This is a genomic window from Rickettsia endosymbiont of Seladonia tumulorum (genome assembly GCF_964030815.1).
Lineage (GTDB): Bacteria > Pseudomonadota > Alphaproteobacteria > Rickettsiales > Rickettsiaceae > Rickettsia.
Genome location: NZ_OZ034963.1, coordinates 288,357 through 346,027, shown reverse-complemented (window position 1 = coordinate 346,027; position 57,671 = coordinate 288,357). Strand labels below are relative to the sequence as shown.

The following is a 57,671-nucleotide window of genomic DNA, read 5'->3' as shown; positions in this document are numbered from 1 at the left end:
AACAAAAGTCGTCTTCCCTTGCTCATCATTTTCTGCCCAGATTTTTCCGCCATGCAGCTCTATTACCTTTTTACACAAAGCAAGCCCCATTCCTCTACCACCTGCAGGTGAGCGGGTTTTCGAGCTTACGACGAACACACCGAATATAGTTTGTAGTTCCTCTTTTGGAACGCCTATTCCATCATCTTTAATAGTAAATAAAATATTATTTTCTTGCTTTTGTAAATCAATTTTTATTATGCCGTCATTACAATAGCTAATAGCGTTAATTATCAAATTATCGAATGTATGGCTAATATAATGAGGATCGCATTTAAGCACTATATTTTCTTCAATTTCAGCTATAAATTCTAACTTCTTATTGTTCAAATATAATTTCTTACATATTTTTATTCGCTCATGCAATAGCTCGCTTAAATTTATGCTTTCTTTTTTTAACTCATAACCAAGACTAGATAGTTTTGAGAAATCTAAAATATTGCCTATCAAACTATTTAACCTACTAGAGCTTTTAGCTATTATCTCTACTGCATTACGACGTTGATCATCACTAAATCTATCGTAATTAGCCCATAAAGTTTCACCAAGGCTAATAATACCGGTTAGCGGCGTATTTATTTCATGGTTTATATTACGTAAAAATTCATGTTTTAAATCAAGTAATTTTTCAAGTTCCTGCTCTCTAAAACTAACCCTATCCCCTAAATGAGTATTTTTTAGGTTAATTAGTCTTTCCTGCTCTTGCCTTGGTCTTAAGAAAACGATTAACAACCCACTGAATAAAGTAAGGAAATATATCACTTTGAACTGGAAGCTATCTATATTAATTAACAGCTTCTCATCCATAAAATATTTATAAAACTCTATGCTAGCAAATACGCCAATAATAGTCATAAGTAAAGTAGTATGCCATCTAAACAATGTCGCAATTATTAGTAGGTTAATTATTGAACTCATCAATTGTAATTGATAGAAGTTGCTTGATAAAACAAGCAAACTACTAAAAAATATCAATATCCCAAAATTAGCAATAAACCAGAACAACGATATAATATATTTCTTCTGAAATCTCAAAGGCCATAACGGATAAGTGATAAGTATTGCAGAAGTTACAAGCGTACAGTGATAAATGATATTATATATATTTAGATGGTTCATTATCCTACTGTTAGGCGTAAGATATAAGGATGAAAAGATAGAGATTAAAATAAATATCCCAACATAGCTATAAGTGATTTCTTGGCGTGGTAATGTATTATTCCAATATATCAAAGGATTAAAATTCTTGATTAAGCGGAATAAACCCCAGAATCTTCTTCTTCGCTCTTGCTTTATCAGCCTTACGCTCAGCGGCTCTTTTAACGAACCAAAACCGCCTGGCTGTTTTAAAATATAATGACTACCAAGGAAAAAGAGTAAATTTATGATCGCAGCTGGCAAGATCGGATAAATTCCTATAATCTGCCTTAAAGAAAATAATTGCCATGCTATGATGGTTAATAATGCTGCTACTGTACCGATAAAAAAGGTTTTAGCAGTTGATTTAAAGCCGTATATTAAGAGAATTAACGGTAAGGTAATTATAGGCAAATAGACGCTGGTGAGTAATAAGAATATATTAATTAGGTCTTTCGTATAAAGTGAGATAACGAACCCTATCAAGCCTATGATAATCGCAGTTACATAGCTATATTGCAGCGAGGTTTTTTTACAGATATCATTAATAAAGCTTACTGTTGCAACGTTAATATAAGAGTTAGTGCTTGAGATTATCATTGCCATAATAACGCCAACTATTAAGCCTTTAAATCCTATATAGCTTTTAGTAATCTGAGAAAATAATTGACTACTATCGACAGCATTTTGGGAAAGCAATAATATCGCAATCCAAATGAATAAGACAGATAAACAAAGGCAAATAATTGCTGAAATAAAAAAGGTTCTTGATATCTGGTGTATATCCTTTGCCATCAATATTCTTTGAAAAATTGAAGGACCAAGTGAGGGAATGGCAAAATATATAAAGATATTTAGGGATATCCAAAATTTAGGGTTCGTATAATTAAATACCATACCTAAATCGGTAAGACGATGCTGCACATTTGAGTCGATAGAAATAGTAGGATCACTAAAAACATTCCACACTATAATCCCTATTACTGGAATAACGGCACTATAGGTAAAAAACTGTACGGCTTCGGTAAAAGTAACCGATTTAACGCCGCCGAAAGCCGAATAGCTTATTATGAAAGTCGCTAAAAACAAATCTACGTAAAAATTTGAAATACCAAAAAATAACTCTAGCACTAGACTGGCTATATGAAACTGAATAGCAATCCTGCCTATAGCCATTAATATGCTAACAATAGCGGTAAGATTTCGAACTTTATTGCCGTAAGCCTCCCCCATTATTTCCGCCACTGACATACTGCCTAAAAAATGTTCGAAACGAGGAGCAAGAAAATAGGCAATTAATAGCCAACTAACAACACTACCGAGTATGCTAGGAAGCAAGTAAAACAACCCGTCAATATATATTCGTGAATTATCGATTAGGAAAGTGCTAGTGCCGATCCAAGTAGCAATTAGAGTTGCAACTATCGTACCGGTCGAGAAATTTCTTTTCCCAATCGCATATTCCCGAATATTTTTTATATTTTTAATATCCGCAAATCCAACGATTAAATTAATCGCTAAAAAACTAGTAAAAATAAGAATGTCTATATTTGACATAGAATTAAGTTAATTTTCTATGCGATAATAATCACAAAAAGTAAAACAAACAATAACTTTGTGAGGGTAAAGGGTAAAGTAAGTATGGAAGTAGTTTTATTACCTATGAAGACGGTGTCATCACCGCATAAGCGTTGCCCACGTGGGTTGAAAAACACGTACGCTGTCATGCCGTGGCTTGGGAACTAGATCCAGAAGAATAATAAAAAATACTAATATTATTAGTATTTTTTAGCTGGACCTAGTTAGCAAGCCACGGGGTGACAGGTAGGAAAGAATCCACGTAACAAAACTTTAATCGTACGGGTTAAGATTAGCAACGCCTAGACTATCCACCATTTCTTTTTCAAATTGTTGTATAGCAATTAAACATGTAGCAAAATCTAGCGTTTGATCTGTATACAACGTAGGTTCAATATTTTTAGCATTTACTGATTCTTGAAACATTTTATTGCAAATAGCTTGTTTTGTACCTTTAAGATCATTACCAAATAAAGGAGGCCTATGCTTTAATAATTCTTCAAAGAAAGGTGCTATTGGCTTTTCACTATTTACTTTAGTATTATTACTTACTAAACTTATTAGTATCTTTTCATTTTCTTGTTTCTTAGATGGATTTAAATAAGCTGTAAAAGTTTTATCTTTTAAAAGATCAAATTTATAACTAGCTAACCATTCTAATGCACTTCTGTATGCTTCCTTACCATTCCAATCTTTTACATAAAAATCAAACTTTTTATTTTGATCATAATTTTGTAAAATAGAAGTCAATTTATTATTACCCAATTCTAATAACCAGTGTAAAAATGGAGAAACATAAGTATTTGAAGTACTTAAATCTTTTTCTAATATGTCTTTAATATTTATTTTTTCTTCATGCTTAAATATTTGTTCAATTATTTCATAACATTTTGTTATAGCATTTTTAATAACAGAATTATCTATTTTTTGGGCTTTAGAATTACTAATTAAAATACCTATTTTGCTAATTACATTATCTACAAATTTACTAAATATTTCTGAAGATAAATTACTAGCATCTTCTATGATATTTTTAAAAGCTGCTAAATAATTTTCATTTTGCAATATGATGTTATATGTATTTAAATTATTAATTTGTATTCCTAAAGGAATTAAAACTTTAGCTAATTCTGTTTTTTGCTCTATATTTAAATGCCCCACTTCCATTGTTACGTCAAAAGCATTACGGGTAAGTTCTTGTTCATCCTCTATCAATTTAGGGTGCTTATCTAACAAATCCTTAAGCTTTTCTGAGACTCCTCCCCAAGCAAGCCATATTGCTGTGCTGTTATTGTTATCATCTCTTCCATTCCAAATTGCATTATCATATTCGTGCATTTTATTATATGCAGTTTTGATACAACTTTTTAATATATTTAATCTGTCTTTTAATTGCTGTTGAGAAGTGGAAGTTAAAGATAATACCGAACTCATAAAACATAAAGCTTCTAAAGTATTAACGTTCTTCGCTGCATAATTGAATTGTTTATTGTTAAAATTTAATGTAACAACGATATCTCCTCGCTCGTTTACGTTCTCTCTTGTTAATTCTTTAACTGCTTCAGTAAAATTAAACTCTTGTATAAGTTGAAAAGTTATGGTCATAAAAACTCCGAGATTTATATTAATTTAATACACGGAGATATAACAAGCTGTCAATATATTCTTAAAAAATCAATCAATTCAAAAATCTTCCATATTTTCATCACATAACAATCCTAGCGTCCTAACAATATTTAAGCTTTCTTCTATCTCTATTTGGAATTCTTTAGTATCCTCTTTGGCTTTATATAGATTTAAAACTTTATCCAAAGACTCTTCAAGCTCATCAGATAATTTTTTATTTATTTCAAAAAATATTTTTATTAATTTTATTAGAATTGGTAAGTAACCAATTGACAATTTTGTCTTTTCCTCTAAATTTCTTCCTAAATAATCAGATACTAACATCAAGAAAGTTTGTATATCTTTTTGATTTTCCGGTAACGTAAAGTCTTTATTTTTTATTAAATAAAATTTTTCATAAATTGCTTTTAATTCTTTGTCAAATTCATTTATAAGTGCCGGCATAATTTTTACTTCTCATACTATTAATTAGTTATATATAAAGTTAATAATAATCACCTAAAGCATCAACAATCTCTAAACAATTATCTACATCTTCTACAAAGTCTTCTGAATCAATAAAATTATCTTGAATATCAATTAGTAGATAAAACAAAGCGTTACTGAGTTCTGTCGGTATTATTATTTTTTTCTCATCAAATAATTCTATTAGTATTTTAAGAGGATAAAATTGCTCTCTAGAAACCAAATTATATTGATCTAATAATTGAGCAAAATCATTGGATGCTTCTCGTAACTCTAAATCAACTATTTCTCTATTATTTATATTTAATATTTCACTAACTTCTTTAATTTTTTTTCAAAATTATCCATAAGTACCGGCATAATTTTTACTCCTCGTTATTATCTAAATTAGTTACACCTAAAGGCAGAGAAGAAGGATCATATAAACATGATAATTGAACTGTTAAAATTGTAATGGGATCAGGTATAGAAATAGACTCTTTAAAATTCTGTCTCACACAATTAAATAAGATTTGATAACATTCATCAATACAAGATTTGTTATTATCTGAAAATACTGACTCAAAAAAACTTTTACATTTTATAGTCAATTCTTCATTATTAATATTTTCTTGTATGGCTAAATTAATGATATCTTCTATTTCCTTTTTTAGCTCTGGCTTAAGAGAGCTAAATGTAGGCATATATTTTCATTCTATGTTTGTTGTAAATTTATATATTTGGTGTTTAAATATTCAAATATCCCTTCAAATGACCCTTCAACTCCAAAACCTGAAGCCTTACGTCCTGCAAAAGGAGCTTTAGCATTAGCTGGCAGCGGATCATTAATCGATATCATACCGAAATCAAGCTTTGTTGCCATCATCTTAGCAACACTTAAATTTCGTGAATATACATATCCTTGCAGACCATATTCGGTATTATTGGCACGCTCTATTACCTCGTCTAAACTCTTAAATTTATAGCAAGCAATTACTGGTCCAAATATTTCCGTTTTAAAAATATCCATATTATCTAAACAATCAATAATAATAGTTGGCTCAATGAAATTATTATTAGCCTTACCACCGCAAATTAACTTAGCCCCTCTATTTTGAGCATCGGCAAGCAATTTTTGGATTTTCTCTATAGCAGCAGAATTAATTAGTGGACCTACATCCGATGCGTTATCAAATCCGTCACCTGCTTTAAGTTTGTTAAATTTAGGAGTTAGAATTTCTATAAATTTTTCATATATAGATTCTTCTACAAATATTCTATTAGGGGAAGTACAAGACTGTCCGCTATTTCGAGTCTTAGAAATAACCAAATCATCTGCAACTTTTTCTAGATCATTATCAGCTGTTATAATGAAAGGAGCATTACCGCCAAGCTCTAAAGATAAACGCTTTACAGTATTTGCCGAAGCTTGGTATAGAATTTTGCCAACATTTGTAGAACCAGTAAACGATAATTTACGCAGTCTAAAATCTTCACAAAAAGCCTTACCGATAATGTTAGAATCACCAGTAATAACGTTAAACACTCCTGCCGGCAATCCGGCGTCGTAAGCTAACTTTGCTAGTACTAATGCTGAAAGCGGTGTAAGGCTTGACGGCTTTAATATAACGCTACAACCAGCTGCTATTGCAGGAACTACCTTGCGGGTAATCATGGCATTTGGAAAGTTCCAAGGTGTTATAGCAGCAGCTGGACCTACCGGCTCATAATGCGTAACGATTTTATGGTTTTTATTATTGCCAGGCTTTACAACAGAATGAATATTATGAATTGCATATGTATACCAATCAATAAAAGATGCCCCATATAGGATCTCTTTTTTTGATTCAGCAAGTATTTTCCCTTGCTCTAAGGTTAATATATGACTTAGCTCATCAATATTTTCGATTACTAAAGCATGCCATTTGCGGAGAATCGCTATCCTTTCTTCAAAAGAACTTTGCGACCATGCTGAAAAGGTTTGCACTGTGTTATCTATTGCAGAATTAATTTCTGATAATTCCAAATTCGGCACAGTCGCAATCTCTTTTAAAGTCGAAGGATTAACAACCGAGATTTGCTTTGAAGCCGTTATAAACTGCCCGTTTACATAATTCTTGCCGGTAATACTTGCTAGTAAATTCATATATCTCTCACTAATATTAATATTTAACTTTAAGGCTATATAATAATACTAGCAAGGGAAATGTTAATAATTAAGCAACGTATTCGGATGTATAGGCATAACTCCTCTTAATTTAATGAAATAGAATTTATAATTTTATCCAAAAAATAATGCAAGGATAATTATTGAGGAATATTAACTGTTTTTTATTAAAACTTGTATTTTACTAAATGCTTATTTTACTAGGCTTTCAAGTAATTTTGTAATAAAATATTAAATTATATTAACTTTTTTCTTGATTATTCTGTAATTCCTAATATATTGCAACGCTGATTATTAAAATTAATAAATAAGATAGAATTATGATAATAGCAATAAGTAGATTAACAAAAATATTTAACTCGTTTGGAAGAAACAAATCCTTTAAACCTGCTTCCTTTAAGGCTAATGATGAATTTATATTCGGTGAAGAGAATATAATTGAATTTAATAAAGCTGAACAATCTAAAAAACAAAATATGACTTCTGATAAAATAAAGTTTTTTATTATAGTTAAATTGAAAAGTATACTTCCTGCTATTTATTTAGAAAAAGCTTTAGATACAACCTCAGATGAAAGATTATTAAAAACTACTATTTCAAATCACGATTTACCCCAAGTGATGCAAAATATCTCTATTGAAAAAAATATCCAGATACCTAATTTATATCACAATACAAGTTATATTGAAGATTCTATGCCTCTTATTGAAACGTTAGGTATTGATGATGTGTATTGTTCTAAAGCAATATTGGTTTAGTTAAATTACTTCTGTAATTTGCTATTTATGACGCTTATTTTAGCATCAGGTGGGCGGATATAAAGCGGCTCTATAGCACTATTTAACTCCGCCTTATTTGCAAGTAAGCTTGCTACATATCTACAAATAATAAAAGCTTTAACTCTAGCAAAGCGTGGCAGAATTATTATATTCGGCAGATTTTTAACTTGAGTATATATAAATTCAAGACCGCTACCACAACAAATTATATTCCCTTTTTCGTTTTTAAGTAGTCCTATAGCAGAGTCAAAATCTATTAATAACGGCTCATTTGTTTTACCTGATTTATCAAAAATCTGTAAATAAAGCTGACTACGATAGGCGTTTAAGAATACATATATCTTATCATAATCTTTAACCTGCCCTATAGCTCTAAAATAAGCATGCTCAAAATTACTAACCGCTACACCTTTAATATTCTCTTTAGCAAATAATATACCTTTAGCACAAGCAAGCCCTATCCTAATTCCTGTAAAACTACCTGGACCGTTTGTTACAGCTAAATAATCCAGCTCATCATACGAACACTGAGCAGCTTTCATTATCTGCTCTATCATCGGCATTAGATTTTCTGCCTGCATAGACGGGCGTACTTCTTCCGCATACGCTAAGATATTGTCTTTATCTGAAAGTGCTACCGATGCCGTATTATTTGCCGTATCAAATGCTAGAATTTTCATGAGTTATAATGACTAAATTTATATACCGCAGATACTTCAAAAGTTGGTAAGTCAAATAAGTGGTGAGTCTGCGGAACGTAGATAAACTACGTGAGCAAAAACGAATCCCGAAATTTGACTTATACGAAGATCAACTTCAAAAAGAGTAATCGGTTCATAAGACGAGGAGCGGCAGCAGTTACTTAATACGTGAGCATCGCAGTACTTATAGAACATTGTCACCAATTTCTGAAGTTCTATCTGAGTATTTACCAAATCTTGAAGTATCAAAGGTATACTCCTGTAGAACCGAAGCCGCCACTACCTCTTGCAGTCTCTTCAAGAGTTTCGCTTTCTTTCCATGATATACGCTCATATTTTGATATTATCATTTGAGCAATTCTCATACCTTTTTCTATAACAAAGTCATCTTTGCCTAAATTAATAAGAATAACTTTTATCTCACCACGATAATCAGCATCAATAGTACCGGGGGAATTAGCAACTGTAATGCCATTTTTAGCGGCAAGACCCGAACGTGGTCTTATCTGTGCTTCGAATAATTCCGGTAGTGCAATAGCTATACCAGTTGGAATTAGCTGTATCTCACCTGCTTTTATAGTTATAGGTTGCTCGTTTGCTGCCGTTAAATCCATACCAGCACTATGATCCGTAGCATATTCAGGTAATTTGCCAAAAAAATTATCTAATTTCTTAATTTTAACTTGTGTTATAGTCATGTTACTTTATATCAAATTTATCGTTAATAATCTTATTTTCAACTGCATTAATTAAGGAGTCAGCAAAATTATCAGTTAGTATTTTACTTGCCATACCAAGCTTTCTTTTAATCCATGGCTGTTTAGCACAAAGATATTGAAATTTAATATTATCACCAAATTTAGCTTTCATAGTACTATACATATCGCCAAGGTCATCAATTAAACCATAATCAAGAGCTGTTCGTCCTGCCCAGAATTCGCCATTAAATAAAATATCGTCTTGTTGAGTTAATTTACCGACTCTTCTTGTTTTTACATAATCAACAAAATGCTCATAAACTTGCTTTTGTAGATCTTTAATAATTTTTACATCCTCTTTGTTAATAGGTTTGAAAGGATCTAAAACTGCTTTATTTTTCCCCTCTGTATAAACTCTTCTTTCTATTCCAAGCTTATTAATTGCTTCATGAAAGCCAAAGCCGCTTGAGACTACACCAATACTACCTATAATCGAGCTATGCAAAGCATATATTTGATCACCAGCACAAGCTAGCCAATAACCACCTGAGGCGGCCATATCTTCTATAAAGCTATAAATTTTGATTTTATGCTCTTTAGCAAGCGTGCGGATACGTTTTGCAATAAGTTCCGATTGTACAGGCGATCCACCTGGGGAGTTGATAATAAGGCACAAAGCTTTTAGCTTTTTTATTTTAAAAGCTTTTTCTATTAGCTCATTTAGTGACTCTAAAGTAAGCCCTGACTGCACAGTACTAACTTTACCTATAACACCGTTTAAACGTAAAACGGCAACTACTTCTTTAGAATCACCAAAGATCGAAGCAAATAATTGCTCTAATTTACTTATCTGAGGCTTAGCTATTATTGGTTCAAACTCTGCATTCGCAATAGTTGATTTATTTACTTCGTTCATTATCTTGCTCATTGTTATCTTTTGGTGCTTCTTCAGCAGGTGCTTCTAAAGGATTTATTAGATCTTTTACTGTTCCTTTTTTTATAGGCTGCAAAGGCTTTGCTGGTTTATTCAAAGATTGCCCATTATAGCTATTTTTAGGTTCTGGATAATTTCCTGGTATAGCAGATAAAATAGTTTCTCTAATTTTTTCATCATACCAATTAGTGTTACCAATAAAACTAGTTACTATTTTACCATTTGGATCTATTAATATGCTTGTAGGTAAACTAATTACTCCTAAAGCCTTAAATAGCTGATTTCTATAATCTTGATAAATTGGTAAATATCTTATCTGGTAACTTTTATAATACTCTATAATAACTTTTACGTCTTGATAATCTTCTGAAACTGGAATCACTGAAAAAGGCAACTTTCTAAAATCTTTCTGTAATGTATCAAGATCGGGCATCTCTTTTACACAATTAGCACTCCAAGTAGCCCAAAATACTAATAATATAGTTTTTCCCTCGAACTGATCAAGAGAATATTGATTTTTTTCTTCATCAAAAAAAATTATATCATCAGGAACATTTGAGCCATTCTTAGGATTTGCATAAATTTTAGGAGTAAAAACTATTATTAATAATAAAAATACTGTAATGGTCAAAAAATATTTATTATAATTACTTAAACCCATAAAATAATTTATTATTGTAATGAAAAAATTTGATTTCGTTGTACTTTTACTTTTATGCACTATGTTATGTAGCTGCGGCATAAAAAAACCTTTAGAACCACCGACTGATGACAATGACGTCATTGCGAGGAAATTACAAAGTAATTGTACGCACGCAATCTCAGGAATTTAGTATTGTTTCATGAGATTGCCAAGCTCCTTGCAGTTGCGTAGCTCATGACAGATATCAATATCTCTTCAATGTCGTACCTTTGTAATACTAAGTCAAAACAAAATGATTTCAGATGTTGTTGAGGCTCAATCAAAGCGGGATTAATCTCACCACATTCATTGCTGCATATATTTTTATTAGATAAATCTAAACGTGTGTCTAATGTTTTAAGATCTGGATGTTCTACTCTTATATTAACACTTTTTAAATTACCAGCAGATTTATAAGGTAACATACTGACAAAGTAATATTCCCCTTTATTATTAGTAGTAGCAGTGCCGCTACCAGTAAAGCTAGAATCTTTTTTACCGGTAAATCTTCTTTTATCAACATGTGTTTTTAAAGGTTCATAAGGATATTTACCACCGCTACCTGCTTGCCATAAATAAACTTTAGCATCTGCAACTGGTACACAATTCTGATCTAGTACTATTCCTTTTATTATGATTTTTTCACCATAAAATCTAGATATCTGCCCTGTCTTACGTAATAAATTATTGGTAGACTCAAAAACTTTTGGTTCATAATCATTAAATATATTTCTTGTAATTTTACAACGATTAAGCTTATTAGGATAGCCTTTGGAAGCAGCAAATATATTTAATGTCCAGAAACATAAAAAACAAAATATAAATTTTTTCACTTTTCACCACTTTATTTTTTGTTATTTTTTGTCATTGCAAGGAGAGGCAACGCATCGACGCGGCAATCTTAGGAATTTTATATTTCTTTCATGAGATTGCATCAAAGCTACGCTCCTCGCAATGACGACTCCCGATCTATACTATAATCAAGTTAAAACAATTATTCATATTAATCAAATTATTTTTATTCTCATTTGATTATTAAATAATTGATTGTTATAGTAAATTTAATTGTAATACTAATATTATTAATATGCAAAAACTTCTATCTTTAATAATTGTAGCTTTAGTACTTTATAATATAGCAAAGTTAAAAATCTCTTCTGATGATAATAATGCTACGATTATAGAACAAGCAAGTGTAAATAACTCAGCTAATAACGAAAATCAAGTTAGTATTAATAACGAGCCTCCTGTCTCTCTAAATGGCAATTTATTTGAACGAACAATTTCCAAAATAGTAATTAATGCTCTTAAAACTGAGGAAGGTAAAGCATTCTTCGAAAATATTTTACAGCCATTAAATAAACCTATAGATACTAAAGATTATACCATTCCTGTACATAAAGACTTAATAACCTCTCTATTTAAAATTAATACAATTGGTACTGGGAACGTTGGTCCTGCCTCTTGTGGTCATGTAGTTACAGTATTTTATCAAATATCGGATATGAGTAATAATTTAATCTCAGAAGATACTAAAACTTTTACTATAGGTTCGGGTGCTGTAATGCTTGGTCTTGATAACGTAATAGTAGGAATGAATGTAGGGCAAGCAAGAGAAGCTATTATTCCTGCTAAATATGCTGCTAGTGTTGGTGCTAATAATGATAATGCCGATAGTGCATATAGAGTTAATGTAATGCTCAAATCTATATTGCCACAAAATTTTATTAACAGTAATGAAGTTAAAATTTATGATAATGAAATAGCTTATCGTATTCCTTTATTATGTAATGAAAAGATAACTTTTAATGCTAAAATTACTCGCCTTGCAAATGGCGAAGTGTTATATGACTCAAAAGCTAAAGGGCAAAAAGTCGATATGAAAATTGGTGATATTACCTATCCTCTAATTTTTTCTTATGCTTTGCAAGGTAAAGTACCAGTTGGTACTCGAACTGTTATTGCTAAAGGACAGACTTTTAAGGCATTAGGGTCTAATATAAATAAGATAATTTCACAAGAATCACTACCTTTAAATGAATATCTAATGCTTGAAATTAATGATTTTAAATAATAAATATGAAACAACGTAAAATATCTGATATTAAGAAACAAAAAAATTATATTTTATTATCTGTGCTTGTCATTATGATAATTATTGTATATCTTATAGCTTTAATAAAATTTGCAGGGTGAATTTTATAATTATTAAAGATATGAGATTTAATTGATATGTGAGAATATTAAAAATTTTATAAACAAAAATTTGTTTTAAACTTTATTTAAGCTGGGAGTTTAATATGCAAACGAATCAAAAAAATAAAAATATTATTATATTGGCAAGTTTAATATTTTTATTAATAGTAGGGATAAGTCTTTTTATTTTAGCAAATAAAAATTCTAACAATAATAATGATGAGATATTAGAAATAAAAATAGTTATAAAGGATCATAAATTTGTTCCAGACATAGTAGAAGTGCCAAAATCTACTAAAATAAGGCTAGTTATTCATAATGAAGATGATACTGTAGAAGAATTTGAAAGTCATGATTTACATCGGGAAAAAATCGTGATGCCACATGATTCTATAAAAATTATACTTGCTCCTTTAAAGCCGGGAAAATATGATTTTTTTGGAGATTTTCACCAAGATACAGCACAAGGGTTTTTAATTGTTAAGGATTAAGTAAAAATATGTTTAAAATTGCTTTAATAGTATTTCGTGAATGTTTGGAAATATCTTTGTTAGTTGGTATAATACTAGCCGTAACAAAGCATATAGAAAAATCACGTATTTATATTATTGCTGGTGGAGTGCTTGGGGTAGTATCCGCTTCAATTTTTGCCTTTTTTACTCGTAAGTTATCTTTATCTTTCGGCGGCATGGGGGATGAATTATTTGACTCCGGAATTATGATATTGATCACTATTTTACTTAGCTGGACAATAATATGGATGCAAGGCTATGGAACGAAAGTTAAACAACATATAAACAATATTTCAACAAAAATTCATGAAGGTAATTCCAGCTATTTAATGTTGGTTTTTTTAGTCGCTAGCACTATATTGCGAGAAGGTGCAGAAATTATTATTTTGGTATATAGTATTTCTTCAGTTGAAACTATAACAAGTAGTAACTATATACAGGGCTTAATCATAGGTGCTACAAGCGGCTTTCTACTTGGTCTAATAATATATTTTGGTTTAATTAAAATAGCTAATCAAAAATATATTTTTAAAATTTCTACTATATTATTAATGTTGATCGCAGGTGGTTTTGCAGCGAGTGCGGCAGGAATTTTAACCTCATCTGGTTTAGTTATGTTCTTATCTGATCAAGTTTGGGATAGCTCTTGGTTAGTAGCAGATAGAAGTATGATCGGCAAAATTTTACATATTGTTACTGGTTATATTGCAAGACCTAATGGTTTACAAGTGCTTGCTTACTTTACCACTATATTATTAATAAATATTTTCATACAAGTGCGACTAAGATACTCTAAAAATATCTTAGCACCATTACCAAAAGAAAATACACAACAAATAAGTTAAGAAATATCAAAATATGTTTAAACTTTTATCAGAAATTGGTCCAGTAGTAGCATTCTTCGCAGGATTTTTTTATGGTGGCGGCATACAGAGTGCTACCCTCTATATGCTTATTACTTCTGTTATTTGTATTACCCTTTGTTATATTATAGATAAAAAAGTGTCAAAGCTTTCCATTATTTCTACAGCTGTATTACTTGTTTCAGGTATTATAACTTTAATTAGTGGTGATTCGATGTATATAAAAATCAAACCGACTATATTATATGTTATTTTTGGAATAATTTTCCTTACAAGCGGTATTAAGAAAAATCCTTTTATTAAATATGCTTTAGAAAGTATAATCCGCCTCAAAGAAGAAAGTTGGATTACTTTAAGCTACAGAACAGCAACTTTTTTCTTTTTCATGGCTATAGTTAACGAAATAGTTTGGCGTAATTTCCCAGATGAAACATGGGTTAAGTTTAAAGTATTCGGCGTAGTGCCGATTACTTTTGTATTCATTTTACTTCAATTGCCTCTACTATTGAAAAATAAGTTACCCGATAGTAAAATATAGTTATATATACCGCAAATACTTCAAAAGTTGGTAAGTCAAATAAGCGGTGAGTCTGCGGAACGTAGATAAACTACGTGAGCAAAGACGAATCCCGAAATTTGGCTCGCCAAATCTTGAAGTATTAAAGGTATACTTGTCTACCAACTTTTCATTTATTAATAATACTATATTAAGAATTTTAGTTTTCATAACTCTAGTCTTTAATCTTTCAGGTTGTTTACCGGCTATTTTTACCGCAGCAACTACTACTGGTATTGTTGCTTCAAAAGATCAGCCAATATCTGGAACATTAAATGATTCAAGAATTTCAGCCGGTATTAAAGCTGGTCTAGTAAAAAATAATTTTAAAGAATTAGGGGCTAAAATCAAAGTTGAGGTGTCTGAAGGTAGAGTGCTGTTAACAGGAAATATTCAGAAAGAGGAAGATGCGTTGAAAGCAGTAGAAATTGCTTGGAATCAAAAAGGCGTAACTGAAGTAATTAATGAGTTAAAAGTAAGTAAAAATAGTAATCACTTTGACTTAGCACAATATACTAGAGATAGTATGATAACAGCACAGATTAAAGCTAAGAATCTCGTCAGAAAGGACATTAAATTTGCTAATTATACTGTTTTAACAGTAGATAATGTGGTTTATTTATTTGGAGTTGCAAGGTCAGAAGAAGAGCTAGAAAACTTTGCTGATCTTGCCTCAAAAATAAAAGGTGTTGAAAAAGTTGTGTGTTATGCTAAAATAGCAGATAATTTTAATAGTAACACTGAGGGTGATGAATCATAAATTTGTTTTACTAATTTTATTAATCTTTTATTGTTTTTTTTTAAGTGGTTGTAATAATTCAAAAAAGCTACCATGTTCTCGTAAGCATTCACATAAGGAACTATCAAAAGACGATCCCCATAATTTAGTTTATAAAGGGCATTATAAGGTTGGTAACCAATATAAAATAAAGGGCAAAACTTATAAACCTCATGCTCCAAAAAGCTTTACTGAAACAGGTTATGCTTCTTGGTATGGTGGAGGTGGAGACAAATTCCATGGTAAAAAAACTGCTAATGGGGATATTTTTAATAAAAATTTATTAACTGCTGCTCACAAAACTCTTCCTCTTCCATGTTTAGTTAAAGTAACTAACAAAGCTAATAATAAATCAGTGATTTTAATGGTTAATGATCGTGGACCTTATAAACCAAATCGTATAATAGACGTATCTGCAAAAGCAGCAGAGGTTTTAGCTTTTAAAAAGCAAGGTTTAGCTAAAGTAAAAATAGAATATTTACATGCTGAAACAGAAAAATTTTTAAAGAATATTAATATAAAAAAACCACAAACTAAGACTCTTGCTAAAAGCCCTAAAAAACCTTCTTCTACTAAGTTAGCAAACAATAAATGTAGTATCAATTGTCATATAAAACTGGTTAATTTAAAATATAAGCTAGCCGTAAATTAGATTATTTGTTGCGTGGCAGCAAATCATAAACCAAAATAAATTCAGCATAAAAAAATAGTAAAGTGCAAAGGTTAGCCAAATTAATTAGTAATGCAGGAGTTTGTTCTAGGCGAGATGCCGAAAAGCTAATTCTTGATGGACAAGTGAAAGTAGACGGGGTAATAGTTACGTCACCTGCTACAAATGTTGATATCGATAATCAAATTGAGGTATCAGGTTCATTAATTACTTCTTCTCAAAAATCAAGGCTATGGATTTACTACAAGCCTGTTGGTTTAATTACTACTCATAAAGATCCACTATCTCGTAAAACTGTATTTGAACAATTAACTGGGTTACCGCGTGTAATTTCGATAGGTAGGTTAGATTTAAATAGCGAGGGTTTATTACTACTAACCAATAATGGTGATTTAGCTCGGCAGTTTGAACTACCTTCAAGTAAGTTAAAACGAGTATATCATGTTAGAGCTTATGGAAATCCTGATCTTCTACTAAAAAGTAATTATAAAAATTTAGAAATTGACGGAATATTTTATAATCCACAATCAATAAAGTTGCTTAGGAAAAATTCCACTAACTCATGGCTTGAAGTTATTTTGTTTGAGGGCAAAAATCGGGAAATTAGAAGAATATTCGAGCATTTTGGATTAAAAGTTAATAAGTTAATTAGAACTGAGTATGGTGATTTTAAACTTGATAATCTTAAGCCGAATGAATACCGAGAAGTAACTAAAAAATTATATAAGTGTTAAAAATAATATTAGGTAAATTTCAAAATCAGAAAATACCTATTGCTAAAAATATTAAATATCGTCCCTCTACTGGTAAACTTAAGGAAGCAATATTTAGCATATTAACTTCCGGTAAGTTTATAGGTAATAAATTATTCAATGAAAATATTAAAGTACTAGATTTATTTGCTGGTAGCGGTAGCCTAGCTTTCGAAAGTTTATCAAGAGGAGCAGGCTTTGCTACTTTAATTGATATTGATCTATATTCATTAAAAATAGCAGAAGAATTTGCTAAGACCTTAAATATTCAGGATAAAGTTAATTTCGTTAATATTAATGCCTTAAATCTGCCGAAAGCAAATACGGTTTTTGATCTTATCTTCGTTGACCCCCCTTATCATAACAAAATAGTGCCGAAAGTAATGAAGCTGCTTATAAAGAATAACTGGCTCAATACAAACGCTATAATAGTGGTTGAAATGTCTAAAACAGATGATTACGTTTTAGACGAAAATATCGAAATTATACGTGAGAAACTATATGGCAATACTAAATTATTGGTTTTGAAGTATAATTGTCATATAGTTGATTGACTAATTTTGCTTCATCTCTATATGTCATTCCTGCGGAAGCAGGAATCCAGGAAAAAGTCTGTCATACTGCGGCTTGACCGCGGTATCTCAGGCACATTCTATAGCACAAGATCCCGCGATCAAGTCGCGGGATGACAGAGAAAAATGATCCACGCAACAAAGCCTCCGCGGAAATGACATATAGAGTATTTTTTGATTAACGAGCGACATTCCTTAATCTATCCTATCTCAAATAGTTAATAAATTATTGACGAGTTAGGAATTTTTAATTAAGTTAGTAACATGAAAGAAAAAGATAATTTATCAAGAACTTTATGGGATGATTTTAATAAACTTAAAATCAATAATACAAAATATATTCCCGCTAGAATCAAATAAGCAAGAAGATATTATTAAATATATTGTAGAGCAAATAACAAGCATTGGTTTAATCCAAAAAAATAGCGATTATTCGGGATTAGATGATGAAATTGAGGAAATTAATCAGGCAATTATAGACTACTGTAAATATAAAAAAATTACTAAAGAAGAACAAAAAAATATATATACGCAAACTGCAGAATTAATAAAAAATGGAATTCTAAAAAATATAAAACAAAATACTAAATTAGAACCAAGTACTGAATTAGAAAAAGAATATTTAAATAGATTAGATCAAGCTACTTCACCTGATGAAAAGAAAGTCATAATTAGTCAATACAAACTAGAAATTGAAGCTTTTAATAAGCAAATAGCTCAGAATTTACAAAAGAAGCAAGATGATTTAAGAGATAATAAAGAAATAACTAATGTTGAAGAACATAAATTAGTAAAAGAAGGAATAGTAACAAAAGAAAAAATAGAGCCTTATTTAAGCAATTATGAATTGCTTAATTTATTAGCCGAAAACAGCAGTTTAACGAATGAAGAAAATACTCCTCTGGTAAAAAGATTATTTGAAATAGCTAGAAATTTTTATTCTAATCCATCACAAGGGTTAAAAGAGTTGATGGAGTTACCATACCAAAAGGCAAGTAGTTTATTAGGAGATAATATTTTAGAATTGCTTGACAACAAACAAATTAGCTTTGTAGATATAAATTATATAGAAAGCAAAGAATTACATAGAATAAATCAGATAGAAATAAAAGCTCATTTTAAGCTTTTAGAATGTATTATTGCAGGTGGCTGCCCTTTAAGTTTACAAAAACTTATTGAAGACGATAAAATAGATAATTTTAATAGAAATGAATTAGAGCTAGTAGCTGCATTTTTTGAAAAAGATACTGATGCTTTAAATAAATCTCAAGAAACAAAATTATCTAATGAGGTAAGTAAACTATTATTAAATTTAAATGAAGAACTTGCCTATGATTTAGATGATCTAATACCTTTTATAAATGTACAAAATGTAGCAGAAGAACTTGTTGTAGCGGCTGCATGCTATGAAAATATAAATATAATAAAAAAATTAAAAGAAGCCAAAATTAACCCTTCTTCTAAAGCTTTAATTAAGTCTTTAGAATTCAATTTTGATAATATAGAAATATTTGAATATTTATTAGGTTTTGAGGGGTTAAATGTTAATGAACTAGGTGAAGACGACGAGACTCTTTTAGAAGCATCTATTAAAGAGAGAGAGCTTGAAATAGCTAAACTCCTACTTACACATCCAAATATTGAAGTTAATGGAAAAGATCAACATGGTAATACTCCTCTACATCAGGCTATTACTAATAGCTTAATCGAAATAGTTGAAATACTAGTTTCTCATAAAGATATTAAAATTAATAAAAAGGATCAGAATGGTAATACTCCTTTAGTGTGTGCGGTTAGTAGCAATAAATATCAAGTAGTTGAAGCATTACTTTCTCATCCAGATATTGATTTAAGTACAAAAAATCAGAATGGAAGTACTCTTTTAGAGTTAGCTGTTATTTGTGCTGAAGCTGAAATAGTCGAAATGCTACTTCCTTATCCGAATATTAATGTTAATGAAAAAGACCAAGAAAATAGAACATTTTTACATCGAGCTATCAATAATGACAAACTTGAAATAGTTGAAAAGTTACTCTCCCATAACGATGTTAAACTTAATGCAAAAGATCAATGGGGAAATACTCCTTTAATGTTGGCTATTAAAGGTAATAAAGTTGAGATAGTTAAGAAATTAATTTTTCATCCGAATATGAATATCAATGAGGAAAAAGAATGTTTATATCAAGCTGTCAATAGTAATAATCCTGAAATAGTTAAAATAGTACTTTCTCATCTAGATGTTAATAAAGAAAATCAAAATAATTATTCGCTTTTAAATTTTGCTATTATTAAACTGGAAATATTTGAACTTTTAATTTCTCATAACTGCATTGATATTAATCAAAAAGATCAATATGGTAACAATATTTTAAATAGTATAATTTTTTATGATAAATCTGAATTAGTAGAAAGTTTACTTTCCTATAAAAATATTAAAATTAATGACAAAAACAGTTCTGGTAATACTGTTTTTCATTCAGCGATTAATCTTGGTAAAACATTTATAGTGAAAAAACTGCTTTCTTTTTCAGAGGTTAATATTAATGAACAGGATAACGCCAGAAATACCCCATTAAATCAAGCCATTTGGTTGGATAAAAAAGAAATAGTAGAGCTATTACTTTCACATCCAGATATTAAAGTAAATGAAAAAGATGGATGGGATAAAACTCCTTTAGAGCAGGCTATTAGTCATGGTAAAACTGAAATAGTAGAGCTTTTGCTTTCACATAAAGATATTAACGTTAAAGAAAAAAATCAGCTGGGAGAAACTCTTTTAGAGAAAGCTATCGATAGTGGTAAATCTAAAATAGTTAAATTATTACTTTCTCATCCAGATATTAAAGTTAATGAAAAAGACAAATGGAATCGAGCTCCTTTAGAAAAGGCTATCAGAGAGGGTAAAACTGAACTAGTAAAGCTTTTGCTTTCTCACCCGGATATTAAAGTAAATGAAAAAAATAGTACTGGCAATACTCTCTTAGAGTGTGCTATTTGGTGGAAAGAAACTGAAATAGCTGAAATTTTACGTTTACATGAAGCTAAGCTTACTGAAAAAGTGCAAAATGATTCTGTGCCGATTTCTAATATAGAACTAGATACATCTGTTTTAGGAGGATTAGAAGAAGATCAAGAAAGTTATGGCTTGTAATATTTTTTTTATAAGAAAATTATGTAATTAATAGTATCTTTTTTAAGTGCTAAATAAACTAAAGATTTTCTTGAAATTATATAATATTTTATATATGTTATCATTCTATTTGAGGTAATACTATAAAGATGTTATAATATGATTATGTCATTTGCCTGCCGAGTATTATCGCATAGCTTCTATGTCATTCTTAGCAACGACGGGAATGACATATAAGGTCACCTACACCTGAATAAAATATAACACTTTTTTAAAACTGTCCGGTACTATAGGGTCAAGCCACGGGGTGACATTAGCTGAGCTAATTCACGTAACAGCACTTTTAAACGATATCCCTTAATTTACTCAACACAAATTATTGACAAATTAATAATTATTTATTAAAATACATCAAAAATTTTAATAAAGTATTAACATGAAAGCAAAAGTTAACTTATTACCAGCTAAAGAACTTTATTCTATAATTGAAGGAAATAATGTCCTGTTAATTTTGATTTCAGTATTGGCCACCAGTCTTTTAAAACTGCTTGAGATCTTATTGCTTTTAACCATTCTTGCGTTTCTTTTAGTTTTCTTGCAAAGCTACTCTTTATAGTCTTATGACCCATTATAAAGTATCCTTGCCTACTTTTCCCGCAATAATGGGTAAAACCCAGAAAGTTAAATGTCTCTAATTTCTCTTTATTTTTACTGGCGAGTTGCCAAGGACGTCTACCAAACTTAACAATCCTTGTTTTCTCTTCTGATATAGCTAATCCAAAACTTTTTAATCTATCATGTAGTAGGCTTAAAAATTCTTCCGCATCCTTCTGACTTTCGCAACACACCACAAAATCATCACAATATCTGATTAGTTCAACATAGCCTTTAGCTTTTGGTTTAACAACTTTCCCAAACCATAAATCTAAAACATAATGTAAATAGATATTTGCAAGAATTGGGCTTGCCACTGAGCCTTGCGATGTACCTTGATCGCTGGTACTAACAACACCATCCTTGATTACTCCTGCTTTTAAAAGCCTTCTTATTAGCCATATAAAATTCTTGTCTAATATTCTCTCTTCTAAACACCTTTGCAACCAGTAATGATTTATGTTATCGTAAAATTTTCTAATATCAACTTCTACAACATAGTTAATTGGCTTTTTCATTACTACTGTATCTAACGCTTTTATTGCTGCATGACAGCTTAAGTTAGGCCTGAATCCATAAGAGCACTCTAGAAAATCTTGTTCATATATTGCTTCTAATAACTTCTTAACTACTAGCTGCACTAATTTATCTTCAACTGTCGGAATGCCAAGCCCTCGCTTTTCTTTACTATTAGCTTTAGGTATTTCTACCCGTCGTACAGCATTGGCTCTATAGCTTTTATCCTTCAGTCTATGTAGCAGATTGTCTATATTCTCTTCAAGATTCTTGCCATATTCTTCAACTGTTACTTCATCTATGCCACAAGCTCTATTTTTCTTTAGCTCCTTGTAACATTCAATAAGATTTTCCTTATTTACATGATGCACTAATGCCGTAAATTTTAGTCTCTTATCTTCCTTAGCTTTCGCAGATATAAGTTTAAGTTTACTTTCCATTCTACTCTCTAACCTCCGTGTATTAGTGAATTAAGCGTACTTAAACTAACGCTATATTGCTGACCACTTCCCCATGTACATGGCTTTCCCATGCTCAAAGTACTATTAGTCAGTCCGACTTCCATTGTATCTTCCTTTAATCCTTGCTCTTGACAACTTGTTTCAAAGTACTCACTTACGTAAGAATACAATGGATCTCCTAGATTTAGATAAATTCCATCTTGTATCGTGTCGTGGCCTGAGACTCCGGTAGAGCAATAGTTGCTTGCCTTATCGCAACTACACATTCTGCTTTCCATGTGATACAACATGTCAACCTCTACAATATTGTACATTTCGGAGCTTATATCCTTCACTTGCGTTACAACCCGATACATCCCGCCTCTCAGCTTCACATAATTCGTTACCTCCTTACATGTGAGATTTGGTTCTACGCTGCTGGCTAAACTTTACGTAGATTGGATTCTCACCAACTGTAATTTATCCACTTCGCCTAGCACCCAAATCAAATTACTTCTATTGAAGAAAAAAAAGCTTTAATTAATGAGTATAAAACCTCTCTTCAAGATCTTAACAAACAAAACTTTCAAAACTTACAAAAACAGCAAAGTAATTTAAGAGGAAGAAAAGAGGTAACTAATGTTGAAGAACATAAATTAGTAAAAGAAGGAATAGTGACAAAAGAAGAAATAGAACCTTATTTAAGTAATTATGACTTACTATGCACCTTAGCAGAGCATAGTCATATGACTGATGATGATGGAGTTTCTTTGGTAAAAAAGCTATTTGAAGCAGCTCGTAATTTTTATCCTGATAAGCCTTTACAAGGATTGAAAGATTTAATGGATATACCAGACGAAAAATCAGTGGATTTATTAAAAGATAATATTTTAAAACTGCTTAGTGACAAACAAATTAGCTTTATTGATATAAACTACATAGAAAGCAGAGAATTATATAAAATAAATGAGATAGATATAAAATCTAATTTTAAACTTATAGAATGCGTTATTGCAGGTATCTGTCCTTTAACTTTAAGAAAACTTATTGAGCTTGGCAAAATAGATAATTTTGATAAAAAAGAGTTAGAACTAATAGCTGCATTCTTTGAAAAAGATACCAAAAATTTAAGTAACTATCAAGGAATTAAAATATCTAATGAATTAACTAAGATATTATTGGGATTGCATGAAAGTCAAGATAGTACAATATATGAACTCATAGAATTTATATTAGATGATCTTATACAATTTATAAACGTTACAGAGTTAGGAAAAGAGATTTTTCCTATAGCTACATTTTTTGATAAAAATGATATCATACGAACATTAATGGAAGAAAAAATAGATTTCTATTCTAGATCTGTAGATAATAAAGTAATAGTTAATTTTGATGAAGACATATTCAGATATCTAATAAATCTTGAAGAGTTTGATATTAACGCAGAAGATGAAAATGGTAATACACTTTTACATGCAGCTATTGATCAGGGAAAAACTGAGGTAGTTAAATTCCTAACTTCTTATAAAAATCTTGAAGTTAATACAAAAGATTTAGGAGGAAATTCTCCTTTACATCTAGCTATTAAGAGTAGTAACCCTGAGATAGTTGAAATGTTACTTTCCTGTGAAAATATTAATGTCAATGAAAAAGATAAATATGGAGATACTCCTTTACATAAAGCTATACGTAGTTACAACCATAAGATAATTGAAATGCTACTTCTTTGTGAAGAGATTGATGTAAATGAAAAAGATAACCAAGGAGAGACTCCTTTACATGGAGCGGTTAAGAGTAATAGACCTGAGATAGTTAAAATGCTACTTCTTCGTAAAGAAACTGATGTAAATGAAAAAGATAACCAAGGAAAGACTCCTTTACATAAAGCCGTTGATAACGATAAGCCTGAGATAGTTAAAGTGCTACTTTCTCGTGAAGATATTAAAATTAATGAATTAAACAAAGGTAAAGAAACCGCTTTATTGATAGCTTTTTCTAATGAAAAAACTAATATAGTTAAAATGCTACTTTCTCATAAAAACATGGATACTAAGCAAAAAGAAATATTTAGTTTTCTAGAAATTTCTAGAGAAGATGAAGCTAAAACTCCTATAAATGATGGAGTATCAATTTTAGGAGCATCAGAAGCAGAAAGTTACGGTGAATCACTACATAATAAGGATGCTTCTTCTTACAGCTTATAATTAAATTCAACTGCATTAACCCAATCTTTATAATACGAATGAATACAGGATAAGGTTTTTTAAAATCTTATCCTATACTAGCGTTTATAAATTCTTAAATTGAAATTATTTTCTTAATTGACTATATTATTTTTACTTGATGAGAAATAACATGACCAAAGAGAAAAAGCACTATATTTGTTCTAATTGTGGGAATACTAGCCCTAAATGGTCGGGGCAGTGCTTTGATTGTGGGGTATGGGGTAGTATTGTTGAAGAAAAAGTAATTTCAAATAAGAATATTGCCAAAATAGGAAGTAAACAAGATTTCGAACAATTATCTAGTAATGTAACTGATCAGGTGCGTATTTCTACGCCAATTGGTGAGTTAGATAGGGTCCTAGGCGGCGGTTTAGTACTCGGTTCAGCTATATTAATAGGCGGCGATCCTGGTATTGGAAAATCTACCTTATTGTTGCAGCTAGTTGCCGGCAGTTTTGCTTCAAAAGTAAAATGTTTATATATAACAGGTGAAGAGTCGCTTGATCAGATAAAGCTAAGAGCTTTAAGACTAGATTTAGTTAATGATAAAACAAATATTTTAGCTGCTAATAATTTAGAAGATATTATAGCAAGCCTTGAGGCGAATAAAGGTAATATCGATTTAGTGGTTATCGACTCTATTCAAACAATTGCAACACGGGAACTATCTTCCCCTCCTGGTACTGTTTCCCAAATTCGTACATGTGCTCATGAGTTTGTTAATTATGCCAAGCAAAATAATATCATTATTCTACTTAGCTGTCACGTAACCAAAGATGGGCAGTTAGCAGGTCCTAAATTGCTTGAGCATTTAGTTGATACTGTACTATATTTCGAGGGTGATCATAATAACCATTTCCGTATTTTACGCTCTTATAAAAACCGTTTTGGCGGAGTTGGGGAAATAGGTGTGTTTGAGATGAGCAGTAGCGGGCTTATCGAGGTCACTAACCCATCCGAGTTATTTTTGATGAAGCGAGAGCAAAATGTGATAGGTACAGCAATTTTTGCTGGAATCGAAGGTTCAAGACCACTACTTATGGAAGTGCAAGCTTTAATAGTGCCGTCAAATATGGTAACGCCTAGACGCTCTGCTGTCGGCTGGGACGTTAACAGGTTATCAATGATACTTGCGGTATTAAGTAGCAGAATAGGACTAAATCTTGCCAATTATGAAGTATATTTAAGTATTGCAGGCGGACTTAAAATAAACGAACCTGCATCAGATTTAGCGGTAGCAGCTAGCCTTATTTCCGCAGCTACAAATAAGCCTCTACCGGAGCATAGCGTATTTTTTGGTGAAATAAGCCTATCGGGTGAAATAAGAAAAACTGCCAAAGCCGAAGCAAGAATAAAAGAGGCTTTAAAGCTTGGATTTAATAATATTATTTGTTCCAGGTCAGAAAATTTAACTCATGATTTTATATCTTCAATAGCTCACTTAAAGGATTTGAAATTATTGTTAGGTAGTTCTTAAAATGTTAAATCTGTCATTATGCTTAAAGGTTGTTATATGTATCAGTCTTAACCATTTTTACCCCATGACGGCATTGCTTGCGTGGATCATTTTCCCCTATCACATCGTGGCTTGCTAACTAGGTCTATGAGTTTTGTAAATGAATCTAATAAAAAAATTTTTAATAATATCTATAATTCTAATTCCAACTTTGGTACTAGCAAATACTTATCGGCAGATAAATTATAAAATAACCCCTTTAAATGATCGTCCTGTTTCCGCTATCAAGGTTGAAACGGAAATAATAGGCGATATCGACGGTGAAGTTATTTTAGATTTACCATATGCTTGGGCTAGTGCTTCTTACTATCAGCAAATCAAAAATGTTAAGCTAGAATATCCGATCGGGAAATTAAAATTTAGAAATCAAAACTCTAATGAAGCTATTTTTAATATAGGAAAAATCAATATTATTCGTTTAAGCTATGAAATATACCAAAAAACCGGTAACCCTTCAAAAGTTCATGAGACTATAATTAGACAAAATTTAATCCATTCACCCGGTTGGGGACTTTTTGCTACTCCTAGAGATCTAAAGAAAGAGGATATAGTAGAATATAATGTTGAGTGGAATAATATTCCCGAAGCTTGGCAGGCTATATCCGATTATGGTCTTGGTAAAAATATCAAGTTTAAAGCTACGCCAATTGGGCTATATGATGCTATTTATGCGGCAGGAGATTTACGTATTTATAAAATAGTTAATAAAAAAAATCCTGTTTATCTTTCTTTGCATGGTCAGTTCGATTTGAAAGACCAAGAAATAGCTTCTTATACAAATAAAATTATTAAAGGTCAGCGAGCATTTTTTCATGATAATGATTTTCCATATTATTTAATAAGTTTAGTTGAGGGCGATCAACCAATGCATATGGGCGGCACAGCCTTAACTCATAGTTTTACCGCTTTTATTCCACAAGGTTTGAATAAGCAGGATTATACGACTTTACTTGCTCATGAGCATTTGCATAATTGGATAGGTAAGAAAATACGTAATACTTCAGATTTAAATTATTGGTGGAGCGAAGGATTTACTGATTATTATTCTAGAGTTTTGGCTTTGCGTTCTGGAGTTATAACTGTGGAAGAATTTGTAGAAGAATTTAACCAATTTTTTAAGGATTATTATTTATCACCAGTAATAAATGAACCTAATAGCAAAATTGAAGAAGATTCTTGGAGAAATTACGCCGTAAGTAAATTGCCTTATTATCGTGGATTTATTTTTGCACTTTATCTAAATAACCTTATAAAAGAGAATAGTAAAAGTAAATCGTTAGATAATGTTATGCTTGATTTATTTAAAACAGCAAAGCAAAAAGAATTTTCTACAGATTATTTTAAACAGATCACTAAAAATTATATTCCAAAAGGAATAGATAAAGAAATAAACGAATATATAGAGCAAGGTAATACTATAGATTTAAGTGATGTAGCTAAAATATTACCGATTGAGAAAACAAAAATGGGGGCGTATGATCGTGGTTTTGATAGAGATGCTTTATTAAATAATAATATGATAAAAAATATTGATGAAAACAGTAATGCTTATAAATCGGGTTTACAAAATGGTGATGTAGTGATAAATTATGACTTTCCTAAATGGGGTGCTCCTGATCAGATCGTTACAATCAAAACTGCTAGAGGTGAATTTAAATATAGACCCGAAAGCCCAAACAAAAAGGACATATACAGGTTCAAACCTGATTTATCTAAAGAAGATAAGCTGAAAATCAAAAATTTTTTTAACAGTTAATACTCCTTTCTATCGATTCTAACGAATTTTTAATAGTACCAGATAGTTTTTATTAGGTTTTCAAATCGTCATTGCGAGCGAATGAAATGAGCGTGGCAATCCAGGAAAAATAATTAAAAATACTAATTTTATTAGTATTTTTAACTGGATCCCGTGAATAAATCACGGAGATGACAGGGGAAAATGATTCACGCAGGCAAAGCCTATGTGGGAATGACATATAAGGTCACCTATATTTGAATAAAATATAACATTTTTTTAATAACTATCTGGTACTATACGGATTTTTACCTAATCGTTAACTCTTGAGATAAAATTCTAATTTCTCATTCTATCAATTAGAATTATCTATCCCCTTTACTCCGGTAGTTGTAGCTTTATCAAGCTGAGTATTTTTAATTTCTGCCTCAGTAAAGTCAGCATTAGTTAAGTTACTACCAGTGAAATTAGCTTGATCAATTTTAGCCGATTTAAATATACTATCCGTTAATGTAGAGTTTGAAAAGTCTGTTTTACTAACTATTGCATTAGAAAAATCTGCTTTTTCTATAATAGAACTTTTAATTGCTGTATTTGCTAAATTAGCATTTTTAAAAATAGCACCAGAAAAGTTAACTGCGTTAAATATTAAATTACTTAAGTCAAAATTTGCTAAATTCATATTTGTTAAATTAGTAGTTTTTGGTAAATCCTTTACTGAAGTAATTAATATATTTGATGGAAATTTACTAAAATCTTCACTATTTAAAATGATATTGCTTGCAAAGTTGGTATTAACAAAAGTCGAATTTATATAGTGGCTGTTATTTATTTGCGAATTATAAAAAGAAGAATTGTTAAATGTAGTATTCGTTAAATTAGATCCTATTAAAGCTATCTGATTTAAATTTCCTGAAGTAATTTTTACATCCGAAAAATTTACATTTTGCATTAATGTTTTAGAAAAATTTACATTACTAAACTGACTATTGCTTATATTCGAGTTTGATAATTCACTATTATTTAAGTCGGTATTAATTACTGTGAACTGCTTAACATCATTATTGCTAAAGATATTATTAGTCCAACTTAAATTGTTGAAAGTAATATTTACCCCAGCCATTTTATTAAATCTTGCAAAATTAGCGTTACTATTTTTTATCGATAAATTATTAAACTTAATATCATTTAGGCTTACATTATTTAATAAGCTAGTATCTACTTTAAACTGAGTTAAAGTAGAGCCGCTAATTACACTACTTTGTAAATCACATTTAACTATACTGATATTTTGCAGGGTTGAACCTTGAAAAGTAGTATAAGAAAAAATAGAGTTATTAGACTGTACATTGTTAAAATTTATCTCATTAAATATACTTTGTGTAAAATTAGAATCCTTAATTATTACGGCAGTTAATTTCGCTCTACTTAAGTCACTAGATTCAAAATAATTATTAGTAAAATTAGTATTATTTATGATACTCCCCTCTAAATCTGCACCATAAAATATTGAATTTTCTATATTAGTATTTTTAAAACTATTGCTTTTAAGAACGGCTTTTTGAAAATTAACCCCATCAAGAGTATTGTTATTCCATAATATATTTTCAAGCTTAGCATTTTCAAAATTTACATTTTTAATAGTAGTTTTACTAAAAGCAGTATTACTAAAATTTGCCTGAACAAAATTTATATCTTGCAGAGTAATATTATCAAAAATAGAGCCTTGGAAATCAGAGTTATATCCTGAAACATTTTGTATTGTCCCATTTGCAAAATTACTTTCTTGTATGATAGCATTTGTTAAGATAGCTTTTTGTAAATTAGCTCCAGTAAAATCAGCACGTAATATTTCGCATGAAGTTAAATCTACCTCTGATAAATCTTCGTCTATTAATTTTACTCCAATTAGTTTTAATCCTCTTAGATTTGAGCCAAATTGTCCTTTAAGGTTAACTTTAAGGTTTTTAGCATTTTGTGATATTATGTAATTCCTAATCACAGTACTTTGGCTATCAGTTAATAAACCATTCGCATCACGTGTAGGTTCAGAGCAGTTAGTTAAGAATAGCGAAAAAGTAAATACTAGAAGTAGGTTAGGCGTTTGCTTCTTCATATTCCTCCTCGTTTATTCTGCCTGTCGGAGGTATATGCAAGCTTAATAGTTTTAATTTACGATGCAATGCTGATCGCTCCATACCAACAAATGAAGATGTTTTCGAGATATTATTATTAAAACGACTCATTTGTGCTGATAGATATTGGCGTTCAAAAACTTCTCTAGCTTCTCTAAGGGGCATAGATAGCATATCAAAGCTATCTTCAAGTTTAGTTAGATTAACGCTGTTTGCTAGAATCTCTGAAGGTATCATATAGGGTTTAATGATTTCATTATTTCCTGAAGTGATAGGATTCATAATTAAAGTCCACTCAACAACGTTGCGTAACTGTCTAATATTACCTGGCCACTCGTAAGATTGTAATGCAGCAATAGTTTCATCGGCAAAAATACGTTCCTTTAAACCTGAAAATTTTGAAAGTTGTTTAACGAAATATTTGACTAGCAGTGGTATATCTTCTTTTCTCTCAAATAATGATGGTACTTTTAATGACGATACATTTAGGCGATAATATAAATCTTCTAAAAACCTACCGTTATTAACCTCTTCCTGAATATTTTTAGAAGTACCAGTGATGATTTTTATGTCAACTTTGACAATTTTCCCACAAGGTTTTTTTATGGTATGATCTTTTAAAAATTTTAATAATTTTATTTGAATTGGAACTGGGATATTACTAACTTCGTCTATATATAAAGTGCCGTTATTAGCAAATTCTAAAATAGTAGGTCGTTTGTTACTGTTATTATTGCTTTCTTGTTTTTCTGCTTCCCCAAATAACTCTTGATTGATTTTTTCTAAAGTCATGCATGTAGGACTGAAAATAATGAATGGATTATTAACTCTCTTTGATTTTTTATGAATTAACCTTGCTGTTAACTCTTTACCACTACCTACTTTACCATGAATCATAATACGGCTACTGGAGCTTGCCGCTTTGTCTATTTCTGCTTTATATTTTAAAGTAATAGTGGAGTTGCCTACTAGCTCAGTCTTATCTATAACTTTTGATTTTAAATCTATATTCTCACGTTTTAGCTTTGTAACTTCACAAGCTCTTTTGAGTAAAATAACTAGCTTATCATTATTAAAAGGTTTTTCTATATAGTCGTAAGCTCCCATTTTTATAGCATTTACTGCTGTCTCTATTGTACCATGACCACTAATAATTATTACTGGCATTAAAGGGTAGCGTTTTTTAATCACCTCTAAGATACCAAGACCATCCATCTCACTTCCTTGAAGCCAAATATCAAGTATCACTGCAGATACTGGCTTTTCAGCAAGTATTTTAAGAGCTTGCGTACTATTAGCTGCAACTTTAGGATTAAAACCCTCATCCTTTAAAATTGCAGCAATGATATTCCGTATATCTTCTTCATCGTCTACTATTAAAACATCTATCAGTGACATTATGACTTACCATAAAATGTTGACATAAATATATACGTTAATGCCGAATCTAAAAGAAAGCAACATTTTTTTATAACATTTTTGTCACAATGTTTATGGATAGTTTAATATTTAGGTAAAATATGACAATTTGTTAGGTTATTATAAGATGTCATCCCGTGGCTTGTCCACGGGATCTCAGGACACAGAATATGATATAAGTTCCCGTGATCAAGTCACGGGATGACAGGAGTTGCGTAATGAGAATCTTCAACAAATAATATTTATGATCTTTTTAGGAACAAGGATAATTTTTTTAGGTTCTTTGCTTTCTAAAAATTTTTGAACTTTCGGTAAGTTAATAACAATTTGCTTTATTTCATCTTCACTTGCGGATGTATTAAACTCATAAGTATCACGAAGTTTGCCGTTAACCTGAACTGCTATAACATATGTGTCTAGCTCTAGCATCGATTCATCAAAAGTAGAAAATGCCGCATTATATAAAAATGTTTTGTGACCAAGCTTTTGCCAAATTTCTTCTGTAATATGTGGAATGAAAGGATTTAATAGCTGAATTAGTACATTAAAGCCGTGTTTTGCGTTCTGCACGTCAATTTCTTCTTTATTTATCTCGCTCGATATAGCATTAAAAAGTTCACGCATACGTGCTATTGCTCTATTTAAAGCAAAATGTTTTATATCCTCAGCAACATATTTAATGGTGAAATGGATTAACCTCTTTAATTCTTTATTAGTATTGTCATTATCTGAAAGCTTTATTATCGCTTCTTGCATTTGTTCAAGCTTATTGATGAAACGTGCACTTCCTTCAATACCGCTTGCTGACCATTCTAAATCTTTTTCCGGTGGGCTGTCAGATAATACAAAAAATCTTATTGCATCTGCACCATATTGTTGTTGCATAGTTTCAAGATCAATGAGGTTCTTTTTGGATTTACTCATTTTCTCGATGCGACCTTGTGTAACCAAACCACCATTATCTTTATGGAAAAATTCATTACCTTTTTTAATTACTTCCTCAGGATATAGCCAATTATTATGCTCGTCTTTATAAGTAGCGTGCAGCACCATACCTTGCGTGAATAACCCTTTAAAAGGTTCACGGACGCTAACATAATTCTGCTCGTTCATTACTTTGGTAAAAAACCTTGCATATAATAAATGCATTACCGCATGTTCAATTCCGCCAATATATTTATCAACCGGCAACCAATAATCGCAAGCTTTTTTATCGGTCATTTCTAGAGCCTGGCTATTACAATATCTTGTGAAATACCAAGAAGATTCGAAAAACGTATCAAAAGTATCAGTTTCACGAATAGCAGGCTTGCTACATTTCGGGCAGTTAACATGCTTCCAAGTTGGGTGATTGTCTAAAGGGTTGCCTTGACCATCAAATTTCACGTCATCAGGTAGCGTAACCGGTAAATCCGAGTCAGGTACAGGTACTAAACCGCAAGACTCACAGTGGATTATAGGGATAGGGCAGCCCCAAAAACGTTGTCTTGAAATTCCCCAATCTTTCAGTCGATAATTTATTGTGCGTTTGCCTATGCCTAATTTCTCAAATTCTTCTATGACTTTTTGCTTAGCTTCATTAGTAGATAAGCCATTTAGAAAACCAGAATTAATAATTATCCCATCTTCAGTATAGGCGGTTTTCTGCACATCAATATCCGCTTCAATTACCTGCTTTATAGGTAAGTTCATTTTAACAGCTAACTCATGGTCACGCTGATCATGAGCAGGGCAGCCAAAAACTGCACCTGTGCCGTAATCCATCAACACGAAATTAGTAATAACAACAGGTATAGTTATATTTGAGTCAAAAGGATGAACAACGTAAAGACCGGTAAATATTCCCTCTTTCTCAGCTTTGTCAAGTTCAGCAGAGCCAGTTATATTTGAACATTTAGCTATGAAATTTTCTATTTCAGGAGTTTTAGAAACTAATTTTTCTATTATTGGATGGTTAAAAGCAATACCTACAAAGCTAGCTCCAAAGATAGTTTCAGGCTTAGTTGAGAAAACCTCTATAGCATCTTCATTATCTTTAATTTTGAAACGAAAGTTAGCACCTATTGATTTGCCGATCCATTTTTCTTGCATAGAGCGAACTGCTTCAGACCATTCCGTTAAATTTGGAATTTCATTTAATAGCTCTTCAGCGTAATTCGTGATTTTTAAAAACCATTGCTTTAAATAACGCTTTTCAACTATCGCACCTGAACGCCAACCACGCCCATCAACAACCTGTTCGTTTGCAAGTACAGTATTATCAACCGGATCCCAGTTAACAAGAGATTCTTTTTGATAAGCAAGATTTCTTTCGTAAAGCTCTAAGAAGAATTTTTGCTCATGTTTATAATAATCAGGGTCGCAACTATTTATCTCTCTAGACCAATCATAAGAAAAGCCCATCGATTTCAGCTGCTTTTTCATATTCTCGATATTTGAATAAGTCCACTCTTTTGGATGAGAGTTGTTTTTTATTGCAGCATTTTCTGCTGGCAAGCCGAAAGAGTCCCAGCCCATAGGATGAAGTACGTTAAAGCCTTGCATAGTCATGAATCTAGCAACTACATCACCTATAGAATAATTACGTACGTGACCTACGTGAATTTTACCGGATGGATAAGGTAGCATCTCTAAAACGTAATATTTAGGTTTGCTGCTTTCATTTGGTACTTCAAAGGCTTTTTCTTCTTGCCAAATTTGTTGCCATTTTTGTTCGATATTCATGTTTTTTATTTCTTTTGGTATGTATGTCATTCTGTGTGGATCGAAAAACGCCTTGATGTCATACCGTAGCTTGGGAACTAGATCCAGAAAATAATAAAAAATACTAATTTTATTAGTATTTTTAACTGGCTCTAGTTCATAAATCACGGGATGACAGGAGTGGGAATGACATATCATTTCGCACTATTAATATATATTTCCCTTGCTTTTCTTAGAATTTTGTCTTCAAGTGTGATAGCAAGATTCGAAGTATTGTCATTCATTACCCATTGTTTATTTTTCAGCACTTCTTCAAATACTTTTACTTCAATTGCGTCAGGATGTATCACATCATCCTTAATAAATATGTTTATTTTAAAACGAAAATTGGGTGTAGCGGGAGGGCTATACCATTCTGTAATGATAACGCCGCCATTTGAGTCAGCTGATGCAAGAGGAATAAAACTTAGAGTGTTTATTGATGCTTGCCATAGATATTTATTAATTGAGCAACCAGCTGCTTTAGTAGATTCATTTTTAATTCTGCCTGGTCTAAAAACTAGCCCTTCTTCCCCAGCTATCGAACCTACTTCATCCCATTTCTGTTCTTGTTCACTTTTGGGATAATCGTCAGCCAAAATAATATTATTTCCTACACTGAATACGATAAAAATTGCTGCAAAAAATAGTTTTATATTTTTGTTCATAACTAGAACTCTATTTGTGATTATATATTGATTAAGATAATAGAGGAGCTTTATATGTTAGTCAAATTTTATATCCTCTCTTAGTGCTAGCATTTTTTCAGTTATAGTATTTTTAGCTTCAGAACTGCAACTTTTAATAGATCTAGCAGATACAAGCCGCAGAGTGACAACGAAGAATAGGTAATAAACATATGAAAAAAATAATCTACAGTAATCAAACTTTTGACAATATAGAAATAAAATCCTCAACTAATAGTGAAATAGTAATTAATGGCTATGCAAGTGTCTATAATATTGCCGATCATCACAATGACTTAATAGTTAAAGGGGCTTTTGCAAATGTCGCTCATCAAAATATAAAATTCCTTTGGCAGCATGATAGTAAAAAACCAATCGGAATTATTAGTCATCTTGTGGAAGATGATCACGGTTTAAAAATGGAAGCAGTGATAAATAATAAGGTTAAAGCTGGTCGTGAAGCAATAGATTTAATAAAGCAAGGGGCGATAGATGGTTTATCGATCGGCTTTTATATAAAAAATTCGGTTTTTAATGATGCAAAACAGAGAGTAATTACCGAAGCTGATTTGTTAGAAATAAGTATTGTTACTTTTCCTGCTAATCAAAGTGCTAAGATTTTATATATCACTAAAGGACAAGAGGTAGAGAGTAATACGGAGTATTCGAATCAAATCACTGAATTACAAGAAAAAGTCCATAATATCCAAAATATCTTAGAAAGACCAAATAATATAAATATCGAAGACCAAGAACAAAAAACAGCTTTTATTAATTATGTCCGTAAAGGTGAAGAAAATAGCTTTACTCAAAAATCATCTTTAAATAGCGGTGCTGAAGCAGGTGGGTTTTTAATATTACAAACCCTGTATAATAGTATCATTACAGAAGTAAATGCCAGATCGCCTATGAGGCAACTTGCTTCAATTGAAACAATTTCTACAAACGCTCTTGATATAATAAGCGAAGACGGCAAATTTAATAGTGGATGGATTGGTGAAGTAGAAGCAAGAGATGAAACAAATGCAGCAAAATTAAAGCAACAACGGATATTTGTTCATGAGTTATATGCTCAACCGAAAGCTAGCCAAGCTTTGCTCGATGATGCAACTATTAAAATAGAGACTTGGCTAAGTGAGAGATTACGTGATAGCTTTGTTAAAGCGGAAAATGAGGCATTTATAAATGGTGATGGGGTAAAAAAACCGAGGGGCATCTTGTCTCCTGATCATGATAAAATCGAAAAAGTTAAAATGGGTAATAAAATTACAACAGATAACTTATTAGATTTTATAAATTCTCTCAAAGAGGAATATTTAGCCAATGCAACGCTGTTAATGAACCGAGCAACTTTATCAGAAGTGCAGAAACTTAAAGATAATCAAGGGCGTTTTATCTGGCAGCAATCTCTTTCCGAGTCCTTTAAGCAAACTATATTCGGTATTCCCGTGGTTTGTAGCTCTAACATGAAACCAGTTGATAAAGATACAGCAGCTATTACAATAGGTGATTTTAAATCAGGTTACAAAATAGTAGATAGAAGCGGTATTAATATCATGCGTGATCCCTACACCGAAAAGCCTTTTGTCAAATTCTATGCAGTGAAGAGAGTTGGTGGGGATGTAGTGAATCCGGAGGCTATTAAGGTGGGAGTTTTTAGTTAAATACTTCGTCATTGCGAGGAGATTCGTAGAATCGACGCGGCAATCTCATGAAGTAGTATAAAACTCCTGAGATTGCGTACGTACAAAACTTACAGTTTTTCCTCGCAATGACGTTTAATGACAAAAAGGTTACATATGCCACAAAAAAACAATTTTCAGATTACTAAAATATTTCTGCAAGAAGTATGGGGTTTAGAGCAGGTCAAAAATTATATGCGGGTGGAAGCAAATTATGATGATGATTTGATATTAGGTTTGATTGACGCAGCAATAACAGCAGCTGAAAATTTTACTAAGCTGAATTTCATATCTAAACAAATAAAATTTGTTTGCAATATTTATGGCAAAAGAGAGTTTTTATTAAAATATAACCCTGTGCTTAGGATATTGAAAGTAACAAAAAAATTCAAAGATCAGGAAAATGAACTAACTCTCGATGATTATGTAATAGATCAGAATATTTTAGCTTTAACTAAATCCTTAAATAATGAAGAGCTTACAGTGGAGTATATAAGTGGTTACGATAAAGATAATATACCGCATGCCATAAAACACGGGATTATGCTGCATATAGCCGAGATGTATGACCGGCAAGCACAAAACTGTGTAGGTCTCTCTAAGGAGGTGAAAAACCTGTATTTACCTTACAGAAATATAAGAATGTGAAAGGTTAAAATATGCAAAAAACAGCTATAAGAAATTTTAGGCATCAGATTAAGTTTTTGGAAAATATTACGCTAGAGCCTATGGAAGAAGATAGATGGATAGAGAAGCTCACAATTTATGCCGAGATTATACCTTTATGTGATAATAAATTTTTAGCATTAGAGAATATAAGCTTTGGGCATGTCATAACGGAAGGATATTTTTTATTTAAAATAAGATTTATCAAAAATATTACGACCAAAATGCGTATTCTATTTAAAGAGCGAGAATTTGAGATTAAGCGAGTTATTAATGTTGAAGAAAAGAGCAAATTTTTAAATATTATAGCACTGGAAATATATGTATCATGATTTTATCTATAATTTTCAATTAAGTTTGTATAAATTACTTATAAACGATAATGATATAAAAACTAAAGTTAATAAGATATATTTTTCAATAGCTCAGGATGCAAAATATCCGTTTTTACTTATTAATATATTAAATGTTAATGATATATCAACTAAAGTACAAAATATAGTGCAGTTAGAGTTTGAAATATGTATTTTTACTAATGATAAGAATCGTAATATGGCATTAAAGCTTGCAAGTGAAATAGAGGATAAAATAAAGCATCATTCATTTGAAAATGTTGCGGGAATAAAAGCCAATAAAATCGAGTTCCAAGCTAGTAAAGATTTAGTGAGTAACAAATTAGTAATGAATTACCAGACATTATTAAAGCAAAGAATAGGAGTATGAAATGCATTTAATCGCAGGGCTAGATATAAGTAGCTTATTAAAATCAAGGAATAAATTTGAAGAATTCCGTAAACATCTAGAGACCGAACAGAATAAAGCCGGTAGCATTAAAGCCTTTGAATTTTGTTATGAATTAGCTTGGAAAACAATGAAACGCTTTTGTGAAAAATCCGGTAAAACCCCTTATATTTTAAAGGATGTATTTCGTGAAGCAGCGGTTAGTGGTTTGATTTCAGATCCAACAAGATGGTTTAAGTTTATAGAGATTCGTAATATTACAGTTCATACTTATAATGAAAAAAATTTAGAACTAGTAATTAACATTTTTGATGATTTTTCTGATGCTTTAAATGAGCTTATAAATAATTTGGAGAAATATAGTGGTTCAGATTAAAAAGCAAGATTTGTTAATATTACGTTCTATACTTAAGAAATATCCTTATAAATTTTATGCTTACGGCTCAAGAGTTAAGGGTAAGGCAAAAAAATTTTCCGATCTTGACCTTTGTATTATGGATAATATTAATTATGAAGTGTTGTTTGAAATTAAGGAAGCACTAGACGAGTCTGATGTGTCAATACATATAGATATAAAAAGATGGAATATAGATATGAACGAAGATTTTCGTTCTTTGATTAAAAATGATTTAGTGCTTTTTGAATAGTAATTTAGGTATTTTATGAATTTTCATGATATCCGTATGCCGGAATTTATCGAGAGCTTTGCGGTTGGAAAGCCTGAATTTGCTACCTCTCATGTTATGACTAAATCCGGTAGAGAAGCAAGGCATTTAGACCGCAAAAATGTTTGTCAGAAATATTTAATTAAAAACGCTAAACTAAGTGCAGCTGAATTTGAGCAATTTAATAGTTTCTTCAAAGCAAGGCGGGGTAGTAACTTTGCTTTTAGATTTAGAGACTATGCTGATTATAAAGTGACTGAAGGGATTATTGCCAAAGGGGGTGGTAACTTAAATAAATTTCAGCTAAAGAAAATATATGCTGATCCTATTTTGCCATATGAAAGAGTAATTACTAAGCCTGTTAATAACAGCGTTACATTATATATTAATAATATCAGAACTATGGGAGTAATAGATTATAATGACGGAGCTATAACTTTACCAAACCCTTTAAATCAGGATGAAATTTTAACAGCAGATTTTGTTTTCGATTTAGCAGTTAGATTTAGTGTAGATAGCTTTGAGTATTCTTATTGTAGTGATGGCTCTATAGAGTTATCAGATATAGAATTGATGGAAGTAATAGTATGAGTATTTTAATTAAAAAGATAATTACAAAGTTAGAAAATTTTGCTTATTGCTTTCAAATTAAGTTAGCAAATGGTAAGGAATTAAATCTAACGGGTAACGATCATATTATAAAAAATGAAGATATAATTTTTTTACCGAATTCCGGTTTAGATTTGAAAGAAGCAGAATTTAATGATTCCGCACAAAATCAAGTAATTATTGAGGGTATTTTTGAAGAAAAAGGCATCACGGCAGAAATGAATTTAAATAATGCTGCTGTTAAAATAATATTATATAATAATGGTGTTTTTGAGCATTTTATTACATATTATTGCACTTTATATACAAAATATGATTTGAACTTTAAAATGCATTTAAAGCCTGAAACAATAAAATATAACCAAACTATAATTAATAGATATAGTAAAACATACAGAGTGAGTTTTGGGGATAATAAATGCAAAATAGATAAAAACTTATATAGTGGAGTCTATAAGATTAAAGAAATTCTAAAAGAAAGTTTAAGAATAGAAAATTTAGATCAAGAAAATGGCTATTATAACGGTGGTCAAATTATATTTTGTGATAATAACTTTAGTAGTAAAGTTTTAAGTAGTTTCGGTGATTTAGTTATATTAGAAGATGTTATACCTGATTATGCTAAGGATGCTAGAGAAGTAAAAATTATATCAGGATGTGATAAAAATTTTATAACTTGTTGCAATAAATTTAATAATGCTATAAATTTTAGAGGCGAACCGCTAATACCTGACAAAGATTTTATAAATTCACATTTAATATAATAATGAAACAAAGCTTTATAAAAGTGATTTTTAATGAATTAAAAACTATATTCAAAACAAGCAACAATATAGAACAAAAGAAAGAAGTAGCATTGTTTGACTATTTTGAGATAGTAAGAGATAATTTAGCATATACGTTTCAAAAAATAATAAGAGAATATGAAAGAGACTAAAAGTTTTTTTACAAAAAATAATAGATTAAACAAGGGCTATGCTAAGAGTTTTCATTCTAATGAAATAGATAAAAATTTTTATCGTAAAAAGTTTGAGCATATATTGCTGCCAATTGATACAGTTACCGAATATGAAAATATTTATCCAGGTACTTTAGAAAAGTTAGTGAATATGGCACAAAAAGAGCAAGCTCATAAACATGAGATAGAATTACAAAATTTAAAAATAAAGGAAAAAGTTGCTAAATTAACTAGAATTTGTCTAACAATATTTGGTATTGTTGCTGTATTGGTATTCGGTATTTGTTTAATTATATCTTTCCCATTTTTTTAATAGAATATATAAAAATAAAGATAAAATATTTTATTTACTTGTAATTTAGAGTAAAATAAGTTAAATGCAATATGAAACAACATAAGACGGAGTAGTTTTATTTCTAAAAATAATTTTCCTAAAGCTAATAGAGAAATCAGAGCTAGAGAGGTTCGTTTAGTAGGCGAAAATGGTGAGATGCATGGCATCGTAAATATTAGGCAAGCACTTGATATGGCTGAAAGAGTCGGTCTTGATTTGGTTGAGATATCGCCTAATGCTGAGCCTCCTGTATGTAAAATTTTAGATTTCGGTAAATTTAAGTACGAAAGCAAAAAGCGTTTGCATGAAGCACGTAAAAAGCAAAAAATAGTCGTACTTAAAGAAATGAAATTCAAACCTAATATTAGTATAGGTGACTTTGAAACTAAACTAAGGAAAATAAAAGAATTTCTAAAAGATGGTGATAAAGTAAAAATCTCTTTATGGTTTAAAGGTAGAGAAATTCTTCATAAGGATGTTGGTGAGGAATTATTTAAACGTATAGAAGTAGGATTAGAGGGACTTGCTAAGATCGATCAGCAAGCTAAAATGGCAGGCAAACAAATGATAATGATAGTTAGCCCTGACAATAAGTGTGTAATGTAATACGTCATTGCGAGGAGGTTATTTTAATAACCGACGCGGCAATCTTATTAAGCCTCCTGAGATTGCCTTCGCCCTCTGCTACGCATCTCCTCGCAATGACGATGTTGATTTACTATAAACCAAAAATACTAATAAAAAATCAAAACTATAACAAATTATGCCAATCAAAATTTTAATGCCTGCTTTATCTCCAACTATGACGGAAGGGAATTTAGCAAGGTGGTTAAAAAAAGAAGGGGATAAAATCAATCCCGGAGAAGTAATCGCTGAAATCGAAACCGATAAAGCAACTATGGAAGTAGAGGCAGTAGATGAGGGTACTCTTGCTAAAATAATTATTCCTCAAGGTAGTCAGAACGTGCCTGTGAATTCGTTAATAGCGGTATTAATCGAAGAGGGGGAAGAATCATCCGAAATTGAAGAATTTATAGCGAAAAACAACAGTAACTCACCTAAAAAAGAAGAAATATCGAAACCTGCTGAAACTATAGCTCCTCAGAACGTTAAGGAAGAAAATATCGCAACCGCTTCAAATCAAAACAATATTAAGGTATTTGCTTCACCGCTTGCTAAAAGACTTGCAAAAATCCAAAATGTGAAACTTGAAGAAATTAAAGGTAGTGGACCGCATTGCAGAATAATCAAACAAGATGTATTATCGCATAAAGGCGGCTCAAAAACCTTAAATAATAAAATAGTTAGTAGAAATCCTGAAGAATATCGTTTAGCACCTAATAACAATATACGTAAAATTATAGCTAAGCGTCTTCTTGAATCAAAACAAACAGTTCCACATTTTTATTTATCAATAGAATTTAATGTTGATAAGTTACTAGATATAAGAGAAGATATTAATAAGTCTTTTGGTGATGATAAATCAGCAAAAATATCAGTTAATGACTTTATTATCCTAGCTGTTGCTAAAGCTTTGCAAGAAGTGCCGAACGCTAATGCATCGTGGGGGGATGATGCTATTAGATACTACAATAATGTTGATATTTCAGTAGCGGTAGCAATTGAAAATGGACTTGTTACTCCGATAATTAGAAATGCTAACCAGAAAAATATTGTAGAGCTGTCTAGTGAAATGAAAGGGTTAATCAAGAAAGCTAGAGAAAATAAACTAACTCCCGAAGAATTCCAAGGCGGAGGGTTTACTATTTCAAATCTTGGTATGTATGGTATTAAAAATTTCAATGCTATAATTAACCCGCCGCAAAGTTGTATAATGGGCGTTGGCAGTAGCTCAAAACGTGCTATAGTCAAAAATGATCAAATAAGTATATCAACAATTATGGACGTAACTCTTTCTGCTGACCACAGAGTAGTAGATGGAGCAGTTGGAGCAGAATTTTTAGCTGCGTTTAAGAGGTTTATAGAAAGCCCTGCCCTATTATTGTTGTAATCTCATTCACCGTCATTGCGAGAAGAAACTGAAAGTTTCGACGAAGCAATCTCAGAAGTCCTAATATTGTTTCATGAGATTGCCGCACTCCCTGCGGTCGTTCGCAATGACGATACCTCACCACAAATAAATCACGAATAAAATAATATGAACATTTCAAGCTTTTCGGACAATCTGACAAAAATTTTAGGTAAATATGAGGATTTAAGTGAAAAACTATCCTCAGGAATAGGAGGAGAGGAGTTTGTTAAAGCTTCCAAGGAATATGCTGACCTTGAAGATATTGTCCAAAAAATTAAAGAATATAACAAAGCTAAAGCTGAACTTGAAGAAGCAAATAATTTTAAGCAAGATCCTAGTTTAGATAAGGCAACTCTAGAAATGATTGAGGAAGAAATACGCAATCTTGAAGATTCGTTGCCAACTCTTGAGCGTTCCGTAAAAATAGCATTACTGCCAAAAGATGAAGCGGATAGTAAAAGTGCTATTATTGAAATTAGAGCAGGCACAGGCGGTGAAGAGGCAGCACTTTTTGCTGCTAAGCTGTTTAATATGTATCAAAGATATGCTGAATTAAAGGGCTGGCGTTTTGAGATATTATCTATTGATGAGACAGGCATAGGGGGATACAAAGAAGTTTCAGCATCTATAAAAGGTAAAGATGTATTCTCTAAGCTCAAATTTGAATCAGGAGTCCATAGAGTGCAGCGTGTTCCGGAAACTGAATCGCAGGGGCGTATTCATACCTCAGCCGCTACTGTTGCTGTACTTCCTGAAGTAGAAGATGTTGATATTAAACTTGAGGAAAAAGATTTAAGAATTGATACTTATAGAGCTTCAGGAGCAGGAGGGCAGCACGTTAATACAACTGATTCTGCTGTCCGAATAACACATATACCTACCGGTATTACTGTAGCACTACAAGATGAAAAATCCCAACATAAAAACAAAGCTAAAGCATTAAAGATCTTACGTGCTAGAATATATGAAGAAGAACGTAGGAAAAAAGATCAAGAAAGAGCCAATAATAGACGTGAGCAAATAGGCTCTGGGGATCGTTCGGAGCGTATACGTACTTATAATTTTCCACAAGGACGTGTATCGGATCATCGAATAAATCTTACTCTTTATAAAATAGATGAGGTAATTAACGGACAGTTAGATGAATTTATTGAGGCTTTAATTGCAAATGATGAGGCTAAGAAGCTTTCAGATATATAAAGGGTTCATATGGGTAAACGTAAACTATTGAAAGAATCTCAGAATAAAACAAGCAAAGAGTTAGCAAAAGAAAGATTAGAAATTAGAAGATTACAGTTTAAAGCAGAAAAACTTGGTTTTAAAAATTCTGATAATAAAGAAGAACTTTTATCAGCCTATGCGGGTTATAGAGAAGAGAAATCAGCAAAGAAAGCTGGATTTATTGATAAAGATGGTAAAGGAGATATTAATGCTTATAAGAAGCACTTAAGAGAACAAAAAATAAAAAATGATAATTGTCTAAATATAAACTATTTAGACATGGAAGAGGAAAGCCATTTAATTTTAGCTGGAATGAGTCAAGAATTTAGTTCTAAAATTATATGAAAAATAGAACAAATCTATAAGAGGTGAAGTATGGATAAAGATGAAAATGATATAACGATATATACATATGATCCTCAAGGTAGAATGTCTAGCGTGTCAATTGGAAATGTAAGAATAGAAAAAGCTGATTCTAATAACAGTTTAAATAGTAATGAATTAAACTTGTTAAATAAAAAAGATAAGTATAATGATGAAGATTTAGAAATAATTAGTATCACTGCTGATACAGACTCATTAAAAGAGCACAAGGATAGTGATAATAATAGTCAAACAAAAATTTTAGATTCAGAAAAGGAAAGTGATTGTGGTACGTTTGATTGTATGGGTAAAAATGATGATTTTTGTTGTATAATTACCTAACATCATATGAAAACGTTTAAACAATTTAGGTAATTAATGAAATCGCAAGCATCTATAAATGGTAAAATATGGCAGCGTAGAAGCGTTAACGAGGAGATAGTCATAGAATTATGCCGTAGTTTTAAAATCAGTGATTTGCTTGCTAGAATGATATCTTTAAGGATTGATGATATAGCTAAGGCAGAAGATTTTTTAATGCCAAAAATCAAGAATTTGCTTCCTGATCCTTTCCATCTACTTGATATGCAAAAGGCAGTAGATAGAGCTATTAAAGCTATCTTAAATAAGCAAAAAATATGTATATTTGCCGATTATGACGTCGATGGTGCTACTTCGTCAGCATTACTTAAAAATGTTTTCAAAGATTTAAATATTGTTTGTGATATTTATGTCCCTGATCGTATAGCTGAAGGGTACGGTCCTACTCCTTCTGCTATGCAAAAAATTAAAGATAACGGCACTGAATTATTAATAACAGTTGATTGTGGTGCGATGGCTCATGAAGCCTTGAAATACGCAAAGGATGCAGGGCTTGACGTAATCGTTATTGATCATCATATAGCTACTGAAATATTACCTGAAGCGGTAGCTATAGTGAATCCGAATCGTGTTGATGAGACAAGTGAATGTAAACATCTTGCAGCTGTAGGGGTTGCTTTTTTATTTGCAACTGGGATATTATCAGATTTAAAGAAGCAAAATTATTTTGAGAAAACTCTTCCGCCTAATTTGATGAAATATTTGGATTTGGTGGCTCTTGGTACTGTGTGCGATATGGTAAAGCTTATTGGGTTAAACCGTGCTTTTGTATCGAGCGGCTTAAAAATAATGCATCAAAGGCAAAATATCGGCATTAAAACGTTATATGATATGGCAGGGCTTAATGAAATCCCAAAATGTTATCATTTAGGTTTTATTTTAGGCCCGCGTATTAATGCTGGCGGTAGAGTAGGAAAATCAAGTTTAGGTGCTAATCTATTATCTACCAATTGCTCTAATGAAGCTCTTAAATTAGCTGAGGAGCTTGAGAAGCATAATAATGAACGTAAAGTCATTGAAATGCTGATGATAGAAGAAGCAATGGAAATGGCTAAGACACAGCAAGATAATAGTTTATTATTTATTGTTAAAGAAGGATGGCATCCCGGTGTTATAGGTATTGTTGCAGGAAGACTTAAAGAGAAGTTTGATAAGCCGGTAGCAGTTATAGCCCTAAATGACGGAATTGGTAAAGCATCATGTCGCTCTATTTTAGGTATTGATTTTGGTGCTGAGATTATTAATGCTAAAGTCAAAAATTTACTAATTACAGGCGGAGGACACGCCATGGCAGCAGGTTTTACAGTAGTTGCCGAAAAAATACAAGAATTACAAGAATTTTTAAATAACGCTTTTAGAATTAGTCTAAATAGACTAGAAAATTATAAGCAAGCAGAATATGATCTTGATTTAAGTCTTAGTAGCGTCCACTTACCTTTAATGGAGGAATTAAGTACTTTGGAGCCTTTTGGTCAAGGTAATTATGAACCTATATTTAAATTTGATAATTTATTTGTATTAAAAGCGGATATAGTGGGAAGTAAGCATATTAGATGCTTGTTTGCTCCGAATAAAAAAAGTTCCAGTAGTAAAGCATTACAAGCTATTGCTTTTAATTCGTTAGGTACTTCATTTGAAGAGGTATTACTTAGTCCTAAAGCACATAATATTTCAGTATTAGGAACATTAAAGACAAATAATTGGCAAAATAATTACACTATTCAGTTAATTATAAAAGATGTAATAATAACTTAAAAATGATGTTTATGAGCAATTTTAAAAAAATAAAAGATGCTTCTACAAAAATTTCAAAAGATTTAGCCAAAGTCGAAGAGCATTATCAAAACTATCCCCATCCATTTAGAGATCCAAATCAAGAAAAAGAACGTTTACTTAATGTTTGCGGTGAGTTTTTAGGAGAGTTAAATCATTTTTTATATAAAGGTAAAGAAAATTTTGATAATGATTTTAGATGTCTAATAGCTGGTGGCGGTACAGGTGATTCGGCTATTTATCTTGCAGATCAGCTGAAAAATAAAAATGCCGAGATAATATATTTGGATTTAAACAAGTCTAGTATGGAAGTAGCACAAAAACGTGCTGAAATACGTGGTCTTAAAAACATCAAATGGGTTAACGATTCTATATTAAATATACCTAATCTAAAACTTGGAAAATTTGATTACATAAATTGTACCGATGCACTTAATCATTTAGCAAATCCCGATATGGGATTAAAAAATCTAAAGGATTCTTTAAAGCCAGAAGGTGGTATGGGTTTGATGGTATACGCAAAATATGGTCGTACCGGTGTTTATCAGATTCAAGATTTAATGAATATGGTGAATAAAGATGCTAAAAACCGTGTCGAAGAGGTGATAAACGGAAAATTAATTTTAGATAATTTGCCTGCTACCAATTGGCATAAAAGAGGTTGGGAATTATTTTCAAATTATAAAAATTTGAGTGAAGCTGAAGTTTATGACATGTTTTTGCATAAACGAGATAAAGCCTATTCTATTCCTGAGTTATATAAACTTGTAGAAAATGCCAGTTTAAATTTTGTTGATTATCTTGATCCGATTGAGAAAGTTTTATTAAAACCAGAAAATTATATAAAAGATTCATCCCTTTTGCAAAAAATTAAGAAAATGGATAAAGTAGCTCAAGAAGCAATTTGTGAAATACTTACTGGTAATATTACTAAACACTCTTTTTATATATCAAATCAAAAAGATAGTGTAGCATCACTTGATGATCTTGATAATGTGCCTTATTTCTATAATATTACTAATTTTGCTAAACAAATTTATGAGTATCTAGAATCTAATGCTTCAACAATAAGTAATGTTATTAATTTTACTATTAATAATGGCGTATTAAATAATGTTAATATCTCAATGTCGATATTAGCTAATACTAAATACATATTTAAATATATGGCAGAGGAAAGAAGCTTAGGAGAGATATTTGATATAGTGCGTAAAGAATTAAATAAAGATATAAGCAATAAAGCATTATTAAACGAAGTCAAAAATGTATTTGCCCCGTTACTTAGTACAAATATTTTGTTATTAAAGTCAAAAAGTTTATAAAGAGTATTGTTGACATTTCTGAAATCTTAATTATCTTTAAGTAAATAATTTTGGAGTAAAAAAATGGTAAGAGAAATTACTATAGGGGGACAAGAACCCGAAAAACAAAATAAAGAAGAAATAAAATTTAATGATATCGGGATAAAATTAACAGAAGTTAATAATAATTTTGATAAAATAATAGAGAGTTTAAAAAAAGCAATAAGTAAAGATCCAACAAACAAAGCTCTTTTAAATGCTATGAAAGATTTTAATATTATTAGTGAAGAATTCAAAAATCATACTGAAAATGTCAAAAATAATATTGATGAAATTATCTCGTCACCTATAAAAAATTTAGCTGAACATTTAGAAAAAAATACTCCGCTTGGTAAGTTACAAAAGTTTGTAACTGATCAAGCAGAAAAAGCACAAGAAAAATTGCATGGTTTTGTAGGTGAAAATAAGATTTTGAAAGCTGCATGGGGAGTTGTACTTGCTGGATGTGAAGTAATAAAAGTTACTGTTAGTGCAGCTGTAAATTCTGCTATAGCCAATGGTAAGCTTGCTACAAGTGTAAAGGATTTTGGGGCAGCAGTTAGTGATTCATTACAAAAAAGCCCAGCAACTGGTAGAGTACGTTAATTTATTGTAAATTGTGATTTATTCTATAGTACCGGACAGTTTTAAAAAAGTCTCGTCATTGCGAGGAAATTATCAAATAATTGACGAAGCAATCTAGTTAAAAAATACTAATTTTATTAGTATTTTTTATTATTTTCTGGATCTAGTTCCCAAGCCACGGCATGACAGAAATGGAGCTGATCCAAGCAAGCAGCTCTTAAGCAGTAGTAGCAACAAGTATATATTCTACAAAAACTTGTCTTATCTCAGGCTGTCTGTGATTATGGAATAAATATCTATTAAAGAAGTAACTTGTTAAGCTTAAAGCTTGCCTTTTTTCTTCTAAGGTAATTTTGTCATTACCAGATAGCAGAAATTTTGGCAAAGGTAATAATTTATCTTTATAAGGTGTTCCTACCTCATATGATACAGCTCTGCCTGATTTAGGTGATAGATAAGCTAAATCTTGTGTAGTATTGCTAACACCGCATTTAGTAAAGTCAAGTTCATAGCCCATTTCAGCAAGCAGTGCTAGCTCAAAATTAATATAATCATGAAAACAAAAATTTTTTGCTAGATTATCCAGATAGTTTATTAGCAATGAGAAAAAATTATAATGCTCTTCTCTTTCGTGAAATAACTCTTTGATTAAAGATATGACGGAATTAAAAGCATATAGCTTAGCTTTATTTATAATAAAATGACCGGTATAAGATTTGACAAGCTCGCATTTGGCAATTCCGATATGTTCATGAAGTCTTGCTTGCCATAAAAAATCTACTACATTACCTTCTTGATATATAAACTTGCTTTTTTTCGAAGATTCTTTTGCAACACCTGAATATAAACCATGATTTTTGGTAAAAACTGTAATAATAAACGTATTTTCCTTTAACGGTTTTTTAGCAATTATTACTCCTATATCTTTTATGTTCATGGTTTTTTTATTACTTAATGTCACCCCGTGGCTTGACCACGGGGTCTTTTATTACAGGTTATAAGATCCCGCGATCAAGTCGTGGGATGACAGATACAGCTGTTTCTTCGCCTCGTCTGAGTTACCCGTATATACTATATTTTTATAATTTAGTTTCATTGCAGTAAACAAAGCTGCATGGTCATCATCAATATCCACAATAACATCTATAACTTTTTTAGGAAATTCTTTTTGTAAAGTTTCAAGCATATGATCAACTACTAACATACCATAATATTTTACACTGCTTTCAGAATTTGTTAATATATACTCACCTTGTGCAGAAGATAAAAAATCTCGTGCATCTTCCAAATTTTCCACCTTATAAACTACACTCATTTTATTATCTCTTTTAATTTTATTCATCCACCACGGGATGACAGGGTTGGAACAAGACCTATGCATGAATAACCTAACTACTCTCTGCCATAAGCTTATGAGCTTCATTATCCTCAAGCCATTCAGCATTTTCTATCAAATATTGCTCTTGAAACTTGGCAAGTTTTGGATCAGGCTCCCCTGATAAATTTTTAAGTCCCTCAAACAAAATACCTAAAAAGCCGATATTATTCTTTTCGCAATAATTTTGCATATCTTCTATATGATTTTTGCGATCATCAACAAACACGATAAAACTAGCTTGTAGCTCTTTAGAAAATTTGGCTAAAGTACCACTTTTTGAATGGTTACCTGTTATAAATATTCCTTTATAAAAAACCGCCTCATCTTTTTTAGCTGGACTAAAAATTGCCAATTTTTCATTGTCAGAAAATTCTATACCTAAACTTTTTAATTCTTCATATCGCCATTCTTGCATGGATGGAATATTGCCAAATTTCCCTGTACTCATCTGTGTAAGGGCATAAACGAAATAATTTTTTTTAAGAGTATTTAAAACCTGCACCCATTCTTCATCAATCAGTATCACTTTCCGCTGCAAACGCCAATTACTGACAATCTCTTCAAAATTATCATAATTACTTTTGTTTGCCTTAATTCTATCAAGCATTTGATTATAGGGCGGTTTTCTAAAAGTAACTGATTTCGGTGTTATAATAGTATCGTCTACATCTAGAAAAATTAATGCCTCGGCGGGGATATTTTTTATTAACTCAAGAATTTCTGAAGCTGAGCTAGCAACTGGAAATGAGGAGGTGATGTTGTGCATATATTATTATTTATGTGTTTAAGTTTTTCCGTCATTGCGAGGAAAGGCAAAGCCTTGACGCGGCAATCTCAGGAGTCTTACTTCATGAGATTGCCACGCTCATTTCATTCGCTCGCAATGACGGTGCTGGACAAGTCGCAGGATGACATTTTGAGAACCCTTATTCCCCTTGGGCTAAGCTATATCCAGCTTTACCATCAAACTCAAAAAGATTTTCTACTTTGATAAAGTCGATATTTGCTTTGCTTAAGGTCTCAAGTAATTTTGTTATATCTAAATGCTTTAATTCTTTTCCGTCTTTAGCCATAAAACGACAACACCAATGATCGGATATGGTCTCGAATCTTGTATCACGAGGCCATAATTTCAGTCCTTTAGAAGAGATTGTTTTCAGCTCAAAATTACCGAGATCAAGCTTATTTACCTTATCAGCTATATCATGAGCAGAAGCGACATTCATATTTACAAATATATCCGTGCCGACTAATTTTTTCGATTCTTTAGTGTTGATTTTATATGTGGTATTACTTTCCTGCTTTTTAGTAACTAACGGATAATCTGCTTTAGCTAATTTCTCTGGCTTCTGACCTAGCCTTTTTACTACTTCCTCGGCGAATTCTTTTGTGCCGACCTTTTTAGTAGAATGGTCTTTATTATATATATCTGCTGTATGCATACCATCTTCTATAGTCTTCTTCCAAGCATTTTCGATTAGAGTGGCAATATCACCCTGCCCTATATGCACTAACATCATTATAGCAGCATTTAATAGCCCTGATGGGTTTGCGATGTCTTGACTTGCAATATCAGGAGCACTTCCGTGTACTGCTTCAAACATTGCATAATGCTCTCCGATATTGGCAGAACCAGCTAAGCCTACCGAACCTGAAATTTCAGCTGCTACGTCAGAAATAATATCACCATACAAATTAGAAGTTACGATAACATCAAATATTTCCGGTTTAGTCGCAAGCCTTGCAGTGCCGATATCGATAATATAATGTTCATTATTGATTTGCGGATATTCTTTGGCAATTTCATTAAATACTTTATGAAAAATCCCATCGGAAAATTTCATGATATTATCCTTACTTAAACAAGTAACTTTTTTGCGGTTATTTTTTACTGCATACTCAAAGGCATATCTGATAATTTTCTCGCAACCGGTACGGCTAATAAGCTTAACTGATTCATACATATTATGCGTCTGGCGGTATTCTATACCGGCATATAAATCTTCCTCATTCTCACGTATGATAGTTAGGTTTAGATTTGGATGCTGAGTTTTAGTAAAAGGATGAAACGAAACAGAGGGGCGAATATTAGCAAAAAGTTGTAATGTTTTACGAATCGTAACATTTAGGCTTTTATATCCTCCTCCTTGCGGCGTAGTAATCGGAGCTTTAAGTATAATTCCCGTGCGTTCTATCGACTCCCAACTTTGTTCACTTATACCTGAACTATAATGCTTTACATAGAGTTTTTCCCCTACTTCTATAGTTTCTAAACGGATTCGTGCTTCAGCTTTACGTAATATATAAAGCACGACTTCCATTATTTCAGGACCTATACCATCCCCATATGCAATTGTAATCGGTGTAAATTCTGCCATATTGATACTTATTAATAATTATAATTGATTTGGACTTCTTTTAATCTCTCATTCAATATAAAAGTTACTTCAGAAGTTATATTTAAATTATCTTTTGCATATAAAATTTGAGCACTTGGAATGACTAAATTAACGCTATATTTTTCTGCAAGCTCACTAATTATTGTAATCGTTAATTCATGAATTTTACTCATAGCTTCAGCATGAGCTTGCTCAAGTCTTGCTTTTTTACTCTGAATTTCTTTTTTTACTTCAGTAACTTTTTCATAAAATTCGCTTACTTTCTTTTCAAACTCATCTTCACTTAAAGAAGAACGTTCTTTCATCACGCTTTCTTCCATAGGCTTAAATTCTGCTTCTTTTGTGTTAATATCTTCTTGAATTTTTTGATTAATTTTTTCAACTTTATTACGCAAATTTTTTATAGCCATTGACCCTTCTAAAATCGATTGAACATCAACAATAGCCACTCTAACTTTAAAATTATCTTCTTTATTTGGCAACTCTGCTTGAGCAAAATATGAAAAACTTATTATTAAAAGCAACCCTAATAATCTATACTGCACGATATAACTCTGTTTTTATTAAATAGACCGTTATTGTCATTGCGAGGAGATGCAACGCATCGACGCGGCAATCTCATAAAGCAATATAAACCTCCTGAGATTGCCACGTCGAAACTTACAGTTTCTCCTCGCAATAACGAATAATCTAAAACACTCCACTAATCAAGAATAAATAACATAATATGATTTGTCTAGTCTGAATGTTCTGCTAACATTGGCACATCCTGCTGCCATTCTCCATCATCAGATTTATAACTTCCTTGATCATCGCCCATACTAACATCCTTATCACTATTACTATCTTCAAGCTCTGGTTCTGTCAAAGGTTCTTCCAAGTTAACATTATCAACCATATGAATTTTATTAAGCTCCCTTAAAGCGTCAAAAGCAATCTTAAAACTTGTATCTTTCGACTCTATTAATACAGCTTTCATTCCAGCTTTCTTTGCAGCCTCTACATTATATAATGTATCTTCAATTAATAATACATTTGCCGGATTTGTTACTCCTACTTTTTGCATAGCTTCTTCTATATGCTTCTGTTTGTCACAAACAGGATGAACCATATAATATTGCTTTAGAGCTTCTGGCAAATAAGACACTATATGTAGCTTTTCCACATCTTCTTTAAGTATTTTTGTCATAGCATATTCTACTGCTTGTGGGTAATCGTTAAATGATACTAAAGCCACCTCATACTCAGATAACCAAGCCTTTTTTATTAAAGTTACTAGTCTTTTTTCATTCCTCCAACCTAAAGACGGATTTCTCAAAAACTCATCTGTATACTGTATTTTTAGTTTTTCGGTGATAGATATTCCAAATTTATGATCTATAGTTAATTTCTCACCAAGGTAATTATGTAAACTCTTGAAAAATATTGTTCCGTCAACATCAAGACATAATAGTTTTTTTTGCTTCATAAATGGAATTGTAAAAGTTAATATATATTGTTCTTTAAATTGAATTCATGAGTTTTACAAGAAGTTTATTCCAATTTTTGCTATTTTGGTATATAATGCAGAAAACTATTGTAAACTTGTGAGAATTTTTAAAGATGACATCTATTCGTAATATAGCAATTATTGCCCACGTTGATCATGGGAAAACCACGCTTGTTGACAACATGCTTAAACAAAGTGGCACTTTTAGAGCTAACCAACAAGTAGCCGAACGTGCTATGGACTCTAACGACCTTGAGCGTGAACGTGGGATTACCATACTTGCAAAATGTACTGCCCTTATGTGGGGTGATGTACGTATCAATATAGTAGACACACCAGGACACGCTGACTTTGGCGGTGAAGTAGAACGCATACTTAGCATGGTTGACGGCGTTGTGCTACTTGTTGATGCATCAGAAGGACCAATGCCACAAACAAAATTTGTGCTTTCTAAAGCCTTAAAGCTTGGTTTAAAACCTATCGTTGTTATCAATAAGATCGATAGAGATGACCAAAGAATAAATAAAGTTATTGATGAAGTATACGAGCTATTTGTAGCGTTAGAAGCAAATGATGATCAGCTTAATTTCATAGATAAAATAGTTTATGCTTCAGGTAGAGCAGGAAGAGCTTCATTAAATTTTGATGAAACGATAAATCCTTTAGACAATTTAGCAGATGATCTTGCACCTTTATTTGACCTAATAGTAAAGCATGTACACGCTCCTATAGCTGATGCTAAAGCACCTTTTTCTATGCTTGTTACTACTAGAGAATTCAACCCTTTCTTCGGTAGAATTTTAACCGGTAGAGTACAAAGCGGTAGCGTTAAGGTTAACCAAAATATTAAAGTACTAAACCGTGAAAATAAAGTACTTGAAAATGGGCGAATCACTAAAATATTAGCCTTTAGAGGACTCGAGAGAATCGCTATAGATGAGGCTACAGCCGGTGATATTATCGCCATTGCTGGTGCTGAAAATGCTAACGTTGCCGATACGATATGTGCACCTGAAGTAACTGAGGCACTGCCATCACTACCGATTGATCCACCAACCCTATCTATGACCTTTAGCGTTAATGACTCACCACTTGCAGGTAAAGAGGGTACGAAAGTTACATCAAGCTTAATTGGCAGCAGATTGATGCGTGAGCTTGAGAGTAACGTAGCCCTTAAAGTAACCGAAGCACCTGGATCAAACGCTTTCCAAGTTGCAGGACGTGGAGAATTACAGCTTGGTATCTTAATCGAGACTATGCGTCGTGAAGGCTTTGAATTATCAATCAGTAGACCAGAAGTATTATTCCAAACAGGCGAAAACGGCAATAAACAAGAACCTATGGAAGAAATCCAAGTTGACGTTGACGATGATTATGTTGGTGTGGTCGTAAGCTCCTTATCGCTTAGAAAATGCGAAATGACCGATATGAGACCATCAGGTGGCGGCAAAAGCCGTGTTACCTTTATCGGTCCATCAAGAGGTTTAATTGGTTATCACAGCCAATTCTTAACTGAAACTCGTGGTACTGGTATCATGAACCGTATTTTCCATGGCTATGCTGATTATAAAGGCACTATCGAAGGGAGGACTAAGGGCGTACTTATCTCTAACGGCGATGGTGACGCTGTTGCTTACGCTTTATGGAATCTGGAAGATAGGGGAAAAATGTTTATCAATCCAGGTGACAAAGTATATAGAGGGATGATTATCGGTGAACATAGCCGTGATAACGATTTGGAGGTAAATCCGCTTAAGGCTAAACAGCTAAGCAACGTCAGAGCATCCGGTAAAGATGAGGCTATTAAATTAACCCCACCAATGCTTTTAACTTTAGAGCAAGCAATCAGCTATATACAGGATGATGAGCGAGTTGAGGTAACACCGAAATCTATCCGCTTACGTAAAGCTCTACTCGACCCCAATGATCGTAAAAGAGCTGGGAAGTAAAGAATTATTATTGCATAAATCGAAAAACATTCTTGGTGTCATCCCGTAGCGGCATTGTTGCGTGAATCAGTTTTCCAGTTGTCATCCCGCGAGCTTGTAGCGGGATCCAGTTAAAAATACTAATAAAATTAGTATTTTTTATTATTTTTTGGATGCCGTGGTCAAGCAACTAGATGACATCGAAAGTGCTTTTCGATCCACGTGACAATGCCTCCCGTGGCTTGTCCAATAGTACCGGACAGTTATTATTCTATGTCATTCTTAGCAACGGCGGGAATCCAGCATAAAGCGAGATAAATCGAGCTTTTATATTCTAAAAAATTACTGTATTTAGACTTTTTTTTTCCTGGATTCCCGCTTTCGCGGGAATGACATACAAAGTCACCTACATCTGAATAAAATATAACATTTTTTTAATAATTGTCCGGTACTATAGGCTTGTCCACGGGATCCAGTAAAAAAATACAAAAAACTTGATTTATCTCGATTTATGCTGGATGTATACCATTGATACTTCAAGATTTGGCAAGCCAAATTTCGGGATTCGTCTTTGCTTACGTACTTCTGTACGCTCCGCAGACTCACCGCTTATTTGACTTACCAACTTTTGAAGTATCTGCGGTATATATGCTTTTCAAGCTACACAACAGCTTTACAATTCTTTATCAGGCAAAAAGCCCCCAATTTGAGAGTCCCATAAAGTCTTATATAACCCGTTACGATCTAGTAGCTCGTTATGGCTGCCGTCTTCGACAATTCTACCTTTATCAAAAACAATAATCCTATCCATATGCAAGAGCGTTGATAAACGGTGGGCAATTACTATCGTTGTTTTTCCCTGCATTAAATCCCATAAGCTTTTTTGAATATATTCCTCAGTCACAGAATCTAGTTGTGAAGTGGCTTCATCTAAAATCAAAATTGGAGCATTTTTAAGGATAGCTCTAGCGATTGCTATTCTCTGTCTTTGTCCGCCTGATAGCTTGATACCTCGCTCACCAACTAACGACTCATAGCCCAAGGATAATTTTTTAATAAACTCATGTGCATAAGCTTTTTTAGCAGCCTCTATTACTTCTGCATCTGAAGCATCAGGTCTACCATATCTAATATTTTCCATAAGGCTGCGATGAAAAAGTGAAGCTTCTTGCGGTATTACGCCTATATTATTACGTAGCGACTCTCGCGTAATTTCTTTAATATCTTGATCGTCAATAGCTATTTTTCCTTCTGCTATATCATACATTCTAAGGATCAAATTAACAAAAGTTGTCTTGCCACTTCCGGAATAACCTACCAGTCCTACTTTTCCTCCTGGCTTGATTACTAACGATTTATTTTGAAATAACGGCGTAGTATTTTTATATTGGAATTTTACTTTATTAAAAATTATCTCTCCCTTTTTAATTATCAAATTCTTGGCATTAGGTTTGTCAATTATTTCAAGCGGAGTTAAAGCAATATCAAGCCCCTGCCTCGTTTCACCTACTGCTCTAGAAAATTTTAAAATATCGCGAGATAAAGACCATAAAATATCTATAATCGAAATATTAAGAGTTATAAGCAGAGCAAAATCACCAGTAGTAACGACTCCCTGCTTAAAGCCCGATATTAGGAGAATAAAACCAATTATCTGATAGATAACAAATAATACGCCTTGAAAAGCAAACATATATAAAAACCACCAGTCACGTTTTTGGCTAGCTTTTACATATTCATTAAGTTGACCGCTTAATCTTTTTGACTCTATCTTTTTTGAAGCAAATAAATGCACGCTGATAATATTGCTTAAAATATCGACAATATAACCGACTAGTTTTGAGCGTATTTGCGAAGATTCTGCTGATAATTTCTTAGCACGTTTGGCAAAACAAACAGCAGAGATTGTAAAGATAACTACCCAAATACCTAATAAAATCCCAAATTTATAATTTATTGTAGAGACTGTAAAAATGGCTATTATTATTGCTATAAAATTACCAAAAAACTGATTTATTACCGCATATAGTAAATCGGGTATATTACCCATTACGTCTTTTACTTTATTAGCAAGATTGCCGGCAAAATGATTCTGAAATAAATTTTGCGAATGTTGCATCATTTTCTCCATCAGAATATCTGCTATATAACGCTGCATAGGCGAATATAATTTAATGCCGATATAATCTAAAAACCTCCACATAAGGATTATGACTAACGACATGCTAAGATAAAAAATCATCAA

At 31.7% G+C, this 57,671-nt stretch carries 53 protein-coding genes and 3 pseudogenes (2 of these 56 cut by a window edge); 32 read left to right on the top strand and 24 right to left on the bottom strand.

What is annotated here, in order from left to right:
• From AAHF54_RS01660 to AAHF54_RS01635, 6 genes are all read right to left on the bottom strand, one after another.
• Nucleotides 1-2,733: the 5' portion of a sodium:solute symporter family transporter gene (locus AAHF54_RS01660; RefSeq protein ID WP_342170101.1), read on the bottom strand. The gene continues 18 nt to the left of window position 1, outside the view; 2,733 of the gene's 2,751 nt are visible here — the first part of the coding sequence; the start codon lies at nucleotides 2,731-2,733; its stop codon lies beyond the left edge, outside the window.
• 294 nt (nucleotides 2,734-3,027) lie between these two features.
• Nucleotides 3,028-4,359, bottom strand: coding sequence for a hypothetical protein (locus AAHF54_RS01655; protein ID WP_341794911.1), 1,332 nt, complete (start codon nucleotides 4,357-4,359; stop codon nucleotides 3,028-3,030).
• 78 nt (nucleotides 4,360-4,437) lie between these two features.
• The gene (locus tag AAHF54_RS01650; protein ID WP_341788875.1) at nucleotides 4,438-4,824 is read right to left on the bottom strand and encodes a hypothetical protein; all 387 of its coding nucleotides are present in this window, start codon (nucleotides 4,822-4,824) and stop codon (nucleotides 4,438-4,440) included.
• Nucleotides 4,825-4,864: 40 nt separating this feature from the next.
• Complete coding sequence (locus AAHF54_RS01645) at nucleotides 4,865-5,068, bottom strand: hypothetical protein (protein WP_341788874.1); 204 nt, start codon at nucleotides 5,066-5,068, stop codon at nucleotides 4,865-4,867.
• A 142-nt stretch (nucleotides 5,069-5,210) separates the two neighbouring features.
• Nucleotides 5,211-5,528 carry a hypothetical protein gene (locus tag AAHF54_RS01640; RefSeq protein ID WP_341788873.1) on the bottom strand — a complete coding sequence of 106 codons (318 nt, stop codon included), beginning with the start codon at nucleotides 5,526-5,528 and terminating at the stop codon, nucleotides 5,211-5,213.
• Between the two features lie 11 nt (nucleotides 5,529-5,539).
• Entirely contained in the window at nucleotides 5,540-6,970 is a 1,431-nt protein-coding gene (locus AAHF54_RS01635; RefSeq protein WP_341788872.1) for an NAD-dependent succinate-semialdehyde dehydrogenase, read from the bottom strand.
• Between the two features lie 341 nt (nucleotides 6,971-7,311).
• Here AAHF54_RS01635 and AAHF54_RS01630 point away from each other — a divergent pair, with 341 nt between their 5' ends.
• Nucleotides 7,312-7,749: a hypothetical protein gene (locus tag AAHF54_RS01630; protein WP_341788871.1), complete on the top strand. Its 438-nt coding sequence runs from the start codon at nucleotides 7,312-7,314 to the stop codon at nucleotides 7,747-7,749.
• Nucleotides 7,750-7,754: 5 nt separating this feature from the next.
• Here the strand turns inward: AAHF54_RS01630 and tsaB are convergent, their stop codons facing one another.
• From tsaB to AAHF54_RS01605, 5 genes and pseudogenes are all read right to left on the bottom strand, one after another.
• Nucleotides 7,755-8,450 (bottom strand): tRNA (adenosine(37)-N6)-threonylcarbamoyltransferase complex dimerization subunit type 1 TsaB, encoded by a 696-nt coding sequence (gene tsaB / locus AAHF54_RS01625; protein ID WP_341788870.1) that lies wholly within the window; start codon nucleotides 8,448-8,450, stop codon nucleotides 7,755-7,757.
• A 266-nt stretch (nucleotides 8,451-8,716) separates the two neighbouring features.
• Entirely contained in the window at nucleotides 8,717-9,169 is a 453-nt protein-coding gene (dut, locus tag AAHF54_RS01620) for a dUTP diphosphatase (protein ID WP_341788869.1), read from the bottom strand.
• A 1-nt stretch (nucleotide 9,170) separates the two neighbouring features.
• On the bottom strand, nucleotides 9,171-10,085 hold the full coding sequence (locus tag AAHF54_RS01615) for a S49 family peptidase (protein WP_341789266.1): 915 nt from the start codon (nucleotides 10,083-10,085) through the stop codon (nucleotides 9,171-9,173).
• Nucleotides 10,069-10,764, bottom strand: coding sequence for a TlpA disulfide reductase family protein (locus AAHF54_RS01610; RefSeq protein WP_342170250.1), 696 nt, complete (start codon nucleotides 10,762-10,764; stop codon nucleotides 10,069-10,071). Before AAHF54_RS01610 ends, AAHF54_RS01615 begins: the two co-directional genes overlap by 17 nt.
• A gap of 226 nt (nucleotides 10,765-10,990) precedes the next feature.
• Nucleotides 10,991-11,618 (bottom strand): annotated as a pseudogene (locus tag AAHF54_RS01605) (dioxygenase).
• A 254-nt stretch (nucleotides 11,619-11,872) separates the two neighbouring features.
• On the opposite strand from AAHF54_RS01605, the gene AAHF54_RS01600 reads away from it, so the two are divergent.
• The 9 genes and pseudogenes from AAHF54_RS01600 to AAHF54_RS01560 all read left to right on the top strand — a co-directional run bounded on the left by AAHF54_RS01600 (nucleotide 11,873) and on the right by AAHF54_RS01560 (nucleotide 20,835).
• Nucleotides 11,873-12,859, top strand: coding sequence for an FKBP-type peptidyl-prolyl cis-trans isomerase (locus AAHF54_RS01600; protein ID WP_341788867.1), 987 nt, complete (start codon nucleotides 11,873-11,875; stop codon nucleotides 12,857-12,859).
• 226 nt (nucleotides 12,860-13,085) lie between these two features.
• Nucleotides 13,086-13,472, top strand: coding sequence for a cupredoxin domain-containing protein (locus AAHF54_RS01595; protein ID WP_342170100.1), 387 nt, complete (start codon nucleotides 13,086-13,088; stop codon nucleotides 13,470-13,472).
• Between the two features lie 8 nt (nucleotides 13,473-13,480).
• Nucleotides 13,481-14,338, top strand: coding sequence for an FTR1 family protein (locus AAHF54_RS01590; RefSeq protein WP_341794905.1), 858 nt, complete (start codon nucleotides 13,481-13,483; stop codon nucleotides 14,336-14,338).
• Nucleotides 14,339-14,351: 13 nt separating this feature from the next.
• A complete protein-coding gene (locus AAHF54_RS01585) occupies nucleotides 14,352-14,894 on the top strand; it encodes a septation protein A (RefSeq protein WP_068041770.1) in 543 nt (180 codons plus the stop codon).
• Between the two features lie 166 nt (nucleotides 14,895-15,060).
• Nucleotides 15,061-15,672 carry a BON domain-containing protein gene (locus AAHF54_RS01580; RefSeq protein ID WP_341789264.1) on the top strand — a complete coding sequence of 204 codons (612 nt, stop codon included), beginning with the start codon at nucleotides 15,061-15,063 and terminating at the stop codon, nucleotides 15,670-15,672.
• A gap of 10 nt (nucleotides 15,673-15,682) precedes the next feature.
• Nucleotides 15,683-16,342, top strand: a pseudogene (locus tag AAHF54_RS01575) (septal ring lytic transglycosylase RlpA family protein); the annotation flags it as partial.
• Between the two features lie 62 nt (nucleotides 16,343-16,404).
• On the top strand, nucleotides 16,405-17,094 hold the full coding sequence (locus AAHF54_RS01570; protein ID WP_341788865.1) for a pseudouridine synthase: 690 nt from the start codon (nucleotides 16,405-16,407) through the stop codon (nucleotides 17,092-17,094).
• Nucleotides 17,088-17,666, top strand: coding sequence for a 16S rRNA (guanine(966)-N(2))-methyltransferase RsmD (rsmD, locus tag AAHF54_RS01565; protein ID WP_342170099.1), 579 nt, complete (start codon nucleotides 17,088-17,090; stop codon nucleotides 17,664-17,666). Before AAHF54_RS01570 ends, rsmD begins: the two co-directional genes overlap by 7 nt.
• Before the next feature lie 319 nt (nucleotides 17,667-17,985).
• Entirely contained in the window at nucleotides 17,986-20,835 is a 2,850-nt protein-coding gene (locus AAHF54_RS01560) for an ankyrin repeat domain-containing protein (RefSeq protein ID WP_341788864.1), read from the top strand.
• 458 nt (nucleotides 20,836-21,293) lie between these two features.
• Here AAHF54_RS01560 and ltrA read toward each other — a convergent pair whose 3' ends face one another.
• Entirely contained in the window at nucleotides 21,294-22,424 is a 1,131-nt protein-coding gene (gene ltrA / locus AAHF54_RS01555; protein WP_341788863.1) for a group II intron reverse transcriptase/maturase, read from the bottom strand.
• Between the two features lie 674 nt (nucleotides 22,425-23,098).
• Between ltrA and AAHF54_RS01550 the strand changes: the two genes are divergently transcribed.
• From AAHF54_RS01550 to AAHF54_RS01540, 3 genes are all read left to right on the top strand, one after another.
• Nucleotides 23,099-24,628 carry an ankyrin repeat domain-containing protein gene (locus tag AAHF54_RS01550; protein ID WP_341788862.1) on the top strand — a complete coding sequence of 510 codons (1,530 nt, stop codon included), beginning with the start codon at nucleotides 23,099-23,101 and terminating at the stop codon, nucleotides 24,626-24,628.
• A 151-nt stretch (nucleotides 24,629-24,779) separates the two neighbouring features.
• Entirely contained in the window at nucleotides 24,780-26,126 is a 1,347-nt protein-coding gene (gene radA / locus AAHF54_RS01545) for a DNA repair protein RadA (protein WP_341794855.1), read from the top strand.
• Between the two features lie 139 nt (nucleotides 26,127-26,265).
• Entirely contained in the window at nucleotides 26,266-27,921 is a 1,656-nt protein-coding gene (locus AAHF54_RS01540; RefSeq protein ID WP_341794854.1) for a M1 family aminopeptidase, read from the top strand.
• 334 nt (nucleotides 27,922-28,255) lie between these two features.
• On the opposite strand, the gene AAHF54_RS01535 is transcribed toward AAHF54_RS01540, so the two are convergent.
• The 4 genes from AAHF54_RS01535 to AAHF54_RS01520 form a co-directional block, all read right to left on the bottom strand.
• Nucleotides 28,256-30,016, bottom strand: coding sequence for a pentapeptide repeat-containing protein (locus tag AAHF54_RS01535; RefSeq protein ID WP_341788859.1), 1,761 nt, complete (start codon nucleotides 30,014-30,016; stop codon nucleotides 28,256-28,258).
• Nucleotides 29,997-31,433, bottom strand: coding sequence for a sigma-54 dependent transcriptional regulator (locus AAHF54_RS01530; protein ID WP_341788858.1), 1,437 nt, complete (start codon nucleotides 31,431-31,433; stop codon nucleotides 29,997-29,999). The genes AAHF54_RS01535 and AAHF54_RS01530 overlap by 20 nt, the downstream gene beginning before the upstream one ends.
• 249 nt (nucleotides 31,434-31,682) lie before the next feature.
• A complete protein-coding gene (gene leuS, locus AAHF54_RS01525; RefSeq protein WP_342170098.1) occupies nucleotides 31,683-34,178 on the bottom strand; it encodes a leucine--tRNA ligase in 2,496 nt (831 codons plus the stop codon).
• Between the two features lie 173 nt (nucleotides 34,179-34,351).
• Nucleotides 34,352-34,864 (bottom strand): DUF3576 domain-containing protein, encoded by a 513-nt coding sequence (locus AAHF54_RS01520; protein WP_341788856.1) that lies wholly within the window; start codon nucleotides 34,862-34,864, stop codon nucleotides 34,352-34,354.
• 191 nt (nucleotides 34,865-35,055) lie between these two features.
• Between AAHF54_RS01520 and AAHF54_RS01515 the strand changes: the two genes are divergently transcribed.
• The 18 genes from AAHF54_RS01515 (at nucleotide 35,056) to AAHF54_RS01430 (ending at nucleotide 48,253) form a co-directional block, all read left to right on the top strand.
• Nucleotides 35,056-36,546: a phage major capsid protein gene (locus tag AAHF54_RS01515; protein ID WP_342170097.1), complete on the top strand. Its 1,491-nt coding sequence runs from the start codon at nucleotides 35,056-35,058 to the stop codon at nucleotides 36,544-36,546.
• Nucleotides 36,547-36,681: 135 nt separating this feature from the next.
• Nucleotides 36,682-37,212 (top strand): head-tail connector protein, encoded by a 531-nt coding sequence (locus tag AAHF54_RS01510; RefSeq protein WP_341788854.1) that lies wholly within the window; start codon nucleotides 36,682-36,684, stop codon nucleotides 37,210-37,212.
• 11 nt (nucleotides 37,213-37,223) lie between these two features.
• Complete coding sequence (locus AAHF54_RS01505) at nucleotides 37,224-37,562, top strand: phage head closure protein (protein WP_342170096.1); 339 nt, start codon at nucleotides 37,224-37,226, stop codon at nucleotides 37,560-37,562.
• Nucleotides 37,552-37,953 carry a hypothetical protein gene (locus tag AAHF54_RS01500; RefSeq protein ID WP_341788852.1) on the top strand — a complete coding sequence of 134 codons (402 nt, stop codon included), beginning with the start codon at nucleotides 37,552-37,554 and terminating at the stop codon, nucleotides 37,951-37,953. The genes AAHF54_RS01505 and AAHF54_RS01500 overlap by 11 nt, the downstream gene beginning before the upstream one ends.
• Nucleotide 37,954: 1 nt before the next feature.
• Nucleotides 37,955-38,347, top strand: coding sequence for an HI0074 family nucleotidyltransferase substrate-binding subunit (locus AAHF54_RS01495; RefSeq protein WP_341788851.1), 393 nt, complete (start codon nucleotides 37,955-37,957; stop codon nucleotides 38,345-38,347).
• The gene (locus AAHF54_RS01490) at nucleotides 38,334-38,618 is read left to right on the top strand and encodes a nucleotidyltransferase domain-containing protein (RefSeq protein WP_341788850.1); all 285 of its coding nucleotides are present in this window, start codon (nucleotides 38,334-38,336) and stop codon (nucleotides 38,616-38,618) included. Before AAHF54_RS01495 ends, AAHF54_RS01490 begins: the two co-directional genes overlap by 14 nt.
• A gap of 15 nt (nucleotides 38,619-38,633) precedes the next feature.
• A complete protein-coding gene (locus tag AAHF54_RS01485; protein ID WP_341788849.1) occupies nucleotides 38,634-39,227 on the top strand; it encodes a TIGR02217 family protein in 594 nt (197 codons plus the stop codon).
• Nucleotides 39,224-40,009: a DUF2163 domain-containing protein gene (locus tag AAHF54_RS01480; RefSeq protein WP_341788848.1), complete on the top strand. Its 786-nt coding sequence runs from the start codon at nucleotides 39,224-39,226 to the stop codon at nucleotides 40,007-40,009. The genes AAHF54_RS01485 and AAHF54_RS01480 overlap by 4 nt, the downstream gene beginning before the upstream one ends.
• 2 nt (nucleotides 40,010-40,011) lie before the next feature.
• Nucleotides 40,012-40,182, top strand: a complete 171-nt coding sequence (locus AAHF54_RS01475; RefSeq protein WP_341788847.1) for a hypothetical protein — start codon at nucleotides 40,012-40,014, stop codon at nucleotides 40,180-40,182.
• Entirely contained in the window at nucleotides 40,169-40,516 is a 348-nt protein-coding gene (locus tag AAHF54_RS01470) for a DUF2335 domain-containing protein (RefSeq protein WP_341788846.1), read from the top strand. Before AAHF54_RS01475 ends, AAHF54_RS01470 begins: the two co-directional genes overlap by 14 nt.
• Nucleotides 40,517-40,597: 81 nt before the next feature.
• Nucleotides 40,598-41,143 (top strand): translation initiation factor IF-3, encoded by a 546-nt coding sequence (gene infC, locus AAHF54_RS01465; protein WP_341789263.1) that lies wholly within the window; start codon nucleotides 40,598-40,600, stop codon nucleotides 41,141-41,143.
• Between the two features lie 157 nt (nucleotides 41,144-41,300).
• Entirely contained in the window at nucleotides 41,301-42,548 is a 1,248-nt protein-coding gene (locus AAHF54_RS01460) for a pyruvate dehydrogenase complex dihydrolipoamide acetyltransferase (protein WP_342170094.1), read from the top strand.
• Between the two features lie 147 nt (nucleotides 42,549-42,695).
• Nucleotides 42,696-43,769 carry a peptide chain release factor 1 gene (gene prfA, locus AAHF54_RS01455; RefSeq protein WP_341788844.1) on the top strand — a complete coding sequence of 358 codons (1,074 nt, stop codon included), beginning with the start codon at nucleotides 42,696-42,698 and terminating at the stop codon, nucleotides 43,767-43,769.
• Between the two features lie 9 nt (nucleotides 43,770-43,778).
• Entirely contained in the window at nucleotides 43,779-44,135 is a 357-nt protein-coding gene (locus AAHF54_RS01450) for a hypothetical protein (protein WP_341788843.1), read from the top strand.
• A 30-nt stretch (nucleotides 44,136-44,165) separates the two neighbouring features.
• Nucleotides 44,166-44,495 carry a hypothetical protein gene (locus AAHF54_RS01445; protein WP_341788842.1) on the top strand — a complete coding sequence of 110 codons (330 nt, stop codon included), beginning with the start codon at nucleotides 44,166-44,168 and terminating at the stop codon, nucleotides 44,493-44,495.
• A gap of 36 nt (nucleotides 44,496-44,531) precedes the next feature.
• Nucleotides 44,532-46,289 carry a single-stranded-DNA-specific exonuclease RecJ gene (gene recJ, locus AAHF54_RS01440; protein ID WP_342170093.1) on the top strand — a complete coding sequence of 586 codons (1,758 nt, stop codon included), beginning with the start codon at nucleotides 44,532-44,534 and terminating at the stop codon, nucleotides 46,287-46,289.
• An 11-nt stretch (nucleotides 46,290-46,300) separates the two neighbouring features.
• Nucleotides 46,301-47,629: a class I SAM-dependent methyltransferase gene (locus AAHF54_RS01435; RefSeq protein ID WP_341789262.1), complete on the top strand. Its 1,329-nt coding sequence runs from the start codon at nucleotides 46,301-46,303 to the stop codon at nucleotides 47,627-47,629.
• Between the two features lie 63 nt (nucleotides 47,630-47,692).
• A complete protein-coding gene (locus AAHF54_RS01430; RefSeq protein WP_341788840.1) occupies nucleotides 47,693-48,253 on the top strand; it encodes a hypothetical protein in 561 nt (186 codons plus the stop codon).
• 196 nt (nucleotides 48,254-48,449) lie between these two features.
• On the opposite strand, the gene recO is transcribed toward AAHF54_RS01430, so the two are convergent.
• The 6 genes from recO to AAHF54_RS01400 all read right to left on the bottom strand — a co-directional run bounded on the left by recO (nucleotide 48,450) and on the right by AAHF54_RS01400 (nucleotide 53,477).
• Nucleotides 48,450-49,169 carry a DNA repair protein RecO gene (gene recO, locus AAHF54_RS01425; protein WP_341794842.1) on the bottom strand — a complete coding sequence of 240 codons (720 nt, stop codon included), beginning with the start codon at nucleotides 49,167-49,169 and terminating at the stop codon, nucleotides 48,450-48,452.
• 51 nt (nucleotides 49,170-49,220) lie between these two features.
• Nucleotides 49,221-49,547, bottom strand: a complete 327-nt coding sequence (locus tag AAHF54_RS01420) for a hypothetical protein (protein ID WP_341789261.1) — start codon at nucleotides 49,545-49,547, stop codon at nucleotides 49,221-49,223.
• Between the two features lie 73 nt (nucleotides 49,548-49,620).
• Nucleotides 49,621-50,376 (bottom strand): DUF2608 domain-containing protein, encoded by a 756-nt coding sequence (locus tag AAHF54_RS01415; protein WP_341788838.1) that lies wholly within the window; start codon nucleotides 50,374-50,376, stop codon nucleotides 49,621-49,623.
• Between the two features lie 160 nt (nucleotides 50,377-50,536).
• Nucleotides 50,537-51,988, bottom strand: a complete 1,452-nt coding sequence (locus tag AAHF54_RS01410) for an NADP-dependent isocitrate dehydrogenase (protein WP_341788837.1) — start codon at nucleotides 51,986-51,988, stop codon at nucleotides 50,537-50,539.
• Nucleotides 51,989-51,999: 11 nt separating this feature from the next.
• Nucleotides 52,000-52,554 carry an OmpH family outer membrane protein gene (locus tag AAHF54_RS01405; RefSeq protein WP_341788836.1) on the bottom strand — a complete coding sequence of 185 codons (555 nt, stop codon included), beginning with the start codon at nucleotides 52,552-52,554 and terminating at the stop codon, nucleotides 52,000-52,002.
• Nucleotides 52,555-52,745: 191 nt separating this feature from the next.
• Nucleotides 52,746-53,477, bottom strand: coding sequence for a hypothetical protein (locus tag AAHF54_RS01400; protein ID WP_341788835.1), 732 nt, complete (start codon nucleotides 53,475-53,477; stop codon nucleotides 52,746-52,748).
• A 134-nt stretch (nucleotides 53,478-53,611) separates the two neighbouring features.
• Between AAHF54_RS01400 and typA the strand changes: the two genes are divergently transcribed.
• Nucleotides 53,612-55,447: a translational GTPase TypA gene (gene typA / locus AAHF54_RS01395; protein WP_342170092.1), complete on the top strand. Its 1,836-nt coding sequence runs from the start codon at nucleotides 53,612-53,614 to the stop codon at nucleotides 55,445-55,447.
• 499 nt (nucleotides 55,448-55,946) lie between these two features.
• On the opposite strand, the pseudogene AAHF54_RS01390 reads toward typA, so the two are convergent.
• Both AAHF54_RS01390 and AAHF54_RS01385 read right to left on the bottom strand, forming a co-directional pair.
• A pseudogene (locus AAHF54_RS01390) lies at nucleotides 55,947-56,073 on the bottom strand (palindromic element RPE5 domain-containing protein); the annotation flags it as partial.
• Between the two features lie 26 nt (nucleotides 56,074-56,099).
• Nucleotides 56,100-57,671, bottom strand: the 3' portion of a protein-coding gene (locus AAHF54_RS01385) for an ABC transporter ATP-binding protein (RefSeq protein WP_341788833.1). Its footprint extends 189 nt past the window's final position; 1,572 of the gene's 1,761 nt are visible here — the last part of the coding sequence; the start codon falls outside the window, past its right edge; its stop codon occupies nucleotides 56,100-56,102.

Bases quoted from the DNA above. Each gene is read 5' to 3' on its own strand.
- AAHF54_RS01655 (WP_341794911.1), bottom strand. From the start codon at position 4,359: ATGACCATAACTTTTCAACTTATACAAGAGTTTAATTTTACTGAAGCA.
- AAHF54_RS01650 (WP_341788875.1), bottom strand. From the start codon at position 4,824: ATGCCGGCACTTATAAATGAATTTGACAAAGAATTAAAAGCAATTTAT.
- AAHF54_RS01640 (WP_341788873.1), bottom strand. From the start codon at position 5,528: ATGCCTACATTTAGCTCTCTTAAGCCAGAGCTAAAAAAGGAAATAGAA.
- AAHF54_RS01635 (WP_341788872.1), bottom strand. From the start codon at position 6,970: ATGAATTTACTAGCAAGTATTACCGGCAAGAATTATGTAAACGGGCAG.
- AAHF54_RS01630 (WP_341788871.1), top strand. From the start codon at position 7,312: ATGATAATAGCAATAAGTAGATTAACAAAAATATTTAACTCGTTTGGA.
- tsaB (WP_341788870.1), bottom strand. From the start codon at position 8,450: ATGAAAATTCTAGCATTTGATACGGCAAATAATACGGCATCGGTAGCA.
- dut (WP_341788869.1), bottom strand. From the start codon at position 9,169: ATGACTATAACACAAGTTAAAATTAAGAAATTAGATAATTTTTTTGGC.
- AAHF54_RS01615 (WP_341789266.1), bottom strand. From the start codon at position 10,085: ATGAACGAAGTAAATAAATCAACTATTGCGAATGCAGAGTTTGAACCA.
- AAHF54_RS01610 (WP_342170250.1), bottom strand. From the start codon at position 10,764: ATGGGTTTAAGTAATTATAATAAATATTTTTTGACCATTACAGTATTT.
- AAHF54_RS01600 (WP_341788867.1), top strand. From the start codon at position 11,873: ATGCAAAAACTTCTATCTTTAATAATTGTAGCTTTAGTACTTTATAAT.
- AAHF54_RS01595 (WP_342170100.1), top strand. From the start codon at position 13,086: ATGCAAACGAATCAAAAAAATAAAAATATTATTATATTGGCAAGTTTA.
- AAHF54_RS01590 (WP_341794905.1), top strand. From the start codon at position 13,481: ATGTTTAAAATTGCTTTAATAGTATTTCGTGAATGTTTGGAAATATCT.
- AAHF54_RS01585 (WP_068041770.1), top strand. From the start codon at position 14,352: ATGTTTAAACTTTTATCAGAAATTGGTCCAGTAGTAGCATTCTTCGCA.
- AAHF54_RS01560 (WP_341788864.1), top strand. From the start codon at position 17,986: ATGATTTTAATAAACTTAAAATCAATAATACAAAATATATTCCCGCTA.
- ltrA (WP_341788863.1), bottom strand. From the start codon at position 22,424: ATGGAAAGTAAACTTAAACTTATATCTGCGAAAGCTAAGGAAGATAAG.
- radA (WP_341794855.1), top strand. From the start codon at position 24,780: ATGACCAAAGAGAAAAAGCACTATATTTGTTCTAATTGTGGGAATACT.
- AAHF54_RS01540 (WP_341794854.1), top strand. From the start codon at position 26,266: ATGAATCTAATAAAAAAATTTTTAATAATATCTATAATTCTAATTCCA.
- AAHF54_RS01535 (WP_341788859.1), bottom strand. From the start codon at position 30,016: ATGAAGAAGCAAACGCCTAACCTACTTCTAGTATTTACTTTTTCGCTA.
- AAHF54_RS01530 (WP_341788858.1), bottom strand. From the start codon at position 31,433: ATGTCACTGATAGATGTTTTAATAGTAGACGATGAAGAAGATATACGG.
- leuS (WP_342170098.1), bottom strand. From the start codon at position 34,178: ATGAATATCGAACAAAAATGGCAACAAATTTGGCAAGAAGAAAAAGCC.
- AAHF54_RS01520 (WP_341788856.1), bottom strand. From the start codon at position 34,864: ATGAACAAAAATATAAAACTATTTTTTGCAGCAATTTTTATCGTATTC.
- AAHF54_RS01515 (WP_342170097.1), top strand. From the start codon at position 35,056: ATGAAAAAAATAATCTACAGTAATCAAACTTTTGACAATATAGAAATA.
- AAHF54_RS01510 (WP_341788854.1), top strand. From the start codon at position 36,682: ATGCCACAAAAAAACAATTTTCAGATTACTAAAATATTTCTGCAAGAA.
- AAHF54_RS01505 (WP_342170096.1), top strand. From the start codon at position 37,224: ATGCAAAAAACAGCTATAAGAAATTTTAGGCATCAGATTAAGTTTTTG.
- AAHF54_RS01500 (WP_341788852.1), top strand. From the start codon at position 37,552: ATGTATCATGATTTTATCTATAATTTTCAATTAAGTTTGTATAAATTA.
- AAHF54_RS01495 (WP_341788851.1), top strand. From the start codon at position 37,955: ATGCATTTAATCGCAGGGCTAGATATAAGTAGCTTATTAAAATCAAGG.
- AAHF54_RS01485 (WP_341788849.1), top strand. From the start codon at position 38,634: ATGAATTTTCATGATATCCGTATGCCGGAATTTATCGAGAGCTTTGCG.
- AAHF54_RS01480 (WP_341788848.1), top strand. From the start codon at position 39,224: ATGAGTATTTTAATTAAAAAGATAATTACAAAGTTAGAAAATTTTGCT.
- AAHF54_RS01475 (WP_341788847.1), top strand. From the start codon at position 40,012: ATGAAACAAAGCTTTATAAAAGTGATTTTTAATGAATTAAAAACTATA.
- AAHF54_RS01470 (WP_341788846.1), top strand. From the start codon at position 40,169: ATGAAAGAGACTAAAAGTTTTTTTACAAAAAATAATAGATTAAACAAG.
- AAHF54_RS01460 (WP_342170094.1), top strand. From the start codon at position 41,301: ATGCCAATCAAAATTTTAATGCCTGCTTTATCTCCAACTATGACGGAA.
- prfA (WP_341788844.1), top strand. From the start codon at position 42,696: ATGAACATTTCAAGCTTTTCGGACAATCTGACAAAAATTTTAGGTAAA.
- AAHF54_RS01450 (WP_341788843.1), top strand. From the start codon at position 43,779: ATGGGTAAACGTAAACTATTGAAAGAATCTCAGAATAAAACAAGCAAA.
- AAHF54_RS01445 (WP_341788842.1), top strand. From the start codon at position 44,166: ATGGATAAAGATGAAAATGATATAACGATATATACATATGATCCTCAA.
- recJ (WP_342170093.1), top strand. From the start codon at position 44,532: ATGAAATCGCAAGCATCTATAAATGGTAAAATATGGCAGCGTAGAAGC.
- AAHF54_RS01435 (WP_341789262.1), top strand. From the start codon at position 46,301: ATGAGCAATTTTAAAAAAATAAAAGATGCTTCTACAAAAATTTCAAAA.
- AAHF54_RS01430 (WP_341788840.1), top strand. From the start codon at position 47,693: ATGGTAAGAGAAATTACTATAGGGGGACAAGAACCCGAAAAACAAAAT.
- recO (WP_341794842.1), bottom strand. From the start codon at position 49,169: ATGAACATAAAAGATATAGGAGTAATAATTGCTAAAAAACCGTTAAAG.
- AAHF54_RS01420 (WP_341789261.1), bottom strand. From the start codon at position 49,547: ATGAGTGTAGTTTATAAGGTGGAAAATTTGGAAGATGCACGAGATTTT.
- AAHF54_RS01415 (WP_341788838.1), bottom strand. From the start codon at position 50,376: ATGCACAACATCACCTCCTCATTTCCAGTTGCTAGCTCAGCTTCAGAA.
- AAHF54_RS01410 (WP_341788837.1), bottom strand. From the start codon at position 51,988: ATGGCAGAATTTACACCGATTACAATTGCATATGGGGATGGTATAGGT.
- AAHF54_RS01400 (WP_341788835.1), bottom strand. From the start codon at position 53,477: ATGAAGCAAAAAAAACTATTATGTCTTGATGTTGACGGAACAATATTT.
- typA (WP_342170092.1), top strand. From the start codon at position 53,612: ATGACATCTATTCGTAATATAGCAATTATTGCCCACGTTGATCATGGG.